This is a genomic window from Chitinophaga sp. 05T412, assembly GCF_056396465.1.
Genome location: NZ_JBFTLN010000003.1, coordinates 403,701 through 461,371, shown reverse-complemented (window position 1 = coordinate 461,371; position 57,671 = coordinate 403,701). Strand labels below are relative to the sequence as shown.

General features: G+C 45.7%; 47 protein-coding genes (2 of these 47 cut by a window edge). 26 read left to right on the top strand and 21 right to left on the bottom strand.

Annotated features, from left to right (window positions below):
- The 5 genes from AC1DFM_RS09165 to AC1DFM_RS09145 form a co-directional block, all read left to right on the top strand.
- Positions 1–486: the end of a redoxin domain-containing protein gene (locus tag AC1DFM_RS09165; RefSeq protein WP_477076411.1), read on the top strand. The gene continues 723 nt to the left of window position 1, outside the view; only the last 486 of its 1,209 coding nucleotides appear in the window; the start codon falls outside the window, past its left edge; it ends in the stop codon at positions 484–486.
- A gap of 27 nt (positions 487–513) precedes the next feature.
- Positions 514–1,686, top strand: a complete 1,173-nt coding sequence (locus AC1DFM_RS09160; RefSeq protein WP_477076410.1) for a peroxiredoxin family protein — start codon at positions 514–516, stop codon at positions 1,684–1,686.
- A 27-nt stretch (positions 1,687–1,713) separates the two neighbouring features.
- The gene (locus tag AC1DFM_RS09155) at positions 1,714–2,220 is read left to right on the top strand and encodes an SRPBCC family protein (protein WP_477076409.1); all 507 of its coding nucleotides are present in this window, start codon (positions 1,714–1,716) and stop codon (positions 2,218–2,220) included.
- A gap of 89 nt (positions 2,221–2,309) precedes the next feature.
- Positions 2,310–2,972 (top strand): HAD family hydrolase, encoded by a 663-nt coding sequence (locus tag AC1DFM_RS09150; RefSeq protein WP_477076408.1) that lies wholly within the window; start codon positions 2,310–2,312, stop codon positions 2,970–2,972.
- 82 nt (positions 2,973–3,054) lie between these two features.
- Entirely contained in the window at positions 3,055–3,759 is a 705-nt protein-coding gene (locus tag AC1DFM_RS09145) for an NUDIX hydrolase (protein ID WP_477076407.1), read from the top strand.
- Positions 3,760–3,808: 49 nt separating this feature from the next.
- Here the strand turns inward: AC1DFM_RS09145 and AC1DFM_RS09140 are convergent, their stop codons facing one another.
- Both AC1DFM_RS09140 and AC1DFM_RS09135 read right to left on the bottom strand, forming a co-directional pair.
- The gene (locus AC1DFM_RS09140; RefSeq protein WP_477076406.1) at positions 3,809–5,638 is read right to left on the bottom strand and encodes an alkaline phosphatase; all 1,830 of its coding nucleotides are present in this window, start codon (positions 5,636–5,638) and stop codon (positions 3,809–3,811) included.
- A 272-nt stretch (positions 5,639–5,910) separates the two neighbouring features.
- A complete protein-coding gene (locus AC1DFM_RS09135; protein WP_477076405.1) occupies positions 5,911–6,456 on the bottom strand; it encodes an RBBP9/YdeN family alpha/beta hydrolase in 546 nt (181 codons plus the stop codon).
- A 635-nt stretch (positions 6,457–7,091) separates the two neighbouring features.
- Between AC1DFM_RS09135 and AC1DFM_RS09130 the strand changes: the two genes are divergently transcribed.
- The gene (locus AC1DFM_RS09130; RefSeq protein ID WP_477076404.1) at positions 7,092–7,892 is read left to right on the top strand and encodes a DUF4350 domain-containing protein; all 801 of its coding nucleotides are present in this window, start codon (positions 7,092–7,094) and stop codon (positions 7,890–7,892) included.
- An 81-nt stretch (positions 7,893–7,973) separates the two neighbouring features.
- Here the strand turns inward: AC1DFM_RS09130 and queG are convergent, their stop codons facing one another.
- The gene (gene queG, locus AC1DFM_RS09125; RefSeq protein ID WP_477076403.1) at positions 7,974–8,888 is read right to left on the bottom strand and encodes a tRNA epoxyqueuosine(34) reductase QueG; all 915 of its coding nucleotides are present in this window, start codon (positions 8,886–8,888) and stop codon (positions 7,974–7,976) included.
- Positions 8,889–9,035: 147 nt separating this feature from the next.
- Here queG and AC1DFM_RS09120 point away from each other — a divergent pair, with 147 nt between their 5' ends.
- Both AC1DFM_RS09120 and AC1DFM_RS09115 read left to right on the top strand, forming a co-directional pair.
- The gene (locus AC1DFM_RS09120; RefSeq protein WP_477076402.1) at positions 9,036–10,970 is read left to right on the top strand and encodes a transglutaminase family protein; all 1,935 of its coding nucleotides are present in this window, start codon (positions 9,036–9,038) and stop codon (positions 10,968–10,970) included.
- Positions 10,971–10,973: 3 nt separating this feature from the next.
- Positions 10,974–12,887 (top strand): DUF3857 domain-containing transglutaminase family protein, encoded by a 1,914-nt coding sequence (locus AC1DFM_RS09115; RefSeq protein ID WP_477076401.1) that lies wholly within the window; start codon positions 10,974–10,976, stop codon positions 12,885–12,887.
- A 103-nt stretch (positions 12,888–12,990) separates the two neighbouring features.
- Here the strand turns inward: AC1DFM_RS09115 and AC1DFM_RS09110 are convergent, their stop codons facing one another.
- Positions 12,991–14,262 (bottom strand): DUF937 domain-containing protein, encoded by a 1,272-nt coding sequence (locus AC1DFM_RS09110; RefSeq protein ID WP_477076400.1) that lies wholly within the window; start codon positions 14,260–14,262, stop codon positions 12,991–12,993.
- Positions 14,263–14,853: 591 nt separating this feature from the next.
- On the opposite strand from AC1DFM_RS09110, the gene AC1DFM_RS09105 reads away from it, so the two are divergent.
- Genes AC1DFM_RS09105 through AC1DFM_RS09095 form a run of 3 tightly spaced genes read left to right on the top strand, consistent with a single transcriptional unit; the run spans position 14,854 to position 17,753 of the window.
- Positions 14,854–16,047, top strand: coding sequence for a quaternary amine ABC transporter ATP-binding protein (locus tag AC1DFM_RS09105; protein ID WP_477076399.1), 1,194 nt, complete (start codon positions 14,854–14,856; stop codon positions 16,045–16,047).
- 25 nt (positions 16,048–16,072) lie between these two features.
- Positions 16,073–16,909, top strand: a complete 837-nt coding sequence (locus tag AC1DFM_RS09100; RefSeq protein WP_477076398.1) for an ABC transporter permease — start codon at positions 16,073–16,075, stop codon at positions 16,907–16,909.
- 1 nt (position 16,910) lies between these two features.
- The gene (locus AC1DFM_RS09095) at positions 16,911–17,753 is read left to right on the top strand and encodes a glycine betaine ABC transporter substrate-binding protein (protein ID WP_477076397.1); all 843 of its coding nucleotides are present in this window, start codon (positions 16,911–16,913) and stop codon (positions 17,751–17,753) included.
- 135 nt (positions 17,754–17,888) lie between these two features.
- On the opposite strand, the gene AC1DFM_RS09090 is transcribed toward AC1DFM_RS09095, so the two are convergent.
- Positions 17,889–20,225 (bottom strand): right-handed parallel beta-helix repeat-containing protein, encoded by a 2,337-nt coding sequence (locus AC1DFM_RS09090; protein WP_477076396.1) that lies wholly within the window; start codon positions 20,223–20,225, stop codon positions 17,889–17,891.
- 207 nt (positions 20,226–20,432) lie between these two features.
- Here AC1DFM_RS09090 and clpB point away from each other — a divergent pair, with 207 nt between their 5' ends.
- Both clpB and AC1DFM_RS09080 read left to right on the top strand, forming a co-directional pair.
- Positions 20,433–23,033, top strand: coding sequence for an ATP-dependent chaperone ClpB (clpB, locus tag AC1DFM_RS09085; protein ID WP_477076395.1), 2,601 nt, complete (start codon positions 20,433–20,435; stop codon positions 23,031–23,033).
- 127 nt (positions 23,034–23,160) lie between these two features.
- Positions 23,161–23,640 (top strand): nucleoside deaminase, encoded by a 480-nt coding sequence (locus tag AC1DFM_RS09080; protein ID WP_477076394.1) that lies wholly within the window; start codon positions 23,161–23,163, stop codon positions 23,638–23,640.
- Between the two features lie 79 nt (positions 23,641–23,719).
- Here AC1DFM_RS09080 and AC1DFM_RS09075 read toward each other — a convergent pair whose 3' ends face one another.
- The 4 genes from AC1DFM_RS09075 to AC1DFM_RS09060 all read right to left on the bottom strand — a co-directional run bounded on the left by AC1DFM_RS09075 (position 23,720) and on the right by AC1DFM_RS09060 (position 26,384).
- Positions 23,720–24,076, bottom strand: coding sequence for an anti-sigma factor family protein (locus AC1DFM_RS09075; protein WP_477076393.1), 357 nt, complete (start codon positions 24,074–24,076; stop codon positions 23,720–23,722).
- Positions 24,077–24,093: 17 nt separating this feature from the next.
- Positions 24,094–24,675, bottom strand: coding sequence for an RNA polymerase sigma factor (locus tag AC1DFM_RS09070; protein ID WP_477076392.1), 582 nt, complete (start codon positions 24,673–24,675; stop codon positions 24,094–24,096).
- A gap of 73 nt (positions 24,676–24,748) precedes the next feature.
- Positions 24,749–25,819, bottom strand: a complete 1,071-nt coding sequence (locus AC1DFM_RS09065) for a zf-HC2 domain-containing protein (RefSeq protein WP_477076391.1) — start codon at positions 25,817–25,819, stop codon at positions 24,749–24,751.
- Positions 25,809–26,384 carry an RNA polymerase sigma factor gene (locus AC1DFM_RS09060; RefSeq protein WP_477076390.1) on the bottom strand — a complete coding sequence of 192 codons (576 nt, stop codon included), beginning with the start codon at positions 26,382–26,384 and terminating at the stop codon, positions 25,809–25,811. The genes AC1DFM_RS09065 and AC1DFM_RS09060 overlap by 11 nt, the downstream gene beginning before the upstream one ends.
- Positions 26,385–26,476: 92 nt before the next feature.
- On the opposite strand from AC1DFM_RS09060, the gene AC1DFM_RS09055 reads away from it, so the two are divergent.
- The gene (locus AC1DFM_RS09055; RefSeq protein ID WP_477076389.1) at positions 26,477–27,250 is read left to right on the top strand and encodes a C40 family peptidase; all 774 of its coding nucleotides are present in this window, start codon (positions 26,477–26,479) and stop codon (positions 27,248–27,250) included.
- A gap of 94 nt (positions 27,251–27,344) precedes the next feature.
- On the opposite strand, the gene AC1DFM_RS09050 is transcribed toward AC1DFM_RS09055, so the two are convergent.
- The 4 genes from AC1DFM_RS09050 to purE all read right to left on the bottom strand — a co-directional run bounded on the left by AC1DFM_RS09050 (position 27,345) and on the right by purE (position 30,364).
- Entirely contained in the window at positions 27,345–27,884 is a 540-nt protein-coding gene (locus AC1DFM_RS09050; RefSeq protein WP_477076388.1) for an inorganic diphosphatase, read from the bottom strand.
- A 220-nt stretch (positions 27,885–28,104) separates the two neighbouring features.
- On the bottom strand, positions 28,105–28,587 hold the full coding sequence (locus AC1DFM_RS09045; RefSeq protein ID WP_477076387.1) for a nuclear transport factor 2 family protein: 483 nt from the start codon (positions 28,585–28,587) through the stop codon (positions 28,105–28,107).
- A 266-nt stretch (positions 28,588–28,853) separates the two neighbouring features.
- A complete protein-coding gene (locus AC1DFM_RS09040; RefSeq protein WP_477076386.1) occupies positions 28,854–29,810 on the bottom strand; it encodes a PhoH family protein in 957 nt (318 codons plus the stop codon).
- A 98-nt stretch (positions 29,811–29,908) separates the two neighbouring features.
- The gene (gene purE, locus AC1DFM_RS09035) at positions 29,909–30,364 is read right to left on the bottom strand and encodes a 5-(carboxyamino)imidazole ribonucleotide mutase (RefSeq protein WP_477076385.1); all 456 of its coding nucleotides are present in this window, start codon (positions 30,362–30,364) and stop codon (positions 29,909–29,911) included.
- A 261-nt stretch (positions 30,365–30,625) separates the two neighbouring features.
- Between purE and AC1DFM_RS09030 the strand changes: the two genes are divergently transcribed.
- Together AC1DFM_RS09030 and AC1DFM_RS09025 are read left to right on the top strand one after the other, a co-directional pair.
- Positions 30,626–33,274: a PAS domain-containing sensor histidine kinase gene (locus AC1DFM_RS09030; RefSeq protein ID WP_477076384.1), complete on the top strand. Its 2,649-nt coding sequence runs from the start codon at positions 30,626–30,628 to the stop codon at positions 33,272–33,274.
- 9 nt (positions 33,275–33,283) lie between these two features.
- The gene (locus tag AC1DFM_RS09025) at positions 33,284–33,673 is read left to right on the top strand and encodes a response regulator (RefSeq protein WP_477076383.1); all 390 of its coding nucleotides are present in this window, start codon (positions 33,284–33,286) and stop codon (positions 33,671–33,673) included.
- On the opposite strand, the gene rpe is transcribed toward AC1DFM_RS09025, so the two are convergent.
- From rpe to thrA, 5 genes are all read right to left on the bottom strand, one after another.
- Positions 33,654–34,319 (bottom strand): ribulose-phosphate 3-epimerase, encoded by a 666-nt coding sequence (gene rpe, locus AC1DFM_RS09020; RefSeq protein WP_477076382.1) that lies wholly within the window; start codon positions 34,317–34,319, stop codon positions 33,654–33,656. The genes AC1DFM_RS09025 and rpe overlap by 20 nt on opposite strands.
- 33 nt (positions 34,320–34,352) lie before the next feature.
- Entirely contained in the window at positions 34,353–35,363 is a 1,011-nt protein-coding gene (locus tag AC1DFM_RS09015) for a tetratricopeptide repeat protein (RefSeq protein WP_477076381.1), read from the bottom strand.
- A gap of 24 nt (positions 35,364–35,387) precedes the next feature.
- A complete protein-coding gene (gene thrC / locus AC1DFM_RS09010) occupies positions 35,388–36,683 on the bottom strand; it encodes a threonine synthase (RefSeq protein ID WP_477076380.1) in 1,296 nt (431 codons plus the stop codon).
- Positions 36,684–36,703: 20 nt separating this feature from the next.
- Positions 36,704–37,630, bottom strand: coding sequence for a homoserine kinase (locus tag AC1DFM_RS09005; RefSeq protein WP_477076379.1), 927 nt, complete (start codon positions 37,628–37,630; stop codon positions 36,704–36,706).
- 77 nt (positions 37,631–37,707) lie between these two features.
- Positions 37,708–40,149, bottom strand: coding sequence for a bifunctional aspartate kinase/homoserine dehydrogenase I (gene thrA / locus AC1DFM_RS09000; protein ID WP_477076378.1), 2,442 nt, complete (start codon positions 40,147–40,149; stop codon positions 37,708–37,710).
- A 577-nt stretch (positions 40,150–40,726) separates the two neighbouring features.
- Here thrA and AC1DFM_RS08995 point away from each other — a divergent pair.
- The 10 genes from AC1DFM_RS08995 (at position 40,727) to AC1DFM_RS08950 (ending at position 53,440) form a co-directional block, all read left to right on the top strand.
- Positions 40,727–41,314: a DUF1963 domain-containing protein gene (locus tag AC1DFM_RS08995; RefSeq protein WP_477076377.1), complete on the top strand. Its 588-nt coding sequence runs from the start codon at positions 40,727–40,729 to the stop codon at positions 41,312–41,314.
- A gap of 458 nt (positions 41,315–41,772) precedes the next feature.
- Positions 41,773–42,930, top strand: a complete 1,158-nt coding sequence (locus AC1DFM_RS08990) for a homogentisate 1,2-dioxygenase (RefSeq protein WP_477076376.1) — start codon at positions 41,773–41,775, stop codon at positions 42,928–42,930.
- A gap of 56 nt (positions 42,931–42,986) precedes the next feature.
- Positions 42,987–44,117: a 4-hydroxyphenylpyruvate dioxygenase gene (gene hppD, locus AC1DFM_RS08985; RefSeq protein WP_477076375.1), complete on the top strand. Its 1,131-nt coding sequence runs from the start codon at positions 42,987–42,989 to the stop codon at positions 44,115–44,117.
- 557 nt (positions 44,118–44,674) lie between these two features.
- Positions 44,675–45,493, top strand: a complete 819-nt coding sequence (locus tag AC1DFM_RS08980) for a hypothetical protein (protein ID WP_477076374.1) — start codon at positions 44,675–44,677, stop codon at positions 45,491–45,493.
- A gap of 264 nt (positions 45,494–45,757) precedes the next feature.
- A complete protein-coding gene (locus AC1DFM_RS08975; protein ID WP_477076373.1) occupies positions 45,758–46,507 on the top strand; it encodes a L,D-transpeptidase family protein in 750 nt (249 codons plus the stop codon).
- Positions 46,508–46,752: 245 nt separating this feature from the next.
- On the top strand, positions 46,753–47,328 hold the full coding sequence (locus AC1DFM_RS08970) for a gluconate 2-dehydrogenase subunit 3 family protein (RefSeq protein WP_477076372.1): 576 nt from the start codon (positions 46,753–46,755) through the stop codon (positions 47,326–47,328).
- Between the two features lie 32 nt (positions 47,329–47,360).
- Positions 47,361–49,058 carry a GMC oxidoreductase gene (locus tag AC1DFM_RS08965; RefSeq protein ID WP_477076371.1) on the top strand — a complete coding sequence of 566 codons (1,698 nt, stop codon included), beginning with the start codon at positions 47,361–47,363 and terminating at the stop codon, positions 49,056–49,058.
- 84 nt (positions 49,059–49,142) lie between these two features.
- Positions 49,143–50,840 (top strand): GMC oxidoreductase, encoded by a 1,698-nt coding sequence (locus tag AC1DFM_RS08960; RefSeq protein ID WP_477076370.1) that lies wholly within the window; start codon positions 49,143–49,145, stop codon positions 50,838–50,840.
- Positions 50,841–50,976: 136 nt separating this feature from the next.
- Entirely contained in the window at positions 50,977–52,791 is a 1,815-nt protein-coding gene (locus AC1DFM_RS08955) for a glycoside hydrolase family 35 protein (protein ID WP_477076369.1), read from the top strand.
- A 205-nt stretch (positions 52,792–52,996) separates the two neighbouring features.
- Positions 52,997–53,440 carry a CBS domain-containing protein gene (locus tag AC1DFM_RS08950; protein WP_477076368.1) on the top strand — a complete coding sequence of 148 codons (444 nt, stop codon included), beginning with the start codon at positions 52,997–52,999 and terminating at the stop codon, positions 53,438–53,440.
- 149 nt (positions 53,441–53,589) lie between these two features.
- Here the strand turns inward: AC1DFM_RS08950 and AC1DFM_RS08945 are convergent, their stop codons facing one another.
- The 3 genes from AC1DFM_RS08945 to AC1DFM_RS08935 all read right to left on the bottom strand — a co-directional run.
- Positions 53,590–56,034 (bottom strand): outer membrane beta-barrel protein, encoded by a 2,445-nt coding sequence (locus tag AC1DFM_RS08945; RefSeq protein WP_477076367.1) that lies wholly within the window; start codon positions 56,032–56,034, stop codon positions 53,590–53,592.
- A 63-nt stretch (positions 56,035–56,097) separates the two neighbouring features.
- A complete protein-coding gene (locus AC1DFM_RS08940) occupies positions 56,098–56,373 on the bottom strand; it encodes a hypothetical protein (RefSeq protein WP_477076366.1) in 276 nt (91 codons plus the stop codon).
- A 78-nt stretch (positions 56,374–56,451) separates the two neighbouring features.
- Positions 56,452–57,671, bottom strand: the 3' portion of a protein-coding gene (locus AC1DFM_RS08935; protein ID WP_477076365.1) for an aspartate kinase. 49 nt of this gene lie beyond the right edge of the window; only the last 1,220 of its 1,269 coding nucleotides appear in the window; its start codon lies beyond the right edge, outside the window; the stop codon is at positions 56,452–56,454.

Sequence of the window (57,671 nt, the reverse complement as noted above, 5' to 3'; positions counted from 1 at the left end):
AAAGTGAAAGACTTTACACTTCCCAATGAAAAAGATCAACCATCACCTTTTAGCCAGTTTAAAGGAAGATATGTACTGATCGACTTCTGGGCCAGCTGGTGYAGCCCCTGCCGGCAGTCGTTTCCACACATGCGGGAAGTGTACCAGCAATATAAAAATCAACCCTTCGATATCTACAGCATCTCTATCGATAAAAGTAAAAACGACTGGTTGAAAGCAGTAGCCGCTGAAAATAACCCCTGGAAACAGGCATTGGATAATAGCAACATCGCCGGCAAAGGCTTCGCTATTACGGGTGTTCCCACTACTTATCTGATCAGTCCGGAGGGGGTTATCCTGATGAAAGAGGTGGGTTTCAATCCCGATGGCAGCGGCGAAATTGAAAAGAAACTGGCGGCCCTTTTTGGTGGTAGTGTGAAACCCGCTGAAAAGCCAGCCAAAGAAGCAAAAGTAACGGAGGCTATTCCCATGCAGCCAATTCAGTAATCAACGAATTTAAACAGCTACATACAGATGAAAAAGTACCAACACAAGTTAACCAGTATACTGTTGCTGGCAGCAGGAATCACCACTTCAGCTTCTGCACAGCAGGCAAAGAAGTATATTACTGTAAGCGGTAAAATAAAATTTCCGCCTTCGGCAGAACAACAACAGAAATTCCCATTCCGGGTACAGAAACAAGTGGGCGATGACCGCGTAACCATAGACACCATTCACCTGAAGGCAGATGGTACCTACAGTGTGAAAATTGACGCCACCCGCCCGCAATTCTATATCCTCAACGAATTTGAAGAAGATCGCCTCACCATATGGGCTGGCAAGGATAACCTGAAAATTGATTTCCGCGGAGAAGATACCGCCGCCATGAAAATCAAAAACCCACCTTACGTATTCATTGAAGGCAGCAAGGAAAATGACCTCATTAACGAGGTGAATTTCATTAACTACCGCAATTACCAGAACATGATCGAGGTAGGACAGCTGCAATATAAAGCCATACTGGCAAAGGATACAGCGCTGGAACGCGCATTGACGGACCAGTTTAACTGGTTAGGTGATGATATGGGGGAACGCATTAAGCTGCTGGTAAGAATGAACCCACACACACCGGTACTGATGTATGCGCTGGACTTCCTGCATCCCCGCAGAGACAAAGCGTTGATCCTCGCAGAGATCAACCGCTTATCGAAAGAATACCCCTGGTTGGTTGAAGCAAAACAGAAAAAGACCGACATGGAAAGAGCGGAAGCTATAGAAAAGAAAACAGCTATAGGCGTTGCTGCAATKGACTTTACACAGAATAATACCGCTGGTAAAGCCGTGAAACTGTCTGACTACCGCGGCAAATATGTACTGCTTGATTTCTGGGCCAGCTGGTGCGGTCCCTGCCGGGCAGAGAATCCCAACGTGTTGGATAACTACGAAAAGTACCATAGCAAAGGATTAGAAATCCTGGCCGTATCACTGGATGATAAAAAGGACGCATGGTTGAAAGCTATCAAAGATGACGGATTGGAATGGGCACATGTCAGCGATCTGAAAGGATGGAAAAATGTGGTAGCTAAAGCATATAATATTAACGCAGTTCCCAGCAATTTCTTAATCGATAAAGATGGAAAGATTGTTGCTAAAGACTTGCGTGGCGAAGAGCTGAGTCAAAAGCTGGCCGAAATTTTTGGTAAATAAATAGATCACCTGTAATAATACTAAGTTATGAAGAAGTTATGGACACTGTTGTTAATCTGCTGTAGTACCGCCGTGATGGCGCAAATGCAGGCCGCTAAGAAAATTATCCCTGATTATACACATGAAACGGTGATTAAAGCCCCGCCCGTAAAAATATGGCGTGTGATCCGTAACCTGCCACAGGTAAAGGATTACTCAAATGGCACCATCAAAGATGTACAAATCGTTACAGAAGGTGAAACCCGTTACCGGGATCTCACGTTCACGGATAATCGTAAACGCCGTGATGTGATCGAACAGGTACATGAATCCTACAAATTCTTTGTATTCAATATCGAATCTCCTTTACCTAACGGCATTACCCATGCCACCGTTACTGCACTGGTGGAATCCCTGCCGGATAAAGACGACAGCTCCGTAGTGCGCTGGAGCATTATACTGGAAGGAGATAAGAACAGCCGCAAACCATTGGTAGATACATTGGCTGCTGAAATAGGCAACTACGAAACCGGATTGAAGAAAATGCTGGAATAGTGGAAGGACGCGGATATTTGTCTTTATTACAGTTAATCGGTAATAAAGACAAAATCCGCGTATCTTTGCGCCTTACAAAAAAAGGCCTAATGAACCACCAGCAGCAAAAAGCATTTATATTCGACCTCAACGGTACCATGATTGATGATATGGAATACCACCTTGAAGGATGGTATAACATGCTGAACAAACTGGGCGCCAACCTGCCACGGGAAATTGTAAGAAGCCATATGTATGGCAAGAATGAAGAGTTACTGATGCGCATATTTGGGGAAAATCATTTTACCCCACAGCAAATGGAGGAGATTGCACATGAGAAGGAAGTACTATACCAGGAAGCGTTCCGTCCCCATCTGGAACTGATTGCCGGTCTGCCGGTGTTTCTGGATAAAGCCGCTGCGGCCAACATCCCAATGGCTATTGGCTCTGCTGCCAATACCTTTAACATCAACTACGTATTGGATAACCTGCATATACGCCGTTATCTGAAAGCAATCGTCAGTGCCGGCGATGTGGCTACCAGCAAACCTGATCCGGAAGTATTCCTGAAATGCGCCACCTTATTGGGGGCCGCACCTGCCAACTGCATAGTGTTTGAAGATGCTCCCAAAGGAGTGGAAGCCGCACAGAACGCAGGCATGCAAGCGGTAGTGCTCACCACCATGCATACACGGGAAGAATTCGACGCTTACAACAATATCATCGCATTTGTGGCTGATTACACCGATCCGGTGTTACAACAGCTGTTCTGATCCGTTAGAAATATATCGCAATATAATTTCCTAATGTCAGCCGTGTGCTATAAATTGCCGGCCTATCTAAATGTTTCGCGGTATGACACGTTATTCGGGGCAATCAAGAATGCTGGTAGCAGTTGATTGTATCATTTTCGGTTTTGATGGGGAAGAATTGAAGCTGTTGCTGATCAAGCGGGGATTCGAGCCACAGAAGAATAAATGGAGCCTGATGGGCGGATTTGTGCAGGCAGATGAAAGCTTTGAAACAGCCGCTGAGCGGGTGCTTCATAAGCTAACTGGCCTCGAAGGCGTATACATGGAACAGCTCTTCGCTTTCGGGGAACCCTCCCGTGATCCGGTAGAACGCACCGTTTCCATTACCTACTTTACCCTGATTGATATCAACCAGCTGAAGCTGCAGATCAGTGATGAATACCACGCAGAATGGATTTCACTCGATAAACTGCCGGACCTGATCTTTGATCATACCGATATGGTGAAGATGGCCCAGGAAAAAATTCGCTATAAAGCCGCTATACACCCCATTTTGTTTGAACTGCTCCCACTGAAATTTACGATACCCCAATTGCAATTGCTCTACGAAGCAGTATACGATGTAACATTCGATAAACGCAATTTCAGCCGTAAAGTACTGTCAACAGGGCTGCTGATCAAGCAGAAAGATAAAGATCGCCTCAGCTCCAAACGGGGCGCCTTCTACTTCAAACTGGATAAGCGTAAATACAATGCTAAGTTTAATGCCTTCCTGAACTTTGTAACAGATCCGGGCAACTTGCGCTAGGAGAGGAGGGAAAGGAAGAGGGACGCATTTCGCGCCCCCCTTAAAGTATTTAGAACCGGAAGCATTTCAGCATCTTCGCGTGTATTTCATTATTCTCATACACCCCACGGAACAAATTAGAATTAGGACCGTAAGCAAATACCATCACCGGAATACCCGTGTGATCATTAGTGGCAAAGTGACCACGTAAGGTGCCTTTTGCAATATCGCCATCCATCAGGGCCAGGCCGCTGGTTTCATGGTCCGCCGTCACAATCACCGTGGTTTGTTTGTCTTTATCTGCAAAGCGCAGCGCCTCTCCAATAGCGTCATCAAAATCAAGCATTTCACGCACCAGGTAGTCCAGGTCGTTGAAGTGGCCACCATGGTCAATACGGGAGCCTTCTACCATCAGGAAAAATCCTTTCCCGGAGGCATTCAGCTGCTGTAAAGCCTTTTTCAACGCTGTTTTCAGGTAGGCACCGCGACCATTACGCATAGACGTTACTACTTTATCGCTCAGGATCACCAGTGTCCGTTTTTTCATGGCAGGGTCCCAGCTATCCAGGTTATCATACATTTGAATGCCTGCATCAGACAGCGCTGTGCCACCATCTCTCTCCAGTTCTTCTCTGCCACCGCCTACGGCCAGTTGCAGTTTGCTGCTGAGTAATTGCCTGTTCAATGTATAGGTGCTGTCCCGGTCTGGCGTATGACCATAGAAAGAGCCGGGAGTAGCGCCGGTAATTTCTTCTGTTACAATCACGCCGCTCTGGATGCCTTTAGGCGCCAGTACTTCCGGAAGTACCGGGATGGAAACGTACGTGTTGTCCATGCCAATAGCCCGGTTGTGAGTTTTGCTGCCGGTGCCCAGTGCAGAGCCGCCTGCAGCGGAGTCGGTATGGTAGTTATCGGTCGACTGGGTTTTAGACAGGCCAACCTGTTTCATCTGGAAAATATTGAGCGCGCCTTTGTTGGCGGTGTAACCCGCAAACATTTCAGCCAGCCCGGTGCCATCGCCAATAAAGAGGATCACATTTTTAGAGCGTACTTGTGTGGCATCAGATACATAACTCGGTGTATATACGGGATGTACCGGCATATCGCCCGCAGTGGTCTGTGTGGTTTTATGCATCACATCATATAATTCTTCCGGATGATCAGTACCAATCCAGTCTACCCCCATATCCATCAGTTTATAATAGGTAGATCGGGTGGAAGGAGCGCCCCAGAAACGGAAGGGATAACCCTGTTGGTGTACCTGGTCAATCACCTGGGTCACTTTTTTCATTTCCGCTGGTACAAGGGTACCTTTACCATTCCATTTACTGTATTGGCCAAAATCCACACTCAGCATAGCGATGCGGGATTTTAACGCAGCAGGATATACGCTGTCTGGTCTGCCGTCAAAGAAAAAAATAGGATCAAATTTTTCCCATTCCGCCATCGGAGGCAGGTTACCCGAAATCACCAGCTTCACGGCAGATGGGTTGGTGCTGCGATCGAAGTATTGACGGTAAGGCAGCAGCAAGGTTTGTAATGCCTGCAGGGTAGGACTACCTTCGGTTTTAATATCTATCAGCAACTGCATGGGGGAGTTATCTGCATAGGGTTTGCCGTTATACAAGGCAAACTGACGCAGTACCGGTTGCAGGTACATTTCTTTAAAGGTACGGAAGGGGGTGATGGCACTGGGATCATGTGCTACGTATATAACACCTTCTTTCAGGTGTATATCTGCCTCAATAGACCCAAACTGCAAAGAAGCTGCAGCGTAAAAGGGCGTTGCGCGTTCATAGTCGTTGTGCGAATGCGCCGCTGCCATCGTGTATTGTCTGATTTGTGCATTTGCACTGGCCGCCAGCAATACGCCCGACAAAACTGAAACAAAATTCTTCATTGTATAATTCATCTGTTGTAAAATGCAATGGTTACTTTATAAATAAAGCATTCCCCGTTTAAAGGAGGCAAAGGTAGCAACAATCTTATCTGGCAGCCTTCCGGTAGTTGTTTATCATTATGTTAATTGTTGCCGTTGAAAAATCGATTTAGTTGAGCATTCTGCAACTAAGATATCATTTTTTGCCGGCAAAAGAAAAGTATTGGATAAGTGGAGAAAGAGGGAGATGTAAATCGTGGAAACTACAGGTTAAACAGGGGGACAACAAATCATCAGAGGGTAGGCCAGTTTTGAACCAGTTCTTTGAGCAGGTTTTGTCCTTCTTCCCACTCGCCCAAACCGGATTCACTGTTGATATGTCCTTTGGCGCCGGCATTTACAAAACGGCTGCCCCATTTTTCGGCGAAGAAAGCCGCCCGCTCCAGCGAGCAATAGGGATCATTCGTACTGGCTACAATAATGCTTTTAAAGGGCAGCTTCACCAGCGGAATAGGCGAAAACCCTACAGCAGCCTCCGGAAATCCCGGTCTTTCTGCATCTGCCGGCGCTACCAGCAAAGCTGCAGTGATTTTAGTCTTGCTTTGTGCAGCCCAATGTGCCAGCGCAATGCAAGCCAGGCTGTGAGCGGCAATCACCACCTGAGGCCCCGCAGCTTTCACCGATTTTTCTATCTGGGCTATCCAGCGTTCGCAAACCGGCGCATCCCAATCCGTTTGCGCTATCCGCTTTGTACCGGGTATAGACTGTTCCCACAGGGTTTGCCAGTGTAGAGGCCCAGAGCTACCCAACCCTGGTGCAGTCAGTACTTTAATTTCCATGACTTTATTTGAGTATTGAAAGATAGTAAAAGAATGACGAATTATGAATTACGTATGACAGGTGGGAGAAGATGGGCTATTTATAAAATAGCCGGAGCTGAAAAGCCCCGGCAACAGGTAACAACCAAAACAGCATTGATTAATACTGAGTATTTTAATGACTGCCTCCGGGCAGCCAATGTAAAGAAGCTATTATAGAAACCGTGTTGTTCTCCCCCCAGAAAGTGCCGGAAAAATGGTGAATGTATTACGGTTTAAAAAGTGTCTGTATGACAATTATTAAGACGCGGCAATGTAGTGCAAAAGAGTTATAAAAAAAAGAAAGGTCGAAAGAATTCGACCTTTATTGCTAAAATTCCACGTTATGGCACTCAGGTCCATAAAAAGTTAATCAGCTTGTCCGGCATAGCCGGTATATAACGAGTGATATTTACATTTTTGTTGGGGTATACATCCTCCTGTTATACAAAAGTAAATGAAGCTAAAACGATTGTCAAGGAATTAGCAAATAATATTTTAAAAAAAATGGAAATAAGCCCTGGACGGCGGTTCTGGAGATACAAGATAATTTTAAATAGTAGCTTGTTATAATTTTAAAAGATAAATGAGTACTTTTTTTGCCAATCTGAACATCCATGAAACGTATCCTGATAAGTACGCTGCTGTTATGTAGCCTGGCGATTACTGCCATCGCCCAACAGCAGCCGGGTAAAGGACTGACCGTTACCCTCGATTACTACTACAATAACGAGTTTAAACCCGGTAAAGATGGTACTCCTGTGCGCTGGCACTACATCTGGAGCGAAACAGACATGGGGGGCCTTTCCATATGGGGCGGCATCTTTGATTCCCTGGGCGTAAAAAGGGATAGCCTGCTGCAGGCGCCTACAGCGGCTAATCTGGCCAAAACAGATATCTATATGATCATTGACCCGGACACCGACAAAGAAGCTCCCCATCCCAACTACATGAATCCGAAAGACGCCGCAGCTATCGCCAATTGGGTAAAAGCCGGTGGAGTACTGGTGCTGATGGAAAACGATTCCGCTAACGCGGAGTTCGACCACTTCAATCAACTGAGTGAAAAATTCGGTATCCACTTCAATGGGGATAGCCGTAACCGTGTGAAAGGGAAAAACTGGGAACAGGGTACTTTTAACCTCCCCGTAGGACACGAGATTTTTACCCGTGGGGAAAAAGTTTACATCAAGGAATTATCGACCATACAGGTAAAATCGCCTGCCAAAGCCGTTTTCAAAGACGGCGACTATGTGATCATGGCCGTGGCCAAAGTGGGCAAAGGAACGGTATTCGCGGTAGGAGACCCCTGGTTTTATAACGAATATGTAGATGGAAAGAGATTACCGGCATCTTACCAAAATCTGGAAGCGGCAACAGACCTAACCCAATGGCTGATTGCAGCAGCTAGCCGCTAGCTTTTAGCTTTTAGCAAAATGCAGCGGAGATTAACATTTTATGTTCTCCGCTGCATTTTGCTAAAAGCTAAAAGCTAATGGCTAAGAGCTTAAAAAATCCAGATTGCGGCGAATACCGCCAAACTTGCTGCGTTTAAGGGGAGAATGACGGAAAATAGTTTTAAAAGCTTCCTCTGTCAGCTCTTCCCAGTCGCGGGTAGAGAAGTTAAGAATAGCTGGTATCGGCGTAAACTCCGCCTCCTGGTGCGCTTTGGAAAACCGGTTCCAGGGACACACATCCTGGCAGGTATCACAGCCAAACATCCAGTCCTCAAATTGCCCCTTCATCTTATCGGGTATCAGCTGATCTTTTAGCTCTATGGTAAAGTAGGAAATACATTTGCTGCCGTCTACTACGCCCGGCGCTACCAGCGCTTCGGTAGGACAAGCATCCAGGCAACGGGTACAGGACCCGCAGTAGTCGCCCACCGGGCCATCATACTCCAGGGCCAGATCCGTAATCAGCGTTGCAATAAAGAAAAAGGAACCAGCCTGTTTGTGAATGAGGTTTCCGTTTTTACCAATCCAGCCCAATCCGCTGCGCCTGGCCCAGGCACGCTCCAGCACCGGCGCGGAATCCACAAAACCCCGGCCCTGAACAGGTCCTATATGCTCCTGCATCCGCAGCAACATGGTTTTTAACTTCGCCCGGATCACCTCGTGATAATCATGTCCATAGGCATATTTGGAAATACGCGGGGCATCGCTGCGCTGCCGCTCAGAAGGGAAGTAATTAAACAACAAGGTAATTACAGACTGGGCGCCATCTACCAGTTTCCGGGGATCTATACGCTTGTCGAAATGATTCTCCATATACTGCATGTTGCCATGCATGCCCTTGCTCAACCAGGCCTCCAGTCTGCGCGCATCCTCATCCAGCTGCACCGCCTGCGCAATGCCACAATGATCAAATCCCAGTTCCCGGGCCAGCTCTTTTATGAATAAAGTATGCGTCATCCCCGCGAAATTACGTGAATTTTTATACCTTAGTCCCGCATATAATCCGATATGCCCTTATACTGTATGCGCTATAACATTGTTTCGCTCGTCTGCCTCTCGGGCAGTTTGTTGTCCCTGTGTGCCAACGCCCAGGATCCCTCCAAAATGAAATTTGGAAAAGTTGAGAAGCAGGAATTCACCATCGAAAAATTTAACAAAGACACCGGCGCCCATGCCATCGTGCTGGCTGAAATCGGCTCGTCTAAATTTGAAAGCGATGGTAACGACCTGCGGCTGGTCTACAAAGTCCACCGCCGTATTAAAGTGATCGACAAAAACGGCTACGATGTAGCCACCGTTGAAGTTCCCCTGTATAAATCTGAAACACAGGAAGAAAAATTGCAGAACATTAAAGCCGCCGCCTACAACCTCGAAAATGGAGAAGTAGTGGAAACAAAAATGGACAGCAAAAGTGTGTTTAGTGATAAACAGGACAAATCCGTGATGGTAAAGAAATTTACCCTGCCCGCTGTAAAAGAAGGTACCATTATCGAGTACACCTACACCATTACTTCACCTTACTACCGCCACCTGCGCTCCTGGGATTTCCAGGGTGAATATCCCCGGCTATGGAGTGAATACAGTGTATCCATTCCTGAGTACTTCGACTATATGCTCATCCCACAGGGGTATGAAAAGTATGTAGTGAAAACAAAGGACTACAGCCGCTCTACATTCACCTTCCGTAATGAATCGCATGGCGCTGCAGGTCCGTCTCAAACAGTGACGGTTACACCTAATATCACCAACTATAAATGGGCATTGAAAGATGTGCCGGCTATTCATACCGAAAGCTTTATTACCACCGTAGATAACTACGTAAACCGCGTGGAATTCCAGCTGTCGGCCTATAATTGGCCGGACCAGCCACGTAAACCGGTACAGAGCACCTGGGAAGAACTGATGAAGGATATGTTGAAAGACCCGGAAATGGCCGGTGCACTGGATAACAATAATGGCTTCCTCGGAAGTACGGTAGATGAACTGGTGAAAGACGCCAAAACCGACCGGGAAAAAGCACAGAAAATATTTACCTGGGTACGTGATAATTTTACCTGTACAACACACCACGCATTATGGATGCGGAAATCCCTGAAAACCGTTTTTAACGCAAAAAGCGGCACCGTGGCAGACATCAATATTTTGTTGGTGGCCATGCTGAAAAAGGCCGGACTCTTTGCCTCACCAGTCATTCTTAGTACCCGCGATAACGGTTACGTATATCAGTTTTATCCACTGTACACCCGCTTTAACTACGTGATTGCTGGCGTAAATCTGGGTGACGAATACATCACACTCGATGCTTCCAATCCACTGATAGGCTTCTGTAAGCTGCCATCCTACTGCTATAACGGCGCCGCCAGAACGGTAAATGAATTTGCTACCCCCATTAGTCTGTGGGCTGATTCCCTGAAGGAACAAAAATTCACCAGCGTGATGTTGGGGAAAATTAAAGATGGGACAATCGAAGGGTCCTTCATGCAAAGACCTACCTACTTTGAATCGTACTCCGTACGCAATAGCGTGAAAGATAAAGGGCAGGAGGAGTTCTTCAAACAAATCAGGAAAGCCTATACCGGTGAAATAGAACTGAAAAATAAAGAAATAGACGACATAAAGAACCTGGAAGATCCGGTAATGGTGAAGTACGAATTTGATATGCAACTGGGCAACGAAGACATCCTGTATATCAACCCTATGCTGGGAGAGGCATATAAAAATAATCCCTTTACATCCATGGAACGTAAGTTCCCGGTAGAAATGGCCGCCGTTTCCGATGAAGTATATTCCTTTAACATGGAGGTACCAGATGGGTATGTGGTAGATGAATTACCGAAACCTACCATCGCCAACTTCAATGAAAACGAGGGCCAGTTCCAATACCTGATTCAGCAAACGGAAAGCCATATTCAGCTGCGTTGCCGTATTCAACTGAACAAAGCCAATTTCGGGCCGGATGATTATGCTACGCTGCGCGAATTTTATGACCTGATTGTAAAAAAACAGGCCGAGCAAATTGTCTTAAAGAAGAAAAAATAATATATGCGCAAACTGTTAGTAATATGCGCAGGATGTTGGTTGTCCCTTGCCGCACAATCTGCACAGGCAGGAGATCCGGTATATCCGGCAAAAACAATCCCGGCTGCCCTGAAAGAACATGCACATATCGTAAAACGACTGGATGAAACCACCGTTAAAATCAATGATCCGTCAGATACCCGTATTACCTATCATTACATCACCACCGTGTTGGATGAAGAAGGAGCTAATCATGTAAATTTAGTCGTAGAGTACAGTAAACTAGACGAAATACGCTCCATCTCGGGGGCTTTATATGATGCCAGTGGAGAATTGGTGAAACGGTTAAAGCAAAGCGAAATCAAAGATGTTAGCGCGGTACCTGATGGAAGCCTGATAACAGATGCCCGTATGAAAATTCATCAGTTTTACGCTACCGTATACCCATATACGGTAGAGTACACGCTGGAAATACGTCAGAATCATACTTTCGGGCTACCGCATTGGCAACCACAGCGGAGCATCGACTGCACAGTAGAGCAAAGTAAATTCACGGTTACAACACCACAGGATTATGCACTGCGTTATCGCAGTCACCTCTATAATGGTGAGCCAGTCATTACAACAGATAAAAGTACCAAAACATATACCTGGGAAGTAAAGCAACTGGCGGCATTAAAATCGGAAGTGAGTCCCGATGAATTTTACCGTCGTACGCCGGGGGTTTTTCTCGGAGCTACCGATTTTGAAATAGAGCATTATAAAGGGAATATGAGCTCCTGGAAAGACTTCGGCAACTTTGCTTATAAACTGAATGAAGGCAGAGATGTTTTGCCGGATAATATCAAAGCCAAAGTACAGGAACTGACAAAAGGTCTTTCTTCCCGCAGTGAAAAAATAAATGTTCTATATAAATATATGCAGCAAAACACCCGTTACATCAGTATTCAACTGGGTATAGGTGGTTGGCAGGCTTTCGACGCGATGTCTGTTGCATCAAACGGTTATGGTGATTGTAAAGCTTTGTCCAATTATATGATGGCATTGTTGAAAGAAGCAGGCATCAAATCGAATTGCGTACTGGTACAATCCGGAGAGCATTCGCATACACTGCTGGAAGACTTCCCTTCTTCGCAGTTTAACCACGTTATTCTCTGCGTGGCAGACAGCAAAGACACCACCTGGCTGGAATGCACCAACAATACATTGTCTGCCGGCTACCTTGGCGACTTTACAGATAACAGGCCCGTATTGCTGGTAGATGAAAAGGAAAGTAAACTGATTCGTACGCCTTTTTACAATATCAATTGTAACCAGCAACTGCGTACTATTAATGCCGTAGTAGATTCCAGTGGTAATATTGATATCAGCGCCGTCACCACTCGTAGCGGACTACAGCAGGACTTTCAGCACGCAATGATTCATCAGTTGAGTGAGGAAAAGCAGCTGGAACGGTTGCGGAAAGGACTCGATCTTGCCAGTTATGATATCACCGGCTATCATTGTAAAGAAATACCTGGCGTCATTCCATCTATTGAACAAAAATTACAAATCAAAGGACATAACTATGCAACGGTAACGGTTAAACGTATGTTTCTGCTGCCGGATATCCTTAACCGTGGCGGTATGAAGCTGGATGCAGAAGAAGGCCGCAAATCGGAAATCAGGTTTAACTTCGCTTACCGTGACATTGATACCGTAAACATCACTTTGCCCGCAGGTTATCGGCCGGAAGCTATGCCGGAGCCGGTAAAGGTGTCCGGAAAGTTCGGCAGCTACAGTGCTTCCACGATAGTAAAAGGAAATACGATCACGTATATACGGAAAATAGAACAACAGGCGGGCGTATTCCCAGCTACTGATTTTCCGGAGTTAGTGAAGTTTTTTGGTACCATTTACAAAGCAGACCGGAGTAGAGTGGTATTGGTAAAAGAATAAGCATAAAACATAAAGCTATTGTAGCGATTGATCAAAGCGTATGATATCCGCAATGGTCAATCGCTACAATAGCTTTATGCCTTATGCTTTCTGCTCAAAAAAATTATTTCTCCCGCACACTCACTGAAATATGTCTGTCTTTTTTCCTTTCGTCATCTGGTGCGGTAGCTGCGGCTTTCGCAAATTGAGAGCCATAGCCTTCTGCGCCGAGTAATTGGTCAGCACTGGTTTTCTCTTTCTTCAACGATGTAACCACAGACTCAGCGCGTTCTTTAGACAGGCGTAGGTTAGCGGTACTATCACCGGTACGGTCAGTATAGCCACCTATTTTTATTTTAGCTTTCGGGAACGCTTTCATGATAGCCGCAATGTTGCCGACTTGTTTCATACTTTCTGCTGTCAGTTCTGCACTGCCTGTTTTAAAGTTCAGGTTATCAAAGTCAAACCATACATCTTTACCGGCAGCTTTGCTACCATCTTTCAGGAAGGTGACCAGTTGATCCTCAATACCACCTTTATAAGCATCGAGTACTACGCCATCAGGAAGGGTTACTTTAATACTTTCCCTGGTTTCAGTAGTAGGTGGCGTGGTAGCCCCCATAGATGCCGAATCCGCCAGCTGGCTGGTAGTGATACTATCTGATACCGGTGTGCCGCCAGGCTTATTGCTGCCACAACCGCGCATCAGGTACCACAACAATATGATAGCAATTAATATCAGCAACAGCGACCATACCCAACGATTACTACTACCGCCACCAGGCTTGATGTTCACGGCGCCGGCCGTAGTCGTGGCCGTATCAGTGCCGATACCCAGTTTTTTGCCCAGGTCGCCCAGATTCGCCAGCCCCAGGATGCCGGCAATATTTAATCCACCAGGAATAGCCCCCAGTATCTTATCTTTTTGAGAATCCAGTAAAGAAAGGAAAGAGTTAGGACTAAGATTATTTTGTGCTGCATATTGACCTACCGTACCCAGTGTGGCTGGAGCCGCCGTTTGCAGTAACGTATTGGCAGAAGATTCTTTGATGCCGGCAAAAGAGGATAACATGCCTGCAATGGAACCTACTTTGTCGCCAAACAGGCTACGCAGTAAATCAGCTCCTTTGCTCATCAGTCCACCTGCACCGCCCTGAAGCGCACCGGTAATGGCCGATGGATTAGCATCTCCGGCTACCCCTTTTACCATGTCCAGCAACCCTCCGGCACTTCCCGATGATCCCGCTTTGTTAAGCAGCCCGCCTAGAATAACCGGTACTATGCCGCCAAGGGCCTTCTGAATTCCCCCCTCACTTTCCCCAAGTTGTGAGGAAGCCTGACTAACCACGTTGTTGTTGAAAATACTTTTAGCGCTTTCCAGTAAGTCGAAAGACATAATTGTAGGGTTTAATGATGATGAATGTATTGATCAGTTTTGAATCTCGATCATCCGGCTGTTAGCGGAAACAGACAATTGCATGTAATAGGAATGGTATAACAACAGAGTCCACGTTGTTGTTTGAATCCTACCACAATTGCCATAAAATAGCATTTTTGATATATAATAAATTGTAAATAAAGTATTGATTTTTAGGGAGATGGATACCTTCTTGGGTGTTTTCCTTGGAAGGGCAGTCATTTTTTCGTACCTTTGCTTCGCTTTACGCATTTTTCGACTGTTGAATGTGCCTTCCGAGCACCACGCAATACGCTATAACAGTCAATATTTATTGGATTGATCATTTGTCGGGCCACATCGCGCCCGGTTTCCATCTCCGGCTAGCTGTTTTAGGCAGTTGCATGCACATAGGATACCTATGTCGCCTGGAAAAAGATCAGCTTAAACATATTTTAAAATTGATAACTATGATTCAACGATCATCGTATTGGTTTTACTATGTGCTTCGCTGATCTGGCCACCACATCATTACCCCGGATAGGAAACCACCTGCATCAGGCTCCCGGCACCGCTAAAAACTAATCAACAATGCCGAAACTTCAAATCAATAACCTGACCCTCATCTTTGGCCGCGAGCGCAACGCCGCGCTGCAAATGCTGAAGGAAGGTAAAAGCAAAGCAGCAATACTGGATGCTACCGGCTGCACTGTGGCCGTAAAGGAGGCTTCTTTTCAAATTGAAAAAGGAGAGTTCTTTGTCATCATGGGCCTTTCCGGCAGCGGAAAGTCCAGCCTGCTGCGCTGTTTGAACCGTTTAATAGAACCAACAGCCGGAGATATTTTACTTAACGGTACCAATATCACCCTGCTGAACGAAGCAGCTCTGCAACAAACACGCAGAAAGGAAATATCTATGGTGTTCCAGAAATTCGGATTGCTGCCACATCGCACGGTGCTGGAGAATATCGCATTTGGCCTGGAACTGCAGGGAATGCCCCTGGAAGAAAGAACGGACAAAGCCCGTGCAGTAGTAGAACTGGTAGGACTCAAAGGTTATGAGCAAATGCTCCCGGCAGAACTATCCGGTGGTATGCAGCAACGCGTAGGCCTGGCCCGCGCACTGGCCAATGATCCGGAAGTATTACTCATGGATGAAGCCTTCTCTGCACTCGATCCGCTCATCCGCACCCAGATGCAGGATGAACTGCTCGACCTCCAGGAGAAGATGCATAAAACCATCATATTTATCACGCATGATCTCGATGAAGCGATCCGCCTCGGTGATCGCATTGCTATCATGAAAGATGGAGAAGTGATACAGATAGGCACCCCGGAGGAAATCCTCACGGCGCCTGCCAACGATTATGTATCCTCCTTCGTGGAAAAAGTAGACCGCAAAACGATTATCACCGCCTCTTCCATGATGGATACCAAACCCACCATGGCTGTATTCAGGAAAGACGGACCAGAAGGAAGCCTGCGTAAAATGCGCGCCACGGGTCTCGATATCCTCCCGGCTGTAACCGTGGATAAACACTTCCTCGGCTTTGTATATCTCCGGGAAATACTGGAAGTAAAAAAGCGGGGCGACAAAACCATCGAAGCGGTCATCCACCGCGATGTACCGGTGGCACATCCGGATACCACGGTAGAACAAATGCTACCCTTTATCGCAGAAACCGATAAACCAGTGGCAGTAGTAGATMCAAAAAACAATAAACTGCTGGGATTGATTTCACAAACATCCCTCATTATTGAAACCACCGGTAATCAGCCGGCATAACCCCAACGAATAAACGAATTAAGATATGATTAGAATAGGAAAATATATAGAACATTTCATCAACTGGTTAACCCATAACTTTGGTCCCTTCTTTAAGGCCCTCAAAATAGGGGTGGAAGCAATGGTTGGCAGTGTACAATGGCTGCTGACCTTCACCCCCTTTTATGTCGTAATTGCTTTACTGGCATTCCTGGCCTGGAAACGGGCCGGCTGGGGCGTGGGCGTAATGACGCTCCTGGGCCTCGGTTTTATCTACGGAATGGGATACTGGGGGCAAACCATGGAAACACTGGCATTAGTCCTTGTATCGGCCGTTATTGCCTTATTAATAGGTATTCCGCTGGGTATCTGGGCCGCTAAAAGTAAAACAGCCGGCAAAGTAATGCGTCCGCTGATGGACTTTATGCAAACGATGCCCGCCTTTGTATATCTCATCCCCGCCGTTTTATTCTTTGGATTGGGAAAAGTACCCGGTGTATTCGCTACCATCATCTTCGCGATGCCACCAGCAGTACGCCTCACCACCCTTGGTATTAAACAGGTGCCGGAAGATATCGTGGAAGCCACCCGCTCTTTCGGTGCTACTTCCCGGCAGCTGCTCTTTAAGGTAGAACTGCCACTGGCGATGCCTACACTATTGGCAGGCGTTAACCAAACCATTATGATGGCGCTGTCTATGGTAGTAATTTCTGCTATGATTGCCGCCGGCGGACTGGGAGAAGTAGTCCTCAAAGGTATTACCCAATTGAAAATAGGCGTGGGCTTCGAAGGCGGTATTGCCGTCGTGATCCTCGCTATCATCCTGGATCGCATCACGCAGTCATTTGGAAGAAGAAAACAACGAACTTCAAAAACAACCTGATATGAAGCAAATATTTTTATTCGTCCTGGTAGCAGTCATACTGGGCATGGCTGCCTGTAACACGGGCGGCGCCAATGGCAAAAAGAAAATTACCATCGGCTATGTCAACTGGGCAGAAGGTGTTGCCATGACCTACCTGGCTAAAAACATACTCGAGCAAAAGGGATACGAAGTAATCCTCAAAAATGCTGACGTGGCGCCCATATTTGCGGCCGTTGCCGGCGGAGACGCGGATATATTCCTCGACGCCTGGATKCCGGTAACACATCAGCAATATATGGAAAAGTTTGGCCAGCAGCTGACAGTGTTAAATAGCAGCTTTGAAGGCGCCAGAATAGGACTGGTCGTGCCAGACTATGTAAATATTCATAGCATCGCAGCACTCAATGCTGCCAAAGATAAATTCAAAGGCCACATCGTAGGGATCGATGCAGGCGCCGGTATCATGGGCAAGGCAGAAGAAGCCGTGAAAGCCTATGCACTGGACTACGAACTGCAATCCTCCAGCGAAGCGGCTATGATGGCCATCCTGAAAAAAAACATCGATGAAAAGCAACCCATCGTCATCACCGGTTGGGCGCCCCATTGGATGTTTTCCCGTTATCAGCTCCGGTTCCTCGATGACCCGCAACAGGTATTCGGTGCGACAGAAAATATTCAAATCATCGCCAACAGCGAATTTAGTGTAACCGACACCGTAGCCGTTCCCTTCTTCCGTAAATTCCAGCTCACCAGTGAACAACTGGGCTCCCTGATGGGCGCATTAGCTGATACGGATAATGATGAAGATGCCGCAGTGAAAAACTGGATGCAGCAGCACCAGGAGCTGGTTACCAGTTGGTAAAGCTAAAGGCAGAAAGCAGAAAGCAAAAAGCAGAAAGCAAAAAGCTATTGTAGCGAATGATCTAAACGTAATGATCATTCGCTACAATAGCTTTTTGCTTTCTGCTTTTTGCTTTCTGCTTTCTGCCTTTAGCTTTTACAGCGTCATTCTTTGTTGATTCCTGAAAATAACGACTGGCACTTTCTTATCGCCATAAAACTCATCCGCTTTTGTCAGGTCTTCTTTAGTAAAGATTTTTTTATCACCCAGTTGCAGGATAACATCACCTGCATGTATAGGGTATTTATGGCCGGTTTCCGGCACTGCTACTACGTAGGCGCCTTTGTTATCCGGTAACCCGGTAGCAGACCGTTCGCCCAGTGTTTCAATATTTTTCATGAGGGCACCTTGCCAACCGGAAAAGCTGGGTTCTTCATTCAATACTTCTTTTTCGAATACCGGCAATGGTGCTTTTTTTGCCCTTGCTTTCAGCGCTGGCGTAACCACCCCAAATTGATCCATCGGGAAGTTGCGGAAGCCTGTTTTTAGTGCCTGTGACGTGCGTTGCACGCGGTAATCACCGGTAGCGGGGGAAATGTACATGGGATCACCTGCCAATGATTTTCCATCTGTAGGGGGCTTGATGGCATTTTGCTCCGGGAAAAAGTTGTGGTCTATCTCATCTCCCCAAAACTCAACTGCAATAGGTTTGTAAGTACGGCTCACAATATTATGCCTGAAAATATCATGACTGTTTTCAAACCATACATGCGGATGGAAGGAGTTATTCAGCATAATATTGTTTTCTACGGTGCGATAAAAGCCTTCCCGTAATTTAAGCCCACCATTCAAGCATACGTTATTGTAAATATGATAATTGGAGGAGCCATCGTCCAGGTCAATATCCCAGCCATGGTCGCAACGGAAACGATTATTCCGCAGGATGGTGGTTTTCATGGCATCCTGCTTAATCATCCAGGGATGCGCCGCCGCCATGCTATCCAGTCGTTCCCGGTTCGGATACCACCAACGGTCACGGCCCCAGGAGTTAAAGGCGCCGTGGTCGCCCGTTTCCAGTACGGTATTAAATACATCGTTAAACTCAATGATATGCCCGCCCCAGGTGCCTTCACTCACGTTAATGCCTGCACGTGGTACGTCATAAATGGTATTATGCGATACGGTGATATCCATTGCCATAGATATTTGTACGCCGGCGGTTTGCTTTTCAATCTGGCCAATACGGTAAATAAGATTGTTATAAGCCACGCAGGATGCCGGGTAGTTAAGGCTTTTAGGTCCTGCAGCAGTGTCCATGCCTTTAAATACGGGCGACTCATTGTACTCGAACAACGGCGCTCGTACGGCATCCGGATTACCTACAAAGCAGATACCACTGCCACCTGCATCATGTATCTCGTTGCCGGAGATGTTGACACCGCGGTTATAGTTGCTTACAAAAACAGCGTTGCCGCCATTATGATCAAATTCGCAATCGCGGATGCTGCAGTCTTTCGTGCCATCCAGCAATACAGCGCCGCCACGGTAAATGGCCCAGTCGCTCCGCAACAGCGGCTCACGGGTATCCATAAACGTAGCATTGCTATGCGCAAAACGTATATTACTGAACGTTATGTTTTTTACCGGCTTGTCAGCAGTACCTTTTAATGCCACAATTTCCGGTAAGTGGGAGATGATAACACTTGCTTTTTCCAGCGATACGCCGGCAACGGGTTTATAATAAAGTGTTTTACCCGCTTTATCATAATACCATTCCCGCGGAGCATCCAGTTCTTCGAAAATATTTTCTACAAAACGTTCCTTTTCATTCATGCCCATTTGCCGGTTGTTCTGGTAGCCACCTTCCATTTGCAGGGAGCCATCGGCATTTACACCGGTAATACGATAGTGGTAACCGCCCCATTCATGCTTGTGTAGGGCATGTATATAGCCGTCTTGCGGATGCTGCCAGGTTTTAATCCTTTCCGGGCTGAGCACGTCGTCTGCCGTTCCGTTGAAACGTTTGGCGCTGCTGTCGAAATTAGGATAGCGGGCGCGGATCTGTTGCTCGTTGTTAATATAAAGGTGACTGAATTCAAAAGGTACATCCAGCGTCGCTTTATAAATACCATCTTTCCACAATGTCCACTGGAGGCTTAAAGGCTGCCCGCCGCTGAGGGTAACCCCAACTGGTGCCGCATGTGGCTTTTCGTTTCCCGCACTGGTCACGGTGATACTGCCTTTGCCAGCTGGCTGGTCTGCAGAAGATAGCACCAGTGTGTTCTCCAGGAAATAGGTGCCTGGCTTCAGATAAATGGTAACGTTGGCATTCGGTTCTTTTTGAAGGATGGCCTTTGCCTTTGAGATACTTTCGGATAAGCTCTTTTGGTTGGTGGATACATCTGAGGCATAAATTGCTTTCCGCTGGGCCAGCAGGCTCCCGGGAAGAAGCGATAACGCTACCGCATATACGATACAGGTACTTCGTTTCATGGTCGGTTTAGATAATCCGCTAATATAGATACTATAAAGACCTGATTGTAATGAAAAATTAGCAGTTACTAGGCTATTTTTCTGCTAAAAGTGCAGTGATGTTTTGCTTTATATGTCATAATTACCGATTATAGAACATTGGTTCACGGTTTGTTGTTACCTAAACACGTTTGAGAAATCAAAAAAAGGAGTCAAAAAACGCAACTTATGAACTTGAATAATTTTACTATAAAATCGCAGGAAATACTGCAACAGGCACAACAGCTGGCTTTTAATAATCAAAACCAGTCTATTGAAACAGGACATCTCCTGAAAGCCTTATTAAATGATGAAGATAGTCCCATTGAATACTTACTGAAGAAGAATGATGTCAATACTACTTTCGTCAACAGTAAGCTCAATGAGCAGATAAACAAATACCCCCGGATGGCTGCCGGTGAAGGCGGTCAATCCCTCAGCCGCGATGCCAATAATGTAATATTAAGGGCGGGCGCAGCAATTAAAGAATTCAAAGATGAATTTGTAAGTGTAGAACATCTGCTGCTGGGTATTCTCGGCGGTAGCGATGACACTGCCAAATTGCTGAAGGATGCAGGTCTTACGGAAAAAGGACTCAAAGCCGCTATCCGGGAACTGCGTAAAGGGGATACCGTCAACTCACAAACCGGCGGTAACCAATATAATACCCTGCAGAAGTATGCAAAGAACCTCAACGAAATGGCCCGGGAAGGAAAACTCGATCCGGTGATTGGTCGTGATGAGGAAATCCGCAGAACCCTGCATATTCTCTCCCGCAGGTCTAAAAACAACCCTATCCTGGTCGGCGAACCCGGTGTTGGTAAAACAGCGATCGTTGAAGGATTGGGCCACCGTATCATCAACGGCGACGTACCGGAAAATCTGAAATCTAAAATTATCTATGCGCTCGATATGGGTGCATTGATGGCCGGTGCCAAATATCGCGGTGAGTTTGAAGAAAGATTGAAAGGGGTGGTAAAAGAAGTAGCAGAGAGTAACGGGGAAATCATCCTCTTTATTGATGAAATCCATACCCTGATTGGCGCAGGCGCCATGGAAGGCGCCATGGATGCCGCTAACATCCTGAAACCGGCATTGGCCAGAGGAGAATTGCGTGCCATCGGTGCTACGACCCTGAATGAATACCAGAAATATTTTGAGAAAGATAAAGCCCTGGAACGCCGCTTCCAGAAAGTATTGGTCGACGAGCCTTCCGTAGAAGATGCCATCTCCATTTTACGTGGACTGAAGGAAAAATACGAAAGCCATCACCATGTACTGATAAAAGATGAAGCCATCATTGCAGCGGTAGAATTATCACATCGCTATATCACCGATCGTTTCTTACCAGACAAGGCCATTGACCTGATTGATGAAAGCGCTGCTAAACTCAGGCTGGAAATGAATTCCATGCCGGAGGAACTGGATGAACTGGAAAGAAGAATCCGTCAGCTGGAAATTGAAAGAGAAGCCATTAAACGGGAAAATGATGAGGATAAACTTCGCGAACTGGGTGAAGAAATTGCCCGCCTGAGTGAAGAACGTAACACCTTCAAAGCGAAATGGCAGGCCGAAAAAGAAGTAGTGGATCAGATCCAGAACGCAAAATCAGCCATCGAAAACCTGAAGCTGGAAGCCGAACAGGCTGAACGTAACGGCGACTTTGGCCGCGTAGCTGAAATCCGCTACGGTAAAGTGAAAGAACAGGAAAAACTGGTGACCGATCTCACCGAAGAACTCAATAAAATATCTGCCAATCATAAACGTCTTCTTAAAGAGGAAGTAGATGCGGAAGATATCGCGGAAAACGTAGCCAAAGCTACCGGCATCCCGGTATCAAAGATGATGCAGAGTGAAAAAGATAAGTTGCTGCATCTGGAAGAAGAGCTGCATCAACGCGTAATTGGTCAGGACGAAGCTATCATCGCCGTATCTGACGCGATACGCCGCAGCCGCGCCGGATTGCAGGACCCCCGCAGACCTATCGGGTCTTTCATTTTCCTCGGTACTACCGGGGTCGGTAAAACAGAGCTGGCCAAAGCATTGGCCGAATACCTGTTCGACGATGAAAACATGATGACACGTATAGACATGAGCGAATACCAGGAAAAACATTCGGTAAGCCGACTGGTAGGAGCGCCTCCGGGATATGTGGGATATGATGAAGGTGGACAGCTCACCGAAGCCGTACGCCGTAAACCATACTCTGTTATCCTGCTCGATGAAATCGAAAAAGCACATCCGGATACTTTTAACATTTTGTTACAGGTATTAGACGATGGTCGTTTAACAGATAACAAAGGTCGTGTGGTGAACTTTAAAAACACCATCATCATCATGACCAGCAACATGGGTAGTCATATTATCCAGGAGAATTTTGAAAATATTAACGATTCCAATAGAGAAGATATCGTTGATAAGACGAAAGAGGAAGTAATGAATGTGCTGAAACAAACGATTCGCCCTGAATTCCTGAACAGGATTGACGAGGTGATTATGTTCCAGCCACTGATGAGAAGTGAAATTAAAGGAATAATTAACATACAGTTACAACAGTTGAAGGATATGGTGGCAAAGAATGGCATGATATTGGAATTTTCAGATTATGCGCTTGAATACCTTTCCGTTCAGGGTTACGACCCTCAATTTGGTGCAAGACCATTGAAACGCCTGATCCAGAAGGAAATCATTAATCTGCTGAGTAAGAAAATTCTTGGTGGTGATATTGATAAATCCAAACCAGTGTTGATAGATGTGTTTGATGGCGTAGTAGTAATCAGAAACAATTAATTCTAAATACGACGATACATAGTTAACGATAAGCCCCGCGATTCTTCGCGGGGCTTTTTTGTGTTCCATCACCGCGGGTATTCTGCGCAGCTTTCGTTAAATTTGAATGAACTAAAAAAATGACCATATGCCGGGAGAAAGAGAAAAGCGATTTATGCAGCACGCTATTGCGTTGTCACGCAGAGGCATGGAAAACGGCGATGGCGGTCCCTTTGGCGCTATTGTGGTAAGAGGAGAGGAGATTGTGGGCGAAGGATGGAACCAGGTGCTGACAGATACTGATCCTACGGCGCATGCAGAAGTAGTGGCCATCAGGCAGGCGTGTAAAAAACTGGGTACCTTCCAGTTGCACGACTGTGAAATTTTTACTTCCTGTGAGCCTTGTCCCATGTGTTTGGGTGCTATTTACTGGGCCAGGCCCATGCGCGTATATTACGCTAACACCAAGGAAGATGCAGCTGCCATTGATTTTGATGATTCATTCATTTACCGGGAAATTGATAAATCACATGCGGATAAGAAAATTCCGCTGATTGCAATGCCCACGGAAGCCGCGTTAAGTGTTTTCCGGGACTGGAAAGAGAAGGGAGACAAAACACTATATTAGCAGTTAGCTTTTGGCGATTAGCTTTTAGCAAAAATGCAGCGGAGATTATCTCCGCTGCATTTTTGCTAAAAGCTAATCGCTAGTGCCTAATCGCTGAAAAATGATAGGCCCAGAATAATGCCAGCAGCAAAAACAGGATACTAAGAATAATAACGGTGAGGTATATATAATTATCCGATTTCCTCCTGGTGCGGTAGCGTTTATGTAATTTCTTTAACAGCTCCCATTTCATCTCTCTGATCCATCCGGGAATCTTCTCTTTATCTTTGATAGCAGCCAGCCCTTCCAGTGCATCACTGCAAAGTTCGCAATCGGCCAGGTGCATTTCTACCTCATGTTGTTCTTCAGCAGTCAGCTTACCCTGCACATAGTCCAGCAGCTGCTGTTGAGAAGGACAGCCTGTAGTTACAAAGATATCGTTGAAATGCTCGTTCATATCACTATTGGTGCAAATTAACTTTTGTTTGCGCGTTGTTGTTTTTCCAGTAAAAGTTTCAGGTTTCTTTTGCCATTCTGGATATAGCTTTTCACCTGTAGCAGGTTATATCCGGTTTGATCAGCAATTTCCTGGTATGATTTCTTTTGCAGGTAAAACAGCTGTACACAAACTTTCTGTTCAGGGCTTAACAGGCTGATGGCCTGCCCCATATTTTCCAGCAAGATATCCTTTTCCTGGTATACCCGCTTATCTTCTTCCTCCGCTGCGATGCCTCCCATATGTTTATCGGAAATTTCTTCCTTGTATTTCATATGCTTTTGCCGCAACTGCATGAGGCAGTAGTTTTTTGTTACCTGGTAAATCCAGGCCCTGAAATATTGGATCTCGTGTTTATTGATGTCGGATAACATCTTGAGAAAGATTTGCTGCACAGCATCGCGTGCATCTTCTTCATTTTTCAGGTACTTCATGCACATACCCAGTAGTAGTACGGCATAGCGGTCAAACAGCACACCTATCCAATCACTGTTGTTATCAGCTTTGAACCGTTGCAGTAGCTCCTGGTCTGTTAGTTGTTGTATGTCTGGATTATTCACAGGCTAATAAATGGAATGCTGCATATAGGATGCAGCATTCACAAAAGTCCATAATATTTTTGATATATTTTTATTACATACTGTCTAAAGCTTGCTGGGCAGCATTTTTCATAGACCCTTCCATGCGTATTACTTCCCTGAACATGCGGCGGGCTTTGCCCATTTGTCCCTTGCTGCGGTAGCAGATGGCCAGCTGGTAGCGTGCCATTTCCACGTATTTGCCTGAGCTCACCGATTCAATTCTTTTGTACCGGTCAATGGCTTCACCAAGGTTGCCTTGCTGCTGGTATACCATCGCCGCTTTATAGAGATATTCATCGCTGTTAACGGCAGTAACCGGCGTTTCTTTTTTAGGAGGATCTGGGGGAGGGGCGGGCTTATCCTCTTTGGGAGCGGGTTTCGCCTCTGGTTTTGGATCGGGCTTTTTATCGTCGTCTTTGGCTTTATCAGCAGCGGCTTTCTTGATGGAGTCGGCCTGCTTTTGTAAAGCCTGCTGCTTTCTCACACTATCTGCTGCTGCTTTTTTCTGCAATGCCTTCAATGCTGCGGCCTTCTTCAGGGCAATGGAATCGGGACGTGGCGTATTAGCCGCGATCACCGGTTTGGTCGCCGTTTCCGCCGGATGCGTTACTGCTGGCGGTGTTGCCGGGGTATTGTGTCCCGGTGTTATTACTGGCGCGGTGGTTACTACCGTATCTTTAACGGAGTCTTTAACTGGCAGGGTAGCTGCCATTACTCTCACCGGAGGCTGGTTCCGCATATGTCCACGTAACACATATATACTGCCAATACCCAGGCCAATAAAGGCTACCACCCAGAAGTAAGTGAGCATATGCTCTTTGTTCTTTTCCTTGCGGGTGTATTGCGCTACTTTATGTACATGTGAAACGGGCTGAATGCTGTTATGTACGTATCGTTGCAGCTTGTTGGTAAGATCCTGGTAATTGTCCAGGTTTTCCTCTTTCTCTAATGCCTGCAGCGCATCATAACACAGATCACAGTCTGTGAGATGTTGTTCTACAAGATGTMTTTCCACATCAGTCAATCTGCCGTCCAGATAGCGGGGCAACTGATCTCTGCTGAGGCAACGGATAGCGGAAAAAATCTTTAGTACTTTATCATTATTCGGTTTACTACTTAACATATCCCTGATTCATAAATAGCTTGGCAAGTTTTCCTTTGGCTGCTTTCAGCTGGGATCTCAGCTTGTCACGTGATACGCCGGTGGCGGCTGAAAGATCCGCAAAAGATTTATTTTCAAGATAAAATTGCGTGATAATGGATTTGTCGTCTGCATGAAGTCGTTCCAGTGCCTGTTCCAGACGTACAATCAGATCCTGCCGGTCAATAATGTTGGTGGCGGCTTTGTCTACTGTGTTTTCAATATGTAATAAATCTCTGCCATCGCGTGATGGATAGAAAGGCGTGTTTTTTTCCGGTTTACCCAGGTATCCTTTCTGCATATGCAAGATCCATTCATTGGCTTTGTAGATAGTCTGCGTTTTAAGACTGGCACTAAGTCTTTGTAGCAGGGTGGGAAAAACAATATTGGGGTCCAGGTTGGGGTTCTGCTTCAAATGGGGAATGGTAACAGCAACCAACAGATGACTGTACCTGTCCATCAATACGCCTTCTGCCTCGCGATCATGTTGTTTCCTGGCGCGGGATATTAGCTCTTTGTCMGATAAATTGGTTAACTGTTGTTGCATAAACTTATTACTTTATATTTACGTACAAAAGCGGAAAAAGTTCATTTAGCGCATGAAATTATTGAATAATAAAACGGATTTATACAATTAATATGCCATACGCCATTGTCATTGTGCCAGTTGCGCCATTACGGGACGCAGCGTCACATAAGAGTGAAATGATTTCCCAATTGCTGTGGGGCGCTTGCGTAGAAATCATGGAAACAGTTCCCGGAGGCTGGGTGCAGGTGAAAAACCAATACGATGAATATACTGGCTGGGCTACTGCGGCTCACCTGGAACCAATAGATGAAGTATTATTCCGGACACCGCCCACCTGGTATTTTCCTGGCTGGGTGAACCGCGTTACCATGAATGGGCAACCGATGCAGGTCCCTTTTGGTTGCCTGGTAAAGAGTTCTGATAATAAGGCCACGCAGTGGGGAAACATCACCGTAAAATTCGAAGATACGCTACTTCCCTATACAAATATTGCTGTAGCAGATGTAGCGGCTTTAAAACAGGCTGCCATGCAGTTTTTAAATACGGGTTATCTCTGGGGTGGTGTTAGTGTGTTCGGGATAGATTGCTCCGGGTTTACACAAAACGTATTTAAATTATCCGGTATTCCGCTGTGGCGGGATGCTTATCAGCAGGCCACCCAGGGCCATCTGGTAGATTTTTTACAGGAAGCCCGCCTTGGTGATCTGGCTTTCTTCGATAATGAAGAAGGCAGAATTACACATGTAGGTATCCTGCTCAATGATCATGAAATTATCCATTCTTCTGGTAAAGTCCGTATTGATCCAATCGATAACCAGGGCATTATTAATGCGGATACGGGCCTTCGTACGCACCAGTTGCGGATTATAAAACGTTACCTCTAGGCAACGGATAGCCGAAGGCAGAAAGCATAAAGCAAAAAGCTATTGTTGCGAATGATATACGCGACAATAGCTTTTTGCTTTATGCCTTCGGCTTTTAGCTTTGTTTAAAGATCTTGCGATAATCTTCGAAGCTTTGGGTAATAATTTCTGCTGCTTTGGCTTTGTCCTGGAATTCTTCTACCACAACGGTTTTCTTTTCCAGTTTTTTATATTCTTCAAAGAAATGACGCATTTCATCAATGAAATGAGGCGGCAGTTCAGAAATATCGTTGATGTGATTTACGCTCATATCATTAGCAGCTACTGCGATGATTTTATCATCTGCTTCACCACCATCTATCATTTGCATTACACCGATTACTTTCGCTTCTACAATGCACATAGGTACACACTCTACCTGAGATAATACCAGGATATCCAGTGGATCATGGTCATCGCAGTACGACTGTGGAATAAAACCGTAATTGGCAGGATAGTATACAGAAGAATAGAGAACACGATCCATTTTCAGTAAACCGCTTTCTTTATCCAGTTCATATTTGGCACGGCATCCCTTTGGAATTTCAATAATTGCATTTACAACATTTGGCACTTCAGAGCCAGGGCTCACACTGTGCCAGGGATTTGTCATCATAATAATGTTCTTTACTTTAAGGTTTATTGTTCAATATTGGATTAATGCAGAAAAGTGAATAAGGTATTCACCTCACTTTTCATGAAGATATGGTTAGGTTTCCGGTAAGTAAAAACAGGAAAATCRCCACACATTCAATTCATTAATGCGTGGCAAAATTAAGGGAACTCCCCGTTAATAGCTAAAAATTATCCCTTCCTTTTGTGCAAAAAGAATGAATTTATTTAGTTTCAGGCATAATAATACCGGTGGCAGCGGCAGAATCCGCGGATAAAACCCCGGTAGAATCTAATGCATTACCTGTTTGTGGTGCGTAGTTAGGTATGATGCTGTCGAACGTCAGGGATATTTTCCATTGTCCGTTTTCTTTTACCATTTGTAGCACTTCTTTCTGGTGGGCAGAGGAGTTGAGTATGGTAACAGCTGCTTTGTCGCCGTTTTCTTCAATATTGACAACCTCTATCCTTGCATTCTTGATCTTTTCTCTTTCAGGACCACTGCGGCGTCCATCGAAAATGGCGTAGATCTGTATTACCTGTTGAGACTCCTTGGTGGCATAGTCTCTTGCCTGGTCGTAGTTCGAATCCTGAATCGCATGCATAAACGCCAGCGCTACCTCTTCTGGGGAAGCTCTCTTTTTACAACTGCTCATCAGCAACGTTGTAATCAATGCCAGTGTCATGATTCKAAAAAAATTGGTCATGCGGTCGATAAATTATGATATATCACAACAAAAATAGGGGTAAACTTCAATTCTGCAAAGTCGTACAACGATAGTATAGCTCATTCACAGGCTTCCGGACTGAATTTTCCCTTGGATAAAAACAGGTGAACTTACGGCAATCGCCGTTAACAAAGAGTTAATATTTTAATATTTGGCTATTTTGTTACCGGATATTTTTTTTCTGCCCCGCATTTTGTGGCGGAAAAAAAATGTCCGGCAACGCCATAGCCAAACAGTAAAATCATTTATTTGTCCTTATTGGCTTCATATGCCTTGATGATGGCTTTCACCAAACGGTGTCTTACCACATCTTCTTCATCAAGTTCCACATGTGCAATACCTTCAATGTTGCGAAGGATGCGGGAAGCCCTTTCCAGACCGGATTGTTGATTTTTAGGTAAATCTATCTGCGTAAGGTCACCGGTGATAATGGCCTGGGCAGATGCACCGATACGGGTTAGAAACATTTTGATCTGCAAATCCGTGGCATTTTGCGCCTCATCCAGGATAATAAACGAATTATCCAGGGTACGTCCACGCATATACGCCAGGGGAGCAATCTCAATAACGCGGTTGGTCATGTAGTAACTCAACTTCTCCGCAGGGATCATATCATCCAGCGCATCGTACAATGGCCGCAGATATGGGTCAATCTTTTCTTTTAAATCTCCCGGAAGAAAACCCAGACTTTCTCCTGCTTCTACAGCAGGGCGGGTGAGAATAATCTTCTTTACGGCTTTGTTTTTTAACGCTCGAACCGCCAATGCCACAGCAGTATAGGTTTTACCAGTACCAGCAGGTCCAATCGCGAAAATAATGTCATTTTTCTCCGCCAGGGATACCATCTTTTTCTGGTTAGCAGTACGGGCTCTTACCGTACGTCCGTTAGGACCAAATACTAATACTTCATTGGGGTTACGTTCGCTGAAATTGTCAATTTTTGTGCCTTCCTCGTCTCCAAGAATCTGTTCAAAATAGTTCTCTGTCAGATTACCATTTCGCTCCAGGTATTTAACGATCTGACCAATCTTTTCCTCCGCTGTAGCCACTTCTTCCGGTGCCCCACTCAATTTTAACTGGGTGCCCCTGGACAGGATCTTAAGCAATGGGAATTTCTTTTTCAGCAGATCCAGTTTTCCGTTGTTAACACCGAAAAACTCAATGGGATTAATACTGTCTAAATTGATAATGGATTCAGTCAATGATTCTTGATTTAATTGTCCAGGAAATGATCGGTATTTTTCAATCCGAATATATTTAAATCTTGTACAACCTGGAAGACGCAATTGTTAAGCTATCACTAAATTCTGTACCCGTTCTGTTTGAAGGTTTCCACTTTAGCAGCAATATCTTTATTGCTTAAAGCGATGATACGGGCTGCCAGGATAGCTGCATTGCGCGCTCCGGCTTTTCCTACTGCCAGGGTACCAACCGGTAAGCCTGCAGGCATCTGTACAATGGAGTATAAAGCATCAATGCCACCTGGTAAACCACCATCTAATGGAACTCCCAGAACAGGCAGCGAAGTGTAAGCAGATACTACTCCCGGTAAGGCTGCTGCCATGCCCGCTGCGGCAATAATTACGCCAAATCCTTTCTCCTGTGCAGTGATACACAACTCCCTTACTTTATCAGGGTTACGATGCGCCGAAGCCACGATCATTTCGTTTTCAATGCCAAAATATTGAAGGTGCTTTTGTGATTCTTCCATTACAGGTTTGTCACTCTCGGAACCCATGATAATCAAAACTTTCATCTCAAGTAGTATTTAAAAAAATGATAATTTATATAGCCAGCCCAAAGATATTGATCGATTACCAATTTCGGAAAACTGAAAATCCACAACACGTGGATAAATGATCAAACACTACCATTCATCCCCACGTTTTACGGGCATTTGTAAAGAATTGACCTTTATCCAACATTTTATTACTTTTACGAACATAATAGTGATTTTTCATTATATAATGCCTACTTTGGGATTTCCCGATACAACGATCTTAGATTCTGCTATCATATGAATGTAGTTATGCTGGAACAGCACTACCGGCACTTACAGCATCTTGAAGCCGCTATTAATGCCTGTGCACTCTCTGTTACAATAGATGCCGCCGGTATGGTGACTGYGGTAAATACGCAGGTGATAGCCGCTTTGCAGCAATCATCCGATCTCCTCGTAGGTCAGCCACTCACCAACATCCTCCGCCCCGCCAACGCGGACCAGTGGCAAAAAATATGGAATACCCTCCTCGCCGGCCAACCGGTACAGGAACAATGCTGCTTTCTCAAAAATGAACATACCCCCCTCTGGCTGGAAGCCGGTATCAGCCCGCTACTCAATAGCAGCGGTACCATGGAACATTGTATGCTCATTGGCATCGATATCACCTCCCGCAAACTCGCCGAAATAAAAAGAGAACAAAATGAAATCTATTACAGCCAGGTATTGGAAAATCTTCCCCTCGGCCTGCAACAGTTTTCTACCGATGGCAGGAGCGTAGACATGAACAGCCGCCAACGCGAAATATGGGGCGATGCCCATCCCTTCTTCACCAAACCGGAATACCAATGGCTACAGGACCCGTTCTACCGCCTCAATGGCCTCTCCGATCTGTTTGAAGAAGTGATCATCACCGGCAAAACACTCAAACGCGAAATATTACTCAGCTACCGCGAAAAAAGAAACGAACATATTACCCGCCTATATCCCGTGTACTTCGAGGCCACCCTATTCCCGCTCACCGATCAACAGCGGAATATGGTCAACGTATTCCTCATCCTGGACGATATCACAGAGAAAAAACTCTCTGAACTCAGCCTCCAGAAAAGCGAACGTCTCCTCGATAATATCATCGAAAACCTGCCCATCGGCTACATTCAGTTCGATAACTTTGGGTTTATACGCCGCATTAATCAAACCCAACGCTTTTTCTTTAATTCACCCTATCCCGCAGGGCGCCAGCCTTTCAATGTGATGAACGACGACCTGTCCACCATGTTTGAACTGGATAAACTGTTCATCCAGGCACTGGAAGAAAACAGGTCGCTGCGCGTGGAAAAGAAAATAGATTTCTCCCAGGATAAACGCTGGACTACCGTGGGACGTGAAGTATACCTGGACCTCACCGTATTCCCGGTGATAGAGCCGGTAGACAAGGAGATGATTGTGGTGGCGCTGGTGAATGATATCACGGATAAAAAAATGCAGGAACTGGAAAACAGGAAAAACCAGGAATTCCTGCAACAAACCGGTACTATCGGTAAAATCGGCGGATGGGAACTGGATATAGACAGTGATAAGGTACGGTGGACAGACGAGGCCTATCATATTCACGATTGCCCTGTGGGCGCCCCCATCAACCTCGAAAGAGCCAGGGGCTATTATACCCAGGAAGCGAAGGAAATCCTGGATGGCCTCTTAAGGCAATGCATGGCAAACGGTAAACCTTTTGATGCGCAATTGACCATTGTATCAGAACGGCAACAACTGAAAAGAGTGCGCTCCATTGGACAGCCAGGCTACGTAGATGGCCGCCTCGTAAGAATGTATGGCGTAGTACAGGATATCACAGAACAAGTGGAAATCAGAGATGCCCTCACCCGTAATACGGAACTGATGCGGCTTTTCTTCGATACCATCGATATGGGATATGCCGCCATGGAGAAAAACGGGAAGGTCAACTTCCTCAACCGCAAGGCCGAAAAAATGATCGGCCACCCGGTTGCCATGGGCAGCAATATCTTCGAAGAATTTCCCCGCCTCAGCGGTACCGTATTCTTCGCCCGTTTGCAGGAATGTATTCTCCAGCAAGCCTCTCAGTCGTTCGGCATCTATTTCCCCGGCGTGGATAAATGGTACGACTTCCTCCTCACACCCATGCAGGACGGCGGTATCTCTGTATTTATGCGCGATATCACCGATAGCCGCAAAATGCAGAAAGACCTGAGAAAAGCCAATGATCAGCTGTCTAACCTGAATAAAAACCTGCTGAATCAGAACAAACAGCTGGAAGACTTTGCCCATATCACCTCTCATAACCTGCGGGCGCCAATCGCCAACCTGAAGGCATTGATGCAGATGCACAATGAGGCCATCGCGCAGCAGGAACGAGACCTGTACCTGGGCATGGTCCATGAGGTGATTAAAAAGATTGATGAAACCCTGAACGACCTCGTAGAAGTAGTGCAGATCCGGAAAGATGTGAATGTGGAGCGGGAAAAGCTGCTGTTCTCTGAGCGATTACAAAAGGTAAGAGATGTATTGCTGGTAGACATTGAAACGAGTAATATCCAAATTACGTATAACTTTGGCGAAGAGCCGGTCATTGAATACCCAAGGGTATACCTGGACAGTATTTTACAGAATTTTATTACAAATGCGATCCGTTATCGTTCTTCCGAACGTACTCCTGCCGTACATTTGCAAACCTGGAAGGAGAATGAAAACATTATATTAAGTGTGCAGGACAATGGTGTCGGCATAGATATGGAACGTTTCGGTCATAAATTATTTGGCTTCCGGAAAACCTTTCACAAGAACAAAGATGCAAAGGGAATAGGCTTGTTCATTACCAAAACCCAGGTGGAAGCAATGGGTGGAAGTATAAGGGCAGAAAGCCATCCTGGAGAGGGAACAAAATTTATTATTACATTTAGATCAGAATAAACCCCCTTTATGAAGTTGATCAATACGATTTTTATTGTAGATGATGACCCGATTCACCAGCAGATTGCTAAAATCATGATCGAGCGGCAGGCTATCAGCACCAACATTCGCGTGTTTTCAGACGCACAGGATGTACTGGACTATATCCGTGAAAACTCGCAGGATACTGCTGCGTTGCCAGATCTTATTTTGCTGGATTTGAACATGCCGGTGATGGATGGCTGGGAGTTCCTGGAGGAGTATGCCGCATTTTGCAATGAGCTGCCCAAAAACATCCGGATCTTTGTGCTTACCTCTTCTATCGACGAAAAGGACCGTGAGCGGGTAAGCGGATATGATTTCGTTACAGGTTATCTCACCAAGCCACTATCAAAGGAAATTATTGCGCACTTGTCTTAAGTGCATGGATGGTTTTCTCCGGATCAGCAGATGAAAACACTGCGCTACCCGCTACCAGCACATTAGCGCCCGCATGAATGAGCTGTCCTGCATTTTCGGTTCCTATTCCTCCATCTACTTCAATCAATGCATGTGCATGGGTGTCTGATATCAGCTTTCTCAGCTGCTTAATTTTATGATAGGTTTGCTCTATGAAGGTTTGCCCGCCAAATCCGGGATTCACACTCATGACCAGTACCACGTCAATATCACGGATCACATTTTCGAGCATGCTGATCGGGGTATGCGGATTTAAGGCAACACCGGCTTTCATGCCAAGTCCTTTTATCTGTTGTATGTTTCTATGAAGATGAATACAGGCTTCGAGGTGCACTGTTAAGATATCCGCCCCGGCTTTTTTGAAATCTGCTGCATATTTTTCTGGTTCTTCAATCATCAGATGCACATCACAGGGCTTGTTCGCTCTCTTCTTTATCTGCGCAATCACCGGCAGGCCGTAACTGATATTAGGCACAAACCTCCCATCCATTACGTCGAGGTGAAACCAGTCGGCTTCACTACGGTTAACCATATCAATATCTTTTCCCAACTCGAGGAAATTCGCTGCCAGTAAAGATGGCGCCACTAAAACAGGATGTTTTTCCAATGCAGTATTTTTGAGTCGTGTAAATTTAAGCAATTAAGGCTTCAGTCTTTGCAACGCTTCTTTTGCCTCCCTGAAATCTTTTTTAAACGAAGATGCTTTGGCATAATCATCTATCGCCATTGCTTTATTGCCCAGCTGTTCCTGCGCCTGTCCGCGGTAATAATAAGCCCAGGCATCGGTAGGTGCTGACCTGGCGGCCAGGTTATAGTAAGTATAGGCGTCTTTCCAGGCTTTTTTATCGCTGTAAATCTTTCCCAGCGCCAGGTAGGCTTTTTCAAAGCCGGGATCTGCTACAATACATTTCCGGTAGGAGAGCAGTGCATTGGCTGGATCACCTAATTCTTCCTGGAACTGCGCGGCTTCATACAAGGGCCATGCATTGGTGGTGTCCATGCGCCAGGCCTGTGTATAGTAACCTAATGCAGCAGGCGCCTTGCGACTGCGCAACAGGTCGGCCAGCTCCATTACTGCCTCAAATTCGGGCTGTGCACCGGCGGCATGAATCGCAGAGGTCAGGTGACGGATAGCAGTAACGGTATCTTGTTTATCCTCCGCCAAACGGGCTTTTAAGTAAAAGGCTTTGTCGCGCCCTTCCGCGGTACCAGCCAGCACGTTGGCAATACTATCTGCGGAAGCATATGCTTTATTTTCTATCAGCGCAGTAGCCAACCTGTATTGCAGATACGTATAGCCGGGAGCGGTAGTCAGTGCCTGGCGGAAGTAATCAGCTGCTTTTTTATAATCGTTCACCATCAGAGCGGCTTCGCCGGCACCCGCCCAGTAATCCGTGTTGGCAGGCGTTAGTTTGGCGGCTTTTTCAAAATCAGCCTGCGCCAATGCGGGATTGGTATTAAATAGCAATAAGGCGCGGCGGTAATACAACTCCGGGTTGTCCGGGAACTGCCGGATGGAGTCCGTAACAGGACGGATAATATCGCTTTGTAATACCGTGTCGGCATTGGCCGTAGCAGCTGGCTGCCGGGTGCCGCCATTGTTACAGGCCACGGCACCCGCTAATAACAGGAGGATAGATAAATACTTCATACGAGCGCCAAAACTACAGAATCCTTATCGCATTAACCACTTTTTGAATGCGGTGTAGTCGGCGGGCAATAAAGTCGCTTCTTTTTCTTTGCTGTATAAAGACATCACCTTGGCCGGTGTATATATTTCTTCGCGGATAGCCTTCGGCGCGGTGTCCTCAAATTTCACCGGGTGTGCGGTTTCCAGGAAAACGCCGGTAAGCGCCTGCGTATGTTCCAGGTAACGTTGCAGCCCCATGAATCCTACGGCGCCATGAGGGTCCAGCATATAATGATTTTCTTTCCATACCTGCTCCATCGTACGGGCGGTATCTTTATCATTAAAGCTATAAGCCGTCAGTTTTTCCGTGAGCGCCGGCAAACTGTTGCCGAATAATTCCAGTATCCGTACAAAGTTGCTGGGATCAGCTACGTCCATGGCGTTGGAGAGAGTAGGCGATGCCTTACCTGGCTCGTATTTGCCACTGGCCATGAAGCGGGGAACGGTATCATTGATGTTGGTGGCCGCCACAAAATGAGCCACAGGTAAGCCCATGGCAGCAGCCATCATACCAGCGCAAATGTTGCCAAAATTGCCACTGGGCACAGAAAACACCAGTTTCGGATGGGCCGCCTTCATCTGTTTGTAGGCCAGGAAATAATAAAACATCTGCGGCAGCCAACGGGCCACATTAATGGAGTTGGCGCTGGTCAGCGAACGATGATCCTGCAGCGCCTGGTCGAGAAACGCCGTCTTCACCAGCTGCTGACAATCATCGAAAGTGCCCTGTATTTCCAGTGCATGAATATTTTTGCCCAGTGTAGTGAGTTGCTTTTCCTGCAGGATACTCACCTTTTTGGAAGGGTAGAGGATTACGACTTCTACACCGGGAACATCGTAGAAACCGCTGGCTACGGCGCCGCCGGTATCGCCGGAAGTGGCTACCAGTACGGTAACGGGCTGACTGCTGTTGCGGCGGAAATAGCCCAGACACCCTGCCATGAAGCGCGCGCCTACATCTTTGAAGGCGAGGGTAGGGCCATGGAATAATTCAAGGGCAAACGTATGACCGGTCACTTTCTGCAAAGGAAAAGGAAAGTGCAGGGTGTCGGCCACTATCTTTTTTAAGGCTGCTTCGGGTATTTCGTCACCTACAAATGGGCGGATAACCTGTAAGCCGATTTCATGATCCGTATAGTCGTGCAGGTTAGTCAGGAAATGGGGGTCCAACGTGGGGATCTGTTCCGGGAAATATAATCCTCTGTCTGGTGCTAATCCCTGTACTACTGCTGTTTCGAAATTTACCTGGTGCTGCTTGTTTTGTAAGCTGAAATACTGCATGGATAATACGTTGGTTTTGGTTAGTCAATCACTTTAACACCGGCGGTGTTGATTTGGGACACATAGATTTTATAGTCTACTCCCAGTGGTGCGTAAACGCTATCCATAGTAGCCGCTACTTTGCGGGCATTTTCTTCTCCTTTACTTAACATAAATACCGAAGGGCCGGAACCGGAAATACCGCCACCGAGTGCCCCGGCTTCTTTGCATTTCAGTTTCAGTTCATGAAAGGCCGGAATGAGAATGGCGCGTACCGGTTCTACAATCACGTCTTCCAGGGAACGGCTGATCAATTCGTAGTCGTCCTGATACAAGCCTGCCACCAATGCGCCTACGTTGCCCCACTGCCGGATGGCATCGGTCATCAGCACTTTCTGCTTCAGTATTTCACGGGCATCGGAGGTTTTTACTTCTATCTGTGGATGTATCACGGTTACCCATAAATGTTCCGGCGTGTGCAGGGTGGTGATGTCCAGCGGACGGTAACTCCTCACCAGTGTAAATCCACCGAGAATGGCCGGCGCCACGTTGTCGGCATGTGCGGAGCCACAGGCCAGCCTTTCTCCTTCCATGGCAAAACGAACCAGTTGTTTCCGGGTGAACGGTTCGCCCAGCAAATGGTTTACGCCTACCACGGCGCCCGCGCTGCTGGCCGCACTGGAGCCAATGCCGCTGCCGGGATGTATCTTCTTAAAAATCTCTACTTCAATACCAATATCCGGGTGATCGTATTTTTGCAGCAAGGCCTGTATGGCTACTCCTGCTACGTTGCGGGCCGCCTCCAGCGGCAGATCTGCGCCATGGATGGCCGTAATGCGGATGCCTGGTTCAGACACCCTGCGCAGAATCATTTCATCTCCCGGCGCATCCAGCGCCAGTCCGATTACATCAAAGCCACAGGCCACATTCGCTACAGTTCCTGGCGCAAATACTTTTATACTATCCATATAAGGGTTTAGTTAGTTTAATTTAATAATTCATTCCTACGTTTGCAAGGCTTTGGTAAGGATTAATGAAAAGTTTATTACCTGGCGCTGCGGATAATGTCTGCGAAAATGCCTGAAGCGGTGACGTCAGCACCTGCCCCCGCGCCTTTTACAATCAGCGGCTGATCTTTATAGCGACTGGTAGTATACAACACGATATTATCTTTTCCTTCCAACTGATAAAATGGATGATCAGGTGCTACACTTTGCAGTCCTACCGATGCCTTGCCATCTACATAGCTGGCCACAAACTTCAGACGCTTGCCAGCAGCAGCTGCGTTTTCGCGAAGCCCCTGGAAATGTCCGGCATGTACATCCAGCTCTTCGTAGAAATCTGGTACAGACGCGGCATCCAGGCAGGCGGCCGGCAGGAAGGAGTGGTTGGTGATCTCCTCCATTTCTATGGCGGCGCCGCTTTCCCGTGCAAGGATGAGTATTTTTCTCATTACATCTTTGCCACTCAGGTCAATACGTGGATCTGGTTCAGTGTACCCTTCGTCCTGTGCGGCTTTCACTACTTCGCGGAAGCTGGCGCCATTCACAAAATGATTGAATACAAAGTTCAGACTGCCGGATAACACCGCTTCGATGCGATGTACTTTATCGCCGCTTCTGATCAGGTCATTGAGGGTATTGATCACAGGTAATCCAGCTCCAACGTTGGTTTCAAAGAGGAAGGAAGCGTTGTATTTCCTGGCCAGGTCTTTCAGTTGTTTATAATAAACGTAGTCGGAAGAGCAGGCAATTTTATTGCAGGTAACCACGGAAATACCATGCTGCAGAAATTCATGATATACGGCAGCGATATCCGCGCTGGCGGTATTGTCTACAAACACGCTGTTGCGCAGGTTCAACGCTTTTATTTGCTGCACAAAGTCAGTAGTGCTCATATGGCTGCCTTCTTCCAGCTGGGGACGCCAGTTTTCCAGTGCAATACCACTGTCGGCAATCAGCGTACGTTTGCTGTTAGCCAAACCAATAACACGTACCTGTAAGCCCAGTTCGTCGCGTAGGTAATGTTGTTGTTGCTGCAGCTGTTCCAGTAGCTTGCTGCCTACATTGCCTACTCCGGCGATGAAAAGGTTTACCTGCTTCAGCGGAGTTTCAAAGAAAGTTTCATGCATCACGTTCAGGGCTTTCTTGATATCGGCTTTGTTGATCACAGCAGAAATGTTTTTCTCGGTAGAGCCCTGTGCAATGGCGCGTACGTTCACACCGTTGCGTCCCAGGGTGCCAAACAGTTTACCGCTGGTGCCGTGATGGTTCTTCATTTTATCACCTACTACTGCTACGATGCAGAGGTCTTTTTCCACGTGCAGGGGTTCGATGCGTTTCTCCAGTATTTCCTGGCCAAATTCACTGTCCACAGTAGTTTTGGCTTTGAGCATGTCCGCTTCATGAATACCTACGGTAATAGAGTGTTCGGAAGAGCTCTGGGTAATCAGGATCACGTTGATCCGTTCCCGTAAGAGCGATTCAAACAGTCGTTTTGAGAAGCCTGGAATGCCCACCATGCCGCTTCCTTCAAGGGTAAGTAAGGCAATGTGTTTGATGCCGGAGATGCCGGTAACGGGGAAGCTGCGGTCTGCACTGTCTTGTATGAGGGTGCCGTGATCTTCCGGGGCAAAGGTATTTTTGATCCAGATAGGAATACGTTTACTCATGACCGGTTGTATGGTAGGCGGATAAATGACTTTGGCACCGAAATGCGACAGCTCCATGGCTTCCACATAAGAGATGTGCGAAATGGGAATGGCCTGTGACACGATGCGGGGATCGGCGGTCATCATGCCGCTTACATCTGTCCAGATGTCCAGCACATCCGCGTTTACTGCTGCGGCGATAATCGCAGCTGTATAGTCAGATCCGCCCCGGCCGAGGGTAGTGGTATCGCCTTCGGCGGTAGCGGCTACGAAGCCCGGTAATACTACATAGTCAACGGTTGACTGTGCGAAGTACTGGGTAATATGGTGATTGGTGGCAACAAAATTAACGGCAGCGTGGCCGAAGTTATGATCGGTTACAATGAGTTCACGGCTGTCTTTGCAGGTGGCGGAGAGCCCCTGTTGTTTTAATTTTTCCGCTACAATAGTGCAGGACATCAGTTCGCCGTAGCTCATGATTTTATCCAGGGTACGGGGACTGAGTTCTGCTACCTGGAAGATGCCATCACAAAGGTTTTCGAGGGCATTGAGTTTTTTCTTCAGCTGGCTGATCTGGCTGCTTTGTGCGGTAATAGGGAACAGTTCACGGATCGTATCCAGGTGCCGGGCTTCAATTTCCTGCAATATGTTTTTGTAGTCTTCCTGGCCTTGTTCTGCGAGTTGTCCGCAGCGTATAAGCTTGTCCGTTACTCCGCCTAACGCAGATACAACGATGGCATATTGTCCGGCAGGTTTATATTTTTTGAGGATGTAACAAACCTGTTCTATTGCTTTGGCGCTTCCAACAGAAGTGCCGCCAAATTTTAATACTTGCATATGGAAAATTTATACGTAGATAAACTCCGGGTCCTCCCGGTGAAGTACCACCTTCGTGGTCGTTGGATCATATGTGAAAACTAACCCCGCAGTGGGGTTGTAATAATTGTTGTGGACGTTGTGGCCATAATAGTGTCCGTGCCCTGCTGAGTGGCAGGAGTAACAGAGGATTGATATGTATAAAACGGTATCACTATTTGAAATATGACGATTGTGTAACAAAAGTCTACAATTACACCGGTAAATAAAAGTGCAGTGGTGATTTTTAGAAATATTTCAAAAAATGGACGTTTTATTTGTTGGTGTTGTTTGTAAAAGTGTTTTTATTAGTTTTGATGCAATAAAGTTGGCTTTTCTGTATGTTTTTATTATTCCAATATGAACTGAAAACTGCATTGATGTGACTTTTTAATGACAATTAGCGGGTGTTTGTCTGGTTGTCCGAAAAGAATTGTCACCCCCTATATTGTTTTGTACCCCTCACCGTTTAAAACAAAAAAGGGGTAAAAGCATTCTCAATACTCGGTGCGTGATTACGGGAATAATGTAACTTCGGATTTCTCAGATACTAAAGCAAATGGCAAGTTATATTACATACAACAGGGATACTAAGGATCAGGAATACGATAAAATTGGAGGCAGCTGTTTATTACCCGAGACTGTAGACTGGCCTATAGACCGGCATGGAAACAAGATGCTTTTCCTGGCTTCCTTGTCATCTGATATGTTGAAATCACAATGCGGGATGATGATCCCCGAAGGACAGATACTGTCTATATTTTGTCCCTATAAACCTGACGACGTTGAATGCGCAATTGACATGGCCAGAGGTAGGGAAAAGGGATACATGATGACTCATTTGCCGGCCCAGCCAAGACAAGAATCGGAATACCCTATTTCCGGGATAAAAAAGATAGAATTAAATCTAAATTTTGAGACAGATGAAGATGAGTTTTCTGAAGAATTAGATGATAAAATAGKGGGGCAGCCAAACTGGCTTCAAGACAGATTTAATTACACCGGTTACGATTTTGTACTGCAGCTTTCGGGATTGTCTTTCGGAAAAAATTTCGCTGACCATAAGAACTTATTGATGGGCGGCATGCTCTATATTTTCTACAATCCATTAAACAATAGCGGATTACTTACTTTACAATATTCGTAATTTTAAAATGGCTTCGCCTGTTTTTTCCTTTGCCCCATCTACCAGGCTACTTCAAAAAAGCTAGCAACTCCCAAAAAGAATTAGTCTTTAAAACACAATTTTGGGTATTATAGAATTATATCCTTAACTTAGTTGCTTAAACAATTGCCACTTGTCCATTTCACTGAAATATACAAGCAATAGTCAGCTTAACTACTACTTTCTCATGGCCACACTCGCCATGGATTCGACTTTGGCATAACCTCTTCCAACGGCCACTACCGGCCATTCTTCGTATTTATATACCGTAACTTTGTATTGATAGTTTTGGGCTATCCGGGTGCATGTGTATCTGATATTTTTTACTCCCTTTACAGGTTGCGCGTGGACATATAATTTCGATCATACACCAACAGGAATCATACACCCATTCAATTTTCAATTGTACACCAAAACAATTTTTTTTCAATCTACCTGTTATGCCACATTATCATAAACTCGGACAAATACCGCATAAACGCCATACCCAGTTTCGCAAACCGGATGGCCAGCTGTATTCGGAACAGTTGTTTTCCACGGAAGGATTTTCGTCTCACTCCAGCTTATTATATCACTGCCATCCACCTACGGAAATTGTGAAAGTAGATGAGCCTTATTCCGTAGCCCCTAAGGTAGCGGAAGAAAAGATGCTGAAGCACCGCAGTTTCATGGGCTTCAACATCAAACCGGAAGACGATTTTCTGCAAAGCCGCAAAGCAGTACTGGTCAACAGCGACCTCCATATTGTACTCGCCTCTCCCCGTAAAAGCATGGAAGGATACTTCTACAAAAATGCAGATGGAGATGAAATGATTTTTGTACACGAAGGCAGCGGCGTGCTGAAAACACAATACGGACAACTGGAATTTGGCTACGGCGACTACCTCGTGATACCACGTGGTACTATTTACCAGATCTCTTTCAACAGCGCAGACAACCGCCTGTTTATCGTAGAATCGTTTAGCCCTATCCGCTATCCAAAAAGATACCTGAGCAAATACGGGCAACTGCTGGAGCATTCACCGTATTGCGAGCGGGATATCCGCCAGCCGCAAAACCTGGAAACCATTGATGAAGCGGGCGACTTCCTGATCCGCATTAAAAAGAAAGGCGTGATATATCCGATCCACTACAAACACCATCCGTTTGATGTGGTAGGATGGGATGGATGCGAATATCCATTCGCCTTTTCCATTCACGATTTCGAACCCATCACCGGCCGCGTGCATCAGCCGCCTCCCGTGCATCAAACGTTTGAAGGCAACAACTTTGTGGTGTGTTCTTTCTGCCCCCGCTTGTTTGACTACCATCCACAGGCTATTCCGGCGCCTTATAACCATAGCAACATCGACAGCGATGAGGTATTATATTATGTAGATGGCGACTTTATGAGCCGTAAGCATGTGGTACGTGGTATGATCACCCTTCATCCGGCAGGTATTCCGCATGGTCCGCATCCGGGCGCAGTGGAGAAGAGCATCGGCGCAAAAGAAACGAAAGAACTGGCAGTCATGGTAGATACTTTCCATCCCCTGCAAATCACGGAAGAAGCGCTGGGTATCGAAGACGGCAGCTACGTAATGAGCTGGGCAGAATAACAAATTAATTTGAACGGCAACCAACCACCTTATAAACACCAAAACAATTGAATGTTATGGAAACAGCATTAATGAATGCAGACAACTTAACTGGTCAGCAGGATTTTTTACCACTCAACGGAACAGATTATGTTGAGTTTTATGTAGGCAACGCCAAACAGGCCGCCCTTTACTACAAAACAGCTTTCGGTTTTCAGTCGGTTGCTTATGCAGGCCCTGAAACCGGTGTAAGAGACAGAGTATCCTATTTACTGGTACAAAATAAATTACGTTTTGTACTCACTACTTCCCTGTTACCCGATACGGAAATTTCCCGTCATGTTGCTAAACATGGCGATGGTGTAAAGGTACTGGCATTATGGGTAGACGATGCCCGGTCTGCCTATGAGGAAACCGTGAAACGCGGTGCTACACCGTATATGGAGCCCACTGTAGAGAAAGATGAATTTGGAGAAGTAGTACGCAGCGGCATTCATACTTACGGCGATACAGTACACGTATTCGTAGAACGTAAAAACTATAAAGGATTATTCCTGCCAGGCTTCAAAGCATGGAAAACCGACTATAATCCAACAGATACCGGCTTGTTGTATGTGGACCACTGTGTGGGTAACGTGGGTTGGAATGAAATGAACACCTGGGTGGAGTTTTACGAGCGCGTAATGGGCTTCAGAAATCTGCTCTCTTTCGATGATAAGGATATCTCCACCGAATACTCTGCGCTCATGAGTAAAGTAATGAGTAACGGTAACGGACGTGTGAAATTCCCGATTAATGAACCCGCAGAAGGTAAGAAGAAATCGCAGATTGAAGAATACCTGGATTTTTACGGCGGCCCTGGTGTACAACACGTGGCCATTGCTACCAATGATATCGTGAAAACTGTATCAGAACTGCAACGCAGAGGAATAGAATTCCTAAAAGTGCCGTCCGATTATTACACCACGCTGTTGGATCGCGTAGGTAAAATTGATGAAGACATTGCGCCATTGCAGGAACTGGGTATCCTGGTAGATAGAGATGATGAAGGTTATCTGCTGCAGATCTTCACCAAACCTTTGCAGGACAGGCCAACCGTATTTTTCGAAATTATTCAGCGCAAAGGAGCACAGTCTTTTGGTAAAGGCAACTTCAAAGCCCTGTTTGAATCTATAGAAAGAGAACAGGCATTGCGCGGCAACTTATAATTTCTMTATGCTTGCTTTAGTGCTCCTGTAACGGAGCGTCCATCGGTCCCGGCTGATGAAGTTTACAACTATCTAATACGGAAGGGTGTCTCCAATTAATTTTGAGATACCCTTCTTGTTTTGATAATCAACGGGTTGGAAGTTTTTTAAAAAAAAGTTAGCCCTCCACTGCACCTATGAAGCCTTCTCTTCACTCTTTATTCATGAAGGCAGTTAACTGAAGTAACAATGAAAAATTAAAATTTTAAATTATGTGTAAGATTTTACGCGAATGATGCCGCTTGTCCTTGTTTTTCATGATGCAGTATGAAAAAGGATAGAAAATTAAATATTTTTTATTCTTGGTTTAATAAATATTTATTATTTTTAATGTGTATTTATTAACCATATGAAAAACGCTAGTAGAAGTATCGGCTTATGTTAAGTCATTTATTGTTAACAACTTAATAACCTCTGTTAACAAACTAATAACCACTTCTCTTTGCTGTTCGCCATAATTTTGCGTCTTCTTTACACAAAGTAGCAATGTAGTATTTGTAATTTTAATAATATAATCTATGCTCAACACTTCTGCTGCCCAACGGGCCGGGTTTGCCGTATTGGTAATGGCATCAACATTTGTTTTCTCATCCTTCCGCTCTGATAAGAGCACTCAACCTGGTACTTATCTGCATAAAATATCATCTCCTGCTGGTCAAACTGTGCTGGAATATAATGCCGATAAAACCATTCAAAAAATCACGCAGTTCCGTAAAACAGAAAACGCTGCTTACACCGATGTAGTGCTGCCTGTATACGAAAATGGCCGCCTGGTAAAAAGCCTGTTTGCGGACGAAGAAAAGGCGACTACCGGTGACCTCTACACGTCGTTTGATTATGCCGGCGACAAAGTAGCTAAAATCAGCTATTACCGTAATAACGCGGTACATACTTACGATTCACTGGTGTATAATGAAAATGGCAAACTCGCTGTTCGCTACCAGTTCGGAAAAAATCCAGTAAAAGGTAACTGGGAAAATACCGGCTACCAACAACTGACCTGGGATAACGATGGTAACGTTGCACAAATGGATAACTACGGCAAACAACCCGGCTACTCCAAATTTGTACATACTTCTGCGGTTACTTACACTTACGACAAACAGMAGAATCCTCAGCAGCAACAAGCGGAACTGGGCTACCTGACAGACCTCAGCGCTGCTAATTTATCTGCTCACAACATCCTGACCGAAAATATCAGCAGTGTTAATTCTTCCCGCGTAATCACCAGCACTTATTCGTACGCCTATAACGGTGCGAAATATCCGGTGCGTGGTACTTACACTTCCGGAATGGACGCGGCTGTAGTAAAACTGGAATGGATTAAGCTACAGTAAAGTAATAATCGCTTAACTTTACAATATAAAAATAACTGTTCCGTTTTTTATGAGGATACAAACGCTGTTCGGTGTATTGTTTTTGTTAGGTGGGATTTTCCAGGCTTTTACGGCTATATTGATCTATCAGGGGCACAAGCACTATATATTGAAGATTGCCAGCAAGAAAGTGAGTATGGTAATATATTTTATTTTTGCCCTCTTATTGTTTTATCTTGCCTACGTAAATCTGGTTTAAATATTAAAATTTTGTTGAATTAGTATATGAAGCGACTTGTTGTAATCGTTTTGGTTTTATTGGGTGCAGGCAACCTGTTTGCCCAGCAATCCTTCCTCGAAAACCAGAAAATGTTTCCCAAAGTAGGGGAGGCATACCGTGAGAAGGAAGAGTTGCTGAAGAAAGAGTTCGAAAAGAAAGGACTGACTTATCCTGCAAAGTATATGTTTATCCGCTCGTTCAAGCTCGACAGCGAAATGGAAATTTGGGTGAAAAATAACGCATCCGATACGTTCCGTCTGTTTAAATCGTACCGTGTTTGTACACTGTCCGGTAAAATGGGCCCTAAACGCAAGGAAGGCGACCGCCAGGTACCAGAAGGCTTCTACTATATCAACGACTTCAATCCAAATAGTAACTACCACCTGTCGCTCGGTATCAACTATCCCAATTTTTCGGATCGTATCCTGAGTGATGCCAAAAGTCCAGGTGGCGAAATTTATATTCACGGTAACTGTATCACCGTAGGTTGTATCCCGTTAACAGATGAATTCATCGACGAAGTATACATCCTCGCGGTAAATGCCAAAAACGCCGGACAGGACTTTATTCCGGTACACGTTTTCCCCGTGAAATTTGGCAACACCGGGTCCATGAATTACCTGGGTACATTTACCCTGACTGACAGCTCCTCCAAGCAATTCTGGACAGAACTCAGAAGCGCCTACGATTATTTTGAAAAACATCACCGCCTGCCGGTAGTACTGGTAGATGATAAAGGGAAATATGTGATGTAAGCAGCGATCCGAAGTTTTATTTAATGGAAAATATTTTGGGAGATAAGTAACGCTAAAAGCGTTGTTTATCTCCCAAATTTTTTTCAAGCTAACTCACCCGGAAAACATTTAAAATCAAACAGTTCGGTTATTAAAAACCCCCTTAGTGTAACTTTTACACCATTATTCCTGCCTTTTACACATATTAATTTGGATTTTACCGATTTTTTTTCCAACTTGTTCGGAGGTCAAATCAATTTACCAGTATGCACAGAAGAGACGCAATAAGGAATGTGGCGATTTTGTTGGGCACCGCCATTTCCGCTTCCACGTTATCAGCCTTAGAAAGCTGCACAGGCTCCGCACCGAAAAACTACGATTTACATAAGCCGGAAACCAAAACGTTACTGGCCGAAATCGCGGACACGATCATTCCACGAACCGATACGCCAGGCGCTAAAGATGCCAAAGTAGAGGAATTCATCATTGTAATGATGAATGATTGCTATAAAAAAGAAGACCAGCAGGTATTCCTGGATGGCCTCTCGAAAATTGACGCCGCCAGTAAAAAAGAATTCAACAAAGGGTTCATGGACATCACCCCTGAGCAACGTACCAAAGTGCTCACGGCCATTGAAGAAGAGCGCGTGACCTACAACAAGCGCAAAGACAAAAAAGAAGGAGATCCTACCCATTACTTCCAGTACCTGAAAGAACTAACCCTACTGGGTTATTTCACCTCAGAGCAAGGCGCTACCAAAGCACTGCGCTATGTGCCTATTCCAGGTAAATACGAAGGCTGTATTCCTTACACCAAGGGAGAAAAAGCCTGGGCAGTATAACACTTCTTTTTTACGCTTAAATCTGATCTTACATGAACCTGAATATAAAAGCACAGGACGAGCATACCTATGATGCCATTGTAATTGGCTCGGGTGTGAGCGGTGGATGGGCAGCCAAAGAGCTGACTGAAAAAGGACTCAAAGTATTAATGCTCGATCGTGGTAAACCGCTGGAGCACGTGAAAGACTATGACACGGCTACCAAAGATCCCTGGCAATTCAAACACAGAGGACGTATCACCGTTGATCAGCGCGAAACACACCCTAAGCTGAGCCGCGATTACCCTTACTCTGAACACAACGAAAAATACTGGATCAACGATTCAGAAAGTCCATACAACGAAGTAAAACGCTTCGATTGGTATCGTCCGGATATCGTGGGTGGTAAATCCATTATGTGGGGACGTCAGTCGTACCGCCTCAGCGATATCGACTTTGAAGCCAATCTGAAAGATGGTATCGCGGTAGACTGGCCTATCCGTTATAAAGATATTGCCCCGTGGTACGATTATGTAGAGAAATTTGCCGGTATCAGTGGTACCCGCGAAGGCCTGCCACAGCTCCCTGATGGCCAGTTTATGCCCGCCATGGAAATGAACTGCGTGGAAAAAGATGTGAAGAAATCCGTAGAAGACAAATTCAAAGGCCGTATCATCACCATGGGCCGCGTGGCTAACATCACACAACCATTACCTGGTCGTGAAAAATGTCAGTACCGCAACCTTTGCAGCCGTGGATGTCCGTTTGGCGCTTACTTCAGCACACAATCATCTACACTGCCTGCTGCCAGAGCTACCGGCAACCTCACACTGCGTCCTGATTCCATCGTAAACTCCGTGATCTACGATGAAAAAGCAGGGAAAGCTACCGGCGTAAAAGTGATCGACAAACACACCAAACAAATGGTGGAATACTACGCTAAAATCATCTTCATCAATGGCTCCACACTGGGCTCTACTTTCGTGATGATGAACTCTATCTCTTCCCGCTTCCCCAACGGATTAGGAAATGATAGTGGCGTACTCGGTAAATACCTGATGGATCACCACTTCCGCAACGGCGCCTCCGGCACTGCTGAGGGATATGACGATAAATATTATTTCGGTCGCCGTGCGAACGGTATCTATGTACCACGTTACCGCAACATCGGCAGCGACAAACGCGACTACATCCGCGGATTTGGCTACCAGGGCGGCGCCAGTCGTTCAGGATGGAGCCGTGGTATTGCTGAAATGGGCGTAGGTAAAGATTTCAAAGAGATGCTCACGGAGCCCGGTAAATGGGGTATTGGCCTGGGCGGTTTCGGCGAATGCTTACCTTATGAAGATAACAAAGTAACATTGGACAACTCCGTGAAAGATGCATGGGGCCAACCAGTACTGAAATTCGACGCCGAATTCAAAGAGAACGAAAAGAAGATGCGCGTAGACATGATGAATGATGCCGCAGAAATGCTGGAAGCAGCCGGCATTAAAAACGTGAAAACATACGACAACGGTTCTTATCCAGGTATGGCGATCCATGAAATGGGTACCGCACGTATGGGCCGTGACCCGAAAACCTCTGTGCTCAATGGTTTTAACCAGATGCATGCGGTGAAAAACGTATTCGTAACGGATGGTTCTTTCATGACGTCGGCTTCCTGCGTAAATCCTTCCCTCACGTATATGGCCATGACAGCCCGTGCAGTGGATTACGCGGTGAAAGAATTAAAGAAAGGCAATATTTAACATTATCGTACTTAGCGGTCAGGATATAGCTTTTTAGTGCAAGGCTATATCCTGGCCGCTAATCACTTGTAACTCCCTCGTGATATGAACCTGAATATAAAAGCGCAAAAAGAAAATACCTACGATGCTATTGTGGTGGGATCTGGCATCAGTGGCGGATGGGCCGCGAAAGAGCTGAGCGAAAAAGGACTGAAAACCCTGGTGCTGGAAAGAGGCCGCAACGTAGAACATATCAAAGACTATACTACCGCGTTGAAAGCGCCCTGGGAATTTGCCCATCATCTCCATACTACCAACGAGATGCGTGAGCAACATCCCATCCAGAGCCGCTGCTATGCTTTCGATGAAGCTACCCAACAGTTCTGGGTAAACGATAAAGAGAATCCTTACAACGAAGTAAAGCCTTTCAACTGGCTTCGTGGTTATCACGTAGGTGGCCGCTCACTGATGTGGGGCCGCCAGGTATACCGCTGGAGCGACCTTGATTTTGAAGCCAACGCGAAAGATGGACATGGTGCTGACTGGCCTATTCGTTATAAAGACATTGCTCCCTGGTATGAATACGTAGAAAAATACATCGGGGTAAGTGGACAGGCGGAAGGCTTGCCACAGCTGCCGGATGGCGTTTTTCTGCCACCGATGGAAATGAACTGTCTCGAAAAACATGTGGCAGCAAGGGTAAAAGAAAAGTATAACGACCGTATCATTACGATTGGTCGCGTAGCCCATCTGACAAAAGGATTGAAAGATCGTGGTCCTTGCCAATACCGTAATCTTTGTGCGCGTGGTTGTCCGTTTACGGGCTACTTCAGCAGCAACGGGGTTACACTGCCTGCTGCTGCCGCTACCGGCAATATGACGCTGCGTCCGGATTCTATTGTATTGGAAGTGTTGTATGATAAAGATAAAAGCAAAGCTACCGGTGTAAGAGTGATGGATTCCCACACGTTGCAAACCGTAGAATATTATGCAAATATCATTTTCCTGAATGCCTCCACACTCGGTACCAGCTGGATTATGATGAATTCCGTATCTGATCGTTTCCCGAATGGTTTTGGAAACGACAGCGGACAACTGGGACATAACCTGATGGATCACCACTTCGGCGTAGGCGCTGGTGGCAGCTTTGAAGGCTTCCAGGATCAGTATTATAATAGTGGTCGCCGTCCTAACGGCATCTATATCCCACGTTTCCGTAACACCAACGCCCAAACCATGCGCACCGATTATGTACGTGGATTTGGCTACCAGGGCGGTGCCGGCCGCGACAGAGGTACCAGCTGGGAAGGTATTGGCGTACAGCTGAAAGCGTCGCAAACAGAGCCTGGCATGTGGAATATGGGTGTTGGCTCCTGGGGTGAACATCTGCCTTATTTTGAAAATAAGGTGACCATGAACAAAGAGAAGAAGGACAAATACGGATTACCAACATTAGACATCGACTGCGAATTTAAAGCGAATGAAATGGCCATGCGTAAAGACATGCAGGCAAGTGCCATTGAAATGCTGGAAGCAGCCGGTTTGAAAAATGTAGGCGGCTACGACGAAGCGCCACCTCCGGGACATTGTATCCATGAAATGGGAACGGCCCGTATGGGTAAGGACCCTAAAACATCGGTGCTGAATGGTTTTAATCAGGTACATGCTGCAAAGAATGTATTTGTAAGCGATGGCGCCTGCATGGCTTCCTCTTCCTGCGTGAATCCCTCTATCACCTATATGGCGCTTACCGCCAGGGCATGTGATCATGCCGTTAATGAACTAAAGAAGGGGAATATTTAATTCGTTTCCCTGCGTTGATTTTTTTATAGTGGGTATTTTATTTTCGGAAGTATTTCCGGAAATAAAGTACCCACTTTTCTGTGGACCTTGAAATATTTGGCGTATTTTGTACGCTTATCTGCAACTTATTTGAACAATGAAGAAAGTAATTTTAAGCGGCATGCTGGCGCTGTCTTGCTGGGTGGGACAGGCAGTACAGGCACAAAACAAACATTCCTTTGCCTTAAGTAAAACTGATTTTATGCTGGATGGTAAACCATTCCAGATGATTAGCGGTGAAATGCATCCGGCACGTATTCCACATGAATACTGGCGTCATCGTATTCAGATGGCGAAAGCAATGGGCTGTAATACTATTGCGGCGTATGTTTTCTGGAATTATCATGAGCCGGTGAAAGGGCAGTTTGATTTCAGCAGTGGCAATCACAATATTGCGGAATTTATCAAAATAGCACAGGAAGAAGGAATGTGGGTATTACTTCGTCCGGGACCTTATGTGTGTGCGGAATGGGAGTTTGGCGGATTACCACCTTACCTGTTACAAACACCAGACATCAAAGTACGTTGCATGGACCCCCGTTATATAGCGGCAGTGCGCACTTACGTAAATCGTTTGTCGAAAGAAATAAAACCGTTACTGGTGACTAATGGCGGACCGGTAGTGATGGTGCAGATAGAAAATGAATACGGTAGCTATGGTAACGATAAAGAATATCTGAATACCTTAAAGGAAATGTGGGTGAAGAAGGGTATCAATGTACCGTTTTACACCGCAGATGGCGCCACCGCTTACATGCTGGAAGCAGGTGGAGTAGAAGGGGCTGCCATTGGGCTGGATTCCGGTGGTTCCGAAGCTGATTTCGCTGCTGCTAAAAAGCAAAACCCGAATGTTCCTGCATTCAGCAGTGAATCTTATCCGGGTTGGTTAACCCATTGGGGAGAGCAATGGCAACGCCCGGGCATTGAAGGTATTTCCAATGAGGTGAAATTCCTCATGGATACCAAACGTTCTTTTAATTTGTACGTGATTCATGGTGGTACCAACTTTGGTTATACTGCCGGCGCCAATTCCGGCGGTAAAGGCGGTTATGAGCCCGATGTAACCAGTTACGATTATGATGCACCTATTAACGAACARGGAGCCGCGACGCCTAAGTACGAGGCTTTGCGTCAACTCTTAGGTACCTATCTCCCGGAGGGTAAAAAATTACCGGCTATTCCGGCGCCGATTCCTACTATTACCATCCCTGAATTCCAACTCAGCGCATTTACTTCCGTATGGGATCATTTGCCAACCGCCACACATACGCCACAACCTAAGCCGTTTGAAGCTTTCGGACAGGACTATGGCTTTATGTTATACAAAACTACATTGATCGGACATAAGAGTGGTAAGCTCACCATTAAGGATCTGCATGATTACGCTACCATTTTCATCAACGGAAAATATGTAGGTAAACTGGATCGTCGTTTGGGAGAAAAAACCATTGATATTCCGGTGAGCGATGTACAAAACCCTGTGCTGGAAATCCTCGTGGAAGGCATGGGCCGTATCAACTTCGCAGACGCCATCATCGATCGCAAAGGGATCACAGATCGTGTAGTCCTCAACGGTATGACCCTGATGAACTGGGACGTATACGGTTTACCAATGACAGAAAAATTTGTGGAAGACCTTAGCGCTTCCGCCAGCAATACCACTAAACCCGGACAGTTCTTTAAAGGTTCTTTTAACCTCGACAAAACCGGGGATACTTATATTGATATGTCTGCCTATAAAAAAGGTATTGTATGGGTAAATGGTCATAACCTGGGCCGTTTCTGGGAAATAGGACCACAAAAGAGACTGTACTGCCCGGCTCCGTGGCTGAAGAAAGGTGCTAATGAAATTGTAGTATTCGATTTACACCAGGAAGCCGCAGCACCGGTATCCGGCGCAGCAACGCTGTAAAGCAAAAAGCATAAAGCGGAAAGCAAAAAGCTATTGAAGCGATTGATCAACTTGTATAATATTCACAAGCTCAATCGCTTCAATAGCTTTTTGCTTTCCGCTTTATGCTTTCCGCTTTTTTTTTCCCTGCCTTGCTTTTAACAGCGAAAATTGGTAACTTAGAAAGACTGGTTTTTCATTTTTTTACTGTCTTAAAAGGCTTGCCATGGGAAAAGTACGTAATATCCTGCAGGTAAAGGGTCATGCAGTATACTCAATAAACCCGGACAATACCGTTTTTGAAGCCCTTGAAATGTTAGTTGACCGTAACGTAGGGGCACTTACGGTAGTTGATAGTCAGGAGCACTTCCTCGGCATCTTTTCAGAACGGGATTATGCCCGCAGAGTTATACTAAAAGGACGAGCCTCCAAAGAAACCCTGATCCGCGAAATCATGACGGAGCACCCCATTACAGTTACGGAAGAACATTCCATTGAAGACTGTATGGCGCTCATGACAGATAAACGAATTCGTCACTTGCCCGTTGTAGATGCGCAAGGCAGGTTAATTGGTTTGATATCTATTGGGGATGTGGTGAAGTCTGTTATAGATGACCAGCGCCATATCATCAACAGCCTGGAGCATTATATCACCGGAACACATAGATAAAGCAGAACGCTAAAAGCTAAAAGCATAAAGCTATTGAAGCGAATGATAAGCGGGAGTATTAATATTTACTCTTCCGTTTTTATCATTCGCTTCAATAGCTTTATGCTTTATGCTTTATGCTTTACGCTTTTAGCTTTATGCTAAAAAAATCATCCCGCTCTGTTCTGCTCATCGGTAGTACCTGTTTTGCGCTCTCTGGCGGCTTTGATAGTGGCACTTCCAAATTTATAGGTGAAGGTAAGATTCACGGTTCTGAACTGCCAGGTATTGAAGATACTCAGATTCAGGTTTGCGAATTCGGCCGCACCACGATAAGCTTCATTGCGAAGGATATTATTGTAGCTCACCTTTACTGTAGCTTTCTTATCCAGGAACATCTTTTGTACGCCCAGGTTTAGGTTGTACTGGCTGTAACCTCTGAAAATACCGAAGATAAAAGGAGAATTGTAATAGCCCATTACTTCTACTTTGATATCATGCGGCAATGTAATGGTATTGGTACTGCTGATATAATAGTTAAAGTTATATCGGAAGTAAGGTACATTAGTCGTTGGATCGTCGAATTTATATTGATTATAGGACAGATCTACGCTATTATCGCTGGTCCACCACTTGGTTACCTGTACGGGGAGTGTCAGCAGCAGACTATATATATCTGTTTTGTCGTAGTTACGCTCTGTGCTGATAGACGCTTTAGTGCTATCGTTTTGCGTAATAAATTCTTCCATCATATCCTTAATTCTGGAGTATCGCAGCGTGGCAATATACTTATCTTTAAAGGTATAGGATAATTCCGCGATGCTACTGTATTGAGGTCTCAGGTAAGGGTTACCTTTGAAATAAGTGTATTTGTCAAGGTAGAACATAAAAGGATTCAATTGCCCATATTGTGGCCGTTCAATTCTGCGTGACATCGCAAGACTGACTTTATTTTTATCATTTATTTTTTGTTCTATGTTAATGTTCGGAAAGAAGTCTGTGTAGGAACGTCTTACATAGTTGTCTGTAGAAAATGAATGTCCGGTGGATTGGGTGTGTTCTACTCTTAGCCCAAGTTGAATGGCTGTTTGGTGTATTTGCTGCTTGTAGTTTCCGTATGCGGCATATACATTTTCCTGGTAATTAAACCGGTCGCTCAGCGATGGAGCGGGAACGAAAATACCTTTATACAGGGAGTCAAATTCTAAGGCATTTGTAGTGGTAACAAAACTGCCTTTAACACCGGCTTCCAGCTTGGCATTTTTACTGAGAGGCCAGCTGATGTCCGCTTTTAAACTTTTGATTATTACCTGGGTGCCACCAATTGTTTGTATACTATTAGGGTTCCTGTTTAATTGTGTATGCGTGTCAAATAAACTGTCGTGTAATATCATTAAGCGGTGGTTGTTGAACTGGGCATAGTCCGCATCAAAACTGATTTCACGGCCCCCCGCCGTATCAATAACGCCTTTATAGTTAAGGTTGAGGGCTATGTTGTCAAATTTGTTATTATTAGTAGTGATCGAATTTACCAAAGAATCTGGTGGCAGATTGGGTTTACCCAGATGGGTCTGACTATAAATCTGGTTGTCAAATGAATTTTTAAAGCCATTTGCCAGCACTCCAATCGTATGTTTATCGTTGATAAAATAATCCATACCTACTTTGAGATAGTTATTTTTGAAGCGATTGCGCTGAAATATGTCCTGTTGCATATAAGTGGTGCTGCCGTCACTTTCCTTTACTGTCCGGTGATAGTCGCGGGTAACCATCCGGGGATAATCGCCCTGATCAAAGTTTCCGAAGATGTTAAATTTCTCTGTTCTCCAGTTAAGGTTACCAGATATGCCATAACGGCCATACTTTGATTGGGTAAGGGTAGCGCTGATACTACCATTGATCCCTGTCATTTTCCCTTTTTTTGTTTTGATATTGATGATACCACCATTACCGGAGGCATCGTATTTAGCAGAAGGGCTGGTCAGGATTTCTATTGAAGCAATACTTTCCCCGGGAGTAGTTTTCAGGAGATTGGTGAGCTGTTCGCCGCTTAAATACGTCAGTTTACCATCGATCATTACGGTGACGCTTTGTCCCTTCAGTGTTACGTTTTCGTTGTTATCTACCTGTACACCGGGTGCTCTGCGCAACAGATCCAGGGCCGTGTTACCAGAGGCAGCCATGCTGTTTTCTATATTCATCACGGTTTTACCTGCAGAGCTTTCTATATAAGGTTTCTGGGCAGTTACATTGACGGCCTGCAGGTTTTTACCCAGCGGAGGCAATGTCATATTCGCGAGGGCCACGGTTTTATGGGCGGCATCTATTTGAAAGGCAGTACTGTAGGAGGTGGTATAGCCCATTTGGGAGGCTTGTACAAAGTAATGTCCGGTGGCAATTTTGTCGAATGAGCAGCTGCCATTTTCGGCGGTCATTTCTCCTTTTACGAGGGCGGAGTCTTTCGTCTTCCGCAGCATCACGCTGGTGAAGGGGAGGGGCTTGCCCGCATTATCTGTTACGGTAAGGGTAATTTTTCCTGTAGCGTTAGATTGTTGTGCAAAAGCCGCGTAGGTGCAACAAAACAGCATTCCCAGGGCTACGATGATTGTTTTCATACTATCGTTTCCGTTATATGTTTTCTCAAAAGCTAAACCAGTAAATAAGTAGGGGCTTACATGCTATTTCTTCGGGTAACTATGCTGAAAGTATCTGAATACCAGGTCCATCATATTGTTTGCTGTTTCCAGCGGCATTTTCTCTTTGTCATTCACTATGCAGGTAGTATTGGCGGTAGCAGTGGGCGTTGCCCGGAAATTTCCGAAGGTAATCAGATATATAGGCAGTTCATACGGCCGGTTAACCGCGTGATGACCACGGGCTGCCAGTTTTCCTCCCAGGACCACCATGAGCAGCAGGAAAGTACCCAGGCCTAAAACGATAGCAACTTTTTTCATACCTCATTCATTTTAACTAAAGACGAACGGGTAAAAAAAAAGTTGCACGGAAGGGGGAAATAATTTTGCGGGATAAGTTTATTTTTTCCAGAGACGCTGTATGGTGGCTGCCGAACGCTGTTCCAAAAGAACGGCATGCCCGTTACTCAGTTCGTCCAGCAAACTGGGCTGGTAATAACGTACCGTCAGCAGCTCCAATCCTTCATTATACACGATTTTGAATTGCTGGTGCAGGGTTTTGATCAGCAGTTCTATCTTTTCCGGGTTATTATCTATGCAACAGGAAAAGTTAATCGCCCCGTTCTGCATCAGGTTTATTTTCACTTTCAGCCCGTGGAAGATCTCATAGATGTCGCTAATCTTATCTTCTGTAATAAAAGAGTAGTCTTTGGAAGTGATATTTAGCAGTACCTGGTTCTTTTTCAGCACAATAATAGGCGGCAATTGCTTTACATCGGCTGTTTCTTTGATCACCGTTCCGGGCAGGTTTTTATCCAGGAAGCATTTTACCAGCAACGGTATCTGCTTGTTTTGCAGTGGTTTGATGGTTTTAGGGTGGATGACCTGGGCACCATAGTAGGCCATTTCAATCACTTCTCCATAACTGATCTCCGGGATATTCACGGTATTGGGGAACAGTTTTGGATCTGCATTTTTCAGGCCTTCCACATCTTTCCAGATGGTTTGACTTTCAGCATCCAGCATATTGGCAAAAACAGCCGCGGAATAGTCACTGCCTTCGCGGCCCAGGGTAACGCTTTCGTTTTGATCGGTAGCGCCAATAAAGCCCTGTGCAATCACGATATTGGTTTTCCCAAAGAGAGGCAGCACCTTTTCGGTTACCTGCCGCTGGGTATAGGTCCAGTCAATATTGGCATCCCGGAAGTTGTCGTCTGTCCGGAAAATATCCCTTACATCTAACCAGGTGTTATTAAGACCAATGCTGTTAAAAAAGGCACTCACAATGGCGGTACTCAGCAACTCGCCCACGCTCACCAGCTGATCGTAATAGTAGTCGTAGGTACGCAACGGCTTTTCGCCCAGCGTCCATTCGGCTTCAGTGAAGAACTGTTGCAGTTGTGTAAACAACGGGTGCTCCCGCGTACCCAACAGCGCCTCGGCTATATCGAGGTGATGTTGCTCAATATTAAACAGCAATTGTGCCGCAATTTCCCTTTTCCGCAGGAAAAAGCTTTCGGCCACCTTTTCCAGCTCATTGGTTGTTTTTGCCATGGCAGAAATAACAATGAGGAGTTTTTCCTCCGGAAATGACTGCACTATTTGCGCCACCTGCCGGA

Excerpts from the sequence above, each read along its gene's own strand:
- AC1DFM_RS09155 (WP_477076409.1), top strand. The coding sequence starts at position 1,714 with ATGAAGAAGTTATGGACACTGTTGTTAATCTGCTGTAGTACCGCCGTG.
- AC1DFM_RS09150 (WP_477076408.1), top strand. The coding sequence starts at position 2,310 with ATGAACCACCAGCAGCAAAAAGCATTTATATTCGACCTCAACGGTACC.
- AC1DFM_RS09145 (WP_477076407.1), top strand. The coding sequence starts at position 3,055 with ATGACACGTTATTCGGGGCAATCAAGAATGCTGGTAGCAGTTGATTGT.
- AC1DFM_RS09140 (WP_477076406.1), bottom strand. The coding sequence starts at position 5,638 with ATGAAGAATTTTGTTTCAGTTTTGTCGGGCGTATTGCTGGCGGCCAGT.
- AC1DFM_RS09135 (WP_477076405.1), bottom strand. The coding sequence starts at position 6,456 with ATGGAAATTAAAGTACTGACTGCACCAGGGTTGGGTAGCTCTGGGCCT.
- AC1DFM_RS09130 (WP_477076404.1), top strand. The coding sequence starts at position 7,092 with ATGAAACGTATCCTGATAAGTACGCTGCTGTTATGTAGCCTGGCGATT.
- queG (WP_477076403.1), bottom strand. The coding sequence starts at position 8,888 with ATGACGCATACTTTATTCATAAAAGAGCTGGCCCGGGAACTGGGATTT.
- AC1DFM_RS09120 (WP_477076402.1), top strand. The coding sequence starts at position 9,036 with ATGAAATTTGGAAAAGTTGAGAAGCAGGAATTCACCATCGAAAAATTT.
- AC1DFM_RS09115 (WP_477076401.1), top strand. The coding sequence starts at position 10,974 with ATGCGCAAACTGTTAGTAATATGCGCAGGATGTTGGTTGTCCCTTGCC.
- AC1DFM_RS09110 (WP_477076400.1), bottom strand. The coding sequence starts at position 14,262 with ATGTCTTTCGACTTACTGGAAAGCGCTAAAAGTATTTTCAACAACAAC.
- AC1DFM_RS09100 (WP_477076398.1), top strand. The coding sequence starts at position 16,073 with ATGATTAGAATAGGAAAATATATAGAACATTTCATCAACTGGTTAACC.
- AC1DFM_RS09090 (WP_477076396.1), bottom strand. The coding sequence starts at position 20,225 with ATGAAACGAAGTACCTGTATCGTATATGCGGTAGCGTTATCGCTTCTT.
- clpB (WP_477076395.1), top strand. The coding sequence starts at position 20,433 with ATGAACTTGAATAATTTTACTATAAAATCGCAGGAAATACTGCAACAG.
- AC1DFM_RS09080 (WP_477076394.1), top strand. The coding sequence starts at position 23,161 with ATGCCGGGAGAAAGAGAAAAGCGATTTATGCAGCACGCTATTGCGTTG.
- AC1DFM_RS09075 (WP_477076393.1), bottom strand. The coding sequence starts at position 24,076 with ATGAACGAGCATTTCAACGATATCTTTGTAACTACAGGCTGTCCTTCT.
- AC1DFM_RS09055 (WP_477076389.1), top strand. The coding sequence starts at position 26,477 with ATGCCATACGCCATTGTCATTGTGCCAGTTGCGCCATTACGGGACGCA.
- AC1DFM_RS09050 (WP_477076388.1), bottom strand. The coding sequence starts at position 27,884 with ATGATGACAAATCCCTGGCACAGTGTGAGCCCTGGCTCTGAAGTGCCA.
- purE (WP_477076385.1), bottom strand. The coding sequence starts at position 30,364 with ATGAAAGTTTTGATTATCATGGGTTCCGAGAGTGACAAACCTGTAATG.
- AC1DFM_RS09025 (WP_477076383.1), top strand. The coding sequence starts at position 33,284 with ATGAAGTTGATCAATACGATTTTTATTGTAGATGATGACCCGATTCAC.
- AC1DFM_RS09015 (WP_477076381.1), bottom strand. The coding sequence starts at position 35,363 with ATGAAGTATTTATCTATCCTCCTGTTATTAGCGGGTGCCGTGGCCTGT.
- thrC (WP_477076380.1), bottom strand. The coding sequence starts at position 36,683 with ATGCAGTATTTCAGCTTACAAAACAAGCAGCACCAGGTAAATTTCGAA.
- AC1DFM_RS09005 (WP_477076379.1), bottom strand. The coding sequence starts at position 37,630 with ATGGATAGTATAAAAGTATTTGCGCCAGGAACTGTAGCGAATGTGGCC.
- thrA (WP_477076378.1), bottom strand. The coding sequence starts at position 40,149 with ATGCAAGTATTAAAATTTGGCGGCACTTCTGTTGGAAGCGCCAAAGCA.
- AC1DFM_RS08990 (WP_477076376.1), top strand. The coding sequence starts at position 41,773 with ATGCCACATTATCATAAACTCGGACAAATACCGCATAAACGCCATACC.
- hppD (WP_477076375.1), top strand. The coding sequence starts at position 42,987 with ATGGAAACAGCATTAATGAATGCAGACAACTTAACTGGTCAGCAGGAT.
- AC1DFM_RS08975 (WP_477076373.1), top strand. The coding sequence starts at position 45,758 with ATGAAGCGACTTGTTGTAATCGTTTTGGTTTTATTGGGTGCAGGCAAC.
- AC1DFM_RS08970 (WP_477076372.1), top strand. The coding sequence starts at position 46,753 with ATGCACAGAAGAGACGCAATAAGGAATGTGGCGATTTTGTTGGGCACC.
- AC1DFM_RS08965 (WP_477076371.1), top strand. The coding sequence starts at position 47,361 with ATGAACCTGAATATAAAAGCACAGGACGAGCATACCTATGATGCCATT.
- AC1DFM_RS08960 (WP_477076370.1), top strand. The coding sequence starts at position 49,143 with ATGAACCTGAATATAAAAGCGCAAAAAGAAAATACCTACGATGCTATT.
- AC1DFM_RS08950 (WP_477076368.1), top strand. The coding sequence starts at position 52,997 with ATGGGAAAAGTACGTAATATCCTGCAGGTAAAGGGTCATGCAGTATAC.
- AC1DFM_RS08945 (WP_477076367.1), bottom strand. The coding sequence starts at position 56,034 with ATGAAAACAATCATCGTAGCCCTGGGAATGCTGTTTTGTTGCACCTAC.
- AC1DFM_RS08940 (WP_477076366.1), bottom strand. The coding sequence starts at position 56,373 with ATGAAAAAAGTTGCTATCGTTTTAGGCCTGGGTACTTTCCTGCTGCTC.